The sequence below is a fragment of the Pseudomonas sp. BN417 genome, assembly GCF_029871205.1.
In the GTDB taxonomy this organism is placed as follows: Bacteria; Pseudomonadota; Gammaproteobacteria; order Pseudomonadales; family Pseudomonadaceae; genus Metapseudomonas.
Genome location: NZ_SSOJ01000044.1, coordinates 1 through 53,602, shown reverse-complemented (window position 1 = coordinate 53,602; position 53,602 = coordinate 1). Strand labels below are relative to the sequence as shown.

Below are 53,602 nucleotides of genomic sequence, written 5' to 3'. Positions count from 1 at the left end.
AAACCTACTACGAGATGCTCCAGGGCCGCCTGCCGGACCACGGCGAGCCGGAAGAGGAGCTGAAGGCCCGTGGCATCCTGCTGGACGGCACCTCGGAAGGCGGCAACAGACGCCTGCTGCTGCAGATCTTCTCGGAAACCCTGATGGGCCCGGTGTTCTTCGAGTTCATCCAGCGCAAGGGCGATGACGGCTTCGGCGAGGGCAACTTCAAGGCCCTGTTCGAATCCATCGAACGCGACCAGATCCGTCGTGGTGTGTTGAGCACCGACGAATAAGGCGCGATCGTCCAGGAAAGACCCGGCTTCTGCCGGGTTTTTCTTTTCTGCCGAGCACCAGGACGACATCGGGTAGGGTGCGCTGCGCGCACCGAAACTGCCGTGCGAGATGGCGGTGCGCACGGCGCACCCTGCGGAAATGCCCCACTCCGAGGCTCCGGACTCCTGACTATGCTTTCCATGGGGGGTGGAGGCGCTTCACATGCAACTCGTCAGCGTGACCATCGACAAGCCGGACGACATCAACTTCATCTTCGGCCAGACCCACTTCATCAAGTCCGTGGAAGACATCCACGAAGCCCTGGTTGGCGCAGTGCCCGGTATCCGCTTCGGGCTGGCCTTCTGCGAGGCCTCGGGCAAGTGCCTGGTGCGCTGCTCCGGCACCGACGACGCCCTGCTCGAACTCGCCCGCCGCAACGCCCTGGCGATTGCCGCCGGTCACAGTTTCATCGTCTTCCTCGGCGAAGGTTTCTACCCGGTCAATGTGCTCAACAGCCTCAAGCTGGTGCCGGAGGTCTGCCGGATCTTCTGCGCCACGGCCAATCCCACGGAGGTGATACTCGCCGAAACCGGCCAGGGCCGTGGTGTGCTCGGGGTGGTGGACGGCTTCCCGCCGAAAGGGGCGGAAGGCGAGGACGACATCGCCTGGCGCAAGGGCCTGCTGCGGCAGATCGGCTACAAGCTCTGAGGCGCGGGCGGCAGTTCGGATCCTTGATATTGGAACTGCCTTTGCCCCTGTATCCGACAAGTTTTCGTTAGTAGAGACGAGGACTTTCAGCAGCCCGCCATCGTTGCGACTCAACCCATGCGCCTATCGGAATCCCAGCGTTTTTTTCCATTGCCGGAGTATTCGAAATTCCGACTTCCACTGCGACTTCCACAAACTACCGGGGAAAAGGGTACCGATCGAACAGGCAGGATTCGGTGACGACCTGACGAGGAACTCCGAAGTACGTGTCGGGATTTCGCCGCTCCCCTCTGGTCAGATAACGAGATTTATGCTCAGAAAACGAGCATACTCGCCGAGTTCAGGAAGCAAATATCAAGATCAGGGCAACCGAAGTATTGAAGTGCGCCCCGCAAAGGAAAGAGCCATGTCCAACCCGTTGATCGATAAATCCAGGTCAGTTCTCGAATTACAGGTGGAGTCGTTCCTCACCAATGGTGGCGAAATCCAGCAGATTCCCACCGGGACCACCGGCATGAAACCCAAGGAGTCCTGGAAGAAAAGCGCTGCGAAGAGCCAGCCCCAGTCCCCCCTTCCCGCAGTAGCCACGGCCGAAGCCGACGAGTGATCCCCTCCATGTTGGCGTCCTCGCCGGACAGAGGCGACGACGCCAACACGGACAATGAGCGCTTCAGGAGCGCCCAGGCAAAAAAAAGCTGCCATCGCCGGCAGCTTCAATTTGCACCCTGGCACGTCCTGTGCCCTTTCTGTTCCTGAATCTAGAATGCCCCCTCCGGATGACAACGCCGTGGCGCTGGCGTGACCGCAAGGCGACAGTCGCGCTGTCCGTCTTCAGGGTCCCTTAAGACTTCCCCCGGATACTGCTCTCCATACGCTTCCCGCCTGGAGGGCACCGATGAACAGCACCGAGTGGAACGCCCTGTTCCCATTCCGTTTCGGCCACAAATCGCAGCAACACTACCTGTCCCTGCTGCTGGCGAGCGATCCAGGGCGCAGCCAGGCCGAGGCCTTCGTCCACCGGCGCTTCCTCAGCGTCCACGGTGCCGACGTCCGCCAGTTCATGCCCGAGCTGCTCTCCATGCGTAATCACCATGGCGCGCTCAGCGCCGTGGCCGGACTGCGCCTGGCCAGCCAGGGTCAGCTGTTCCTCGAGCAGTACCTCGAGGCTCCGGCCGAAACCATGATCGCCCAACAGGCCGCACGCCCGGTGGCGCGGGACCAGATAGTCGAAGTGGGCAACCTGGCCTCGATCAACTCCGGCAATGCGCGGCTGATCATCGTCGCCGTCACCTGGCTGCTGTACCTGCGGGGCCTGGACTGGGTGGTGTTCACCGGAGCGTCAACACTGATCAACAGCTTTCGACGCCTGGGCCTGGAACCCTTGCTGCTCGGCGATGCCGTCCCTGGCCGGCTGGGGGATGCCCAACAGCAATGGGGCACCTACTACGAGCAGAAGCCGCAGGTATTCTGCGGCAGCATCCGCTTCGGCTTCGAACAGCTGCAACACAACGGAGTCATAGACCGGCTGGGTTTTCCCGAGGCCGACAGGGTGGCCCACGATGCAGCCTGAGGGCCTGCGCGCCATCCTCCGCCAGCACGCCGGCCGCCTGCCGCAACCCCTGGCCCTGCGTGGCGACACCCGCCGCTACACCTACACCCAATTCCTGGACGAAGTGGAGCGGCGCGAAGCCTTGCTGCGCGCCGAACCTGAAGCTGTGCTCGCCCTGGCCCTGGAGAACGGCCCCGACGCCCTGCTCTGGGACCTGGCCGCCCTTCTCGCCGGACGCCCCTGCCTCCCGCTGCCGCCGTTCTTCAGCCCGCAACAGCGCGCTCATTGCCTGGCGCAATGCCGCGTCAACCTGGCAGTGGCCGACAGCGGGTTCTCAGCCGAACTGGAGGCCGCGGGCTTCCAGCCCGATGGCCATTTCTGGCGCAGGACCGTCAATGGCGGCGCCATCCTGCCGGCAGGTACCGCCAAGGTCACCTACACCTCCGGCACGACCGCACAACCCAAGGGCGTCTGCCTGAGTGCCGAGTCCCTGTTGCAGGTGGCTGGCGAACTGGAAGCCGCCAGCCGCTCCAGCGCACCCGCGCATTACCTGGCCGTGCTGCCGCTGGCGGTGCTGCTGGAGAACCTCGGGACCTATGCCGCCTTGCTGGCTGGGGCCTGCGTCACCCTGCTGCCCCAGCGCCAGCTGGGTATTCAGGGCGCCAGCGGGGTGGACTGGCCGAAGCTGCTGGCCAGCGTCGTCCTCAGTGGCGCCCAGAGCCTGATCCTGGTGCCGCAGCTGCTGCTCGGCCTGGTCACCGCCATCGAGCGCGGGCACCTGGGCCCCGGGCAGTTCCGCTTCGTCGCCGTGGGCGGCGCGCGCGTGTCGCCGGACCTGCTGGCTCGTGCGGCAAGGGTCGGGCTGCCGGTGTTCGAGGGCTACGGCCTCTCCGAATGCGCGTCCGTGGTCTGCCTCAACCGGCCGGGAGCCAATCGCCCCGGCAGTGTCGGCCAGCCCCTGCCCCATGTGCGGGTGCGCCTGGCCGAGGATGGCGAGGTGCTGGTCAGCGGCCCGGTCCTGCTCGGCTACCTGGGCGAGCCGCCCTTCACCGGGCCATGGTGGCCGACCGGCGACCTCGGCGAGTTCGATGCCGATGGCTACCTCCACCTCCGGGGCCGCAAGAAGCACCAGTTCATCACCAGCTTCGGGCGCAATGTGAACCCGGACTGGGTCGAGGCCGAACTGACCCAGCGCGGCACGATCGCCCAGGCCTTCGTCCATGGCGAAGGGCTGCCGGGCAATCTCGCCCTGCTCTGGCCACTGGACCCGGCCTGCACGGACCAGGTCCTGGCCGATGCCGTCGCCAGCGCCAATGCCGCCCTCCCGGATTACGCCCGGGTCCGGGCCTGGCGCCGCCTGGAAGTCCCCTTCAGCACGGCCGATGGCCTGCTCACCGCCAACGGCCGCCCGCGCCGCGAGGCCATCCTCGCGCGTTATCGCAGCACCCTGCTCGAGCTCGAACACGAGGTAGAACCATGAGTTTCTTCGACCAGTTGCAAGCCGCCACCGCCAGCGAACGGGAGGCGCTGTTCAGCGTCCCGGTGATACGCGAGGCCCTGGCTGGCCAGGTCAGCCTGGAGGGCTACCGCGCCTTCCTCGGCCAGGCTTACCACCATGTTCGGCATACCGTGCCGCTGATGATGGCCTGCGGCGCGCGCCTGCCGCCGCGCCTCGAATGGCTGCGAGGCGCGGTCTGCGAATACATCGAGGAAGAGTACGGCCACGAGCGCTGGATACTCGACGACATTGCCGCCTGTGGCGGCGACCCCGAAGCCGTCAGCCGCAGCCGCCCCTCGCTGCCCATCGAGCTGATGGTGGCCTACCTCTACGACCTGATCGCCCGCGGCAACCCGGTGGGACTGTTCGGCATGGTCAAGGTGCTGGAGGGCACCAGCATCGCCCTGGCCACCCAGGCCGCCGGGACAATCCGCGAGACTCTGCAGCTGCCGGCCGAAGCCTTCAGCTACCTGTCCTCCCACGGCGCCCTGGACCAGGGCCACATGGCCACTTACCGCCAGTTGATGAACCAGCTGGACGACGAGGACGACCGCCAGGCCGTCCTCCACGCCGCCAAGGTGGTCTACCAGCTCTATGCCGAAATGTTCCGCGGGCTGCCCCGTGCCGGTGAGGTGCAACATGCGCCTCTCTGACTGTCGTGCCCTGCTTACCGGCGCCAGCGGCGGCATTGGCCTGGCCCTGGCCGAACAGCTCTGCGCCCGCGGTGCCCAGGTGCTGGTGGTGAGCCGCACGCGGGAGACCCTGGCCGCGCTGCTGCGACGTTATCCACAGCAGCTCGCCTGGATCGGTGCCGATCTGCGCCAGGCCCAGGACCGCCAGCGAGTGCTGGACGCCGCACGCGGCATGGGCGGCGTCAACCTGCTGGTGAATGCCGCCGGGGTGAACCGCTTCGCCATGCTCGAACAGGTGGACGACGGCCAGATAGAGGACATGCTCGCCCTCAACGTCACCGCCACCCTGCAACTGACCCGCGCGCTGCTGCCGCTGCTGCGCCAGCAGAGCCATGGGCTGGTGGTCAATGTCGGCTCCACCTACGGTTCCATCGGCTACCCCGGATACACCGTCTACTGCGCCAGCAAGTTCGCCCTGCGCGGTTTCTCCGAGGCCCTGCGTCGGGAGCTGGCGGACACCCCGGTGAATGTCCTCTACGTCGCCCCGCGCGCCACCCGCACCGGTATGAACAGCCAGGCGGCCATGGCCCTCAACGCCGAGCTCAAGGTGGGTGTGGACGAGCCCGAGCAGGTGGCCGGAGCCGTGATCGCGGCCATCGAGAAAGACCTTCGCGAGCTCTACCTCGGCTGGCCGGAAAAGCTCTTCGTCCGCCTCAACGGCATGCTGCCGCGTCTGGTGGACCGCGCCCTGCACAAGCAGCTGCCGATCATCCGTCGCTTCAGTGCCGCCCCCCACCGCAAGGACCACCCATGATGAACAAGCTCATCTGCGCCTTCGGCCTGCTGCTGATCCTCAGCATTCCGGCCTGGGCGCTGGACGCCGGCGACAGCCAGCGCCTCGCCGCCATCCAGCAGCGCTGGGCGGAAATCCAGTATCAGGTCCCGGAGAAACAACGCGCCGCCGAGTTCGAGAAACTCGCCGCCCAGAGTGCCGCCTTCACCCACGACGCGCCGCAAGCCGCCGAGGCCTGGATCTGGCATGGCATCGTCACCAGCAGCTGGGCCGGTGCCGAAGGCGGACTGGGCGCCCTGGGCAAGGTCAAGGACGCCCGCGCCTCACTGGAGCACGCCATCCAGCTCGACCCCAGCGCCCTGCAGGGCTCGGCCTACACCAGCCTGGGTGCGCTCTACGACCGGGTGCCCGGCTGGCCCATCAGCTTCGGTGACGAGGCGGAAGCGGAGAAACTGCTGCGCAAGGCCCTGCAGATCAATCCCAGGGGCATCGACAGCCTGTACTTCTGGGGTGACCACCTGCACCGCGCGGGCCGCAAGATGGAAGCCCGCGCGGTGCTGCTCAAGGCGCGGGAGGCCGCCCCACGCCCGGGACGCGAGCTGGCCGACCAGGGCCGGCGCCGGGAAATCGATGCTTTACTGCAGGAAATCCAGAAACCCTAAGGCCGCCCATGCGACTCCTACTCGTCGAAGACGACAACGCCCTCGGCGCGGGGGTGCGCAGCGGCCTGCGCCAGGAGGGGTACACCATCGACTGGCTGACCGATGGCGCCAGCGCCCTGCACGCCCTGCAGAACGAGGATTTCGACCTGGCGATCCTCGACCTCGGCCTGCCGCGCCTGGACGGTATCCAGGTGCTCCAGCAGCTGCGCGCCAGGGGCTCGACCTTGCCGGTGCTGGTGCTCACCGCCCGCGACGCCACCGAGGATCGCATCCGCGGCCTGGATGCCGGCGCAGACGACTACCTGGTCAAGCCCTTCGACCTCAACGAGCTGAAAGCGCGCCTGCGTGCCCTCCTGCGGCGCAGCGCCGGCCGGCCGCAGACGCTGATCGAGCACGCCGGGGTGGTCCTCGATCCGGTCAACCAGCAGGTCAGCTACCTGGGCAATCCGGTGGCCCTCACGCCCAAGGAGTACCAGCTGCTCCATGAACTGCTCTCGCAAGCGGGCAAGGTGCTGACCCGCGAGCGCCTGCTGCAGACCCTCTACGGCTGGGACGAGGAAGCTGAAAGCAACACCCTGGAGGTTCACATCCATCACCTGCGCAAGAAGCTTTCCAGCGAACTCATCCGCACCGTGCGCGGCATCGGCTACCTGGTGGACGGCCGGCCATGACCTCATTGCGCCGCCGCACCCTGTGGCTGGTGATGGTCCTGCTGCTGCTCGGCACCCTGCTCATCGTCTACCTCAACTACCGCGACAGCAGTCATGAAATCGAGGAGATCTACGACGCCCAGCTGGCGCAGAACGCGCGCCTGCTGCTGGGGGTGATGCGCATGCCGCTGGCCAGCAATGAGCGCGACGCGCTCTATCGGGCCTTCAACGACGCGCTGAGCAAAGCCGAGCCGCGCAAGGTCGGGCATCCCTACGAGAGCAAGCTGGCCTTCCATGTCTGGAACAGCGACGGCGGGAGTCTGGTGCAATCAGCCAGCGCACCATTCTTCAAGGACGCGCCGCAACAGCCCGGCTTCCACGACTTCAAGCTGGACGACCACCACTGGCGCGGCTTCGTGCTGCCGGACCCGGAACAGGGATTGCTGATCTGGGTGGGCGAGCGTGACGACGTGCGCCAGGACCTGGTGCAACGCATAGTCCGCCACACCCTCGTGCCGAACCTGGTGGGGATACTCATCCTCGCCACCCTGGTCTGGCTGGCCATCGGTTGGGGCCTGCTGCCGCTGCAGAACATGGCCCGGTTGATCCGCAGCCGCCATGCCGACTCCCTGGCGCCCCTGCAGATAGAGCCACTGCCCAAGGAGCTGGAACCCATGCAAGCCGCGATCAACCGCCTGCTGGCGCAGATCGAACAGATGCTCCAGCGCGAGCGCCGCTTCATCGGCGACGCTGCCCACGAAATGCGCACCCCGCTGGCGGTGCTGCGGCTCCACGCGCAGAACGCGCTGGAGGCCACCAGCGACGAATCCCGCGCCGAAGCCCTGGGCTTTCTCACCCTGGGCGTCGACCGGCTGACCCGGGTGGTGCACCAATTGCTGACCATGGCCCGGGTGGAACCGGAACTGGCACGACAGAAATGGCAGCGGCTGGACCTGGAATCCCTGGTCCGCGAACACCTCGCCGAACTCACCCCGCTGCTGCTGGACAAGGGCCTGGAACTGGCCCTGGAGGTGGCCGAGGGGGATTTCCACGTCACCAGTGACGCCGCCGCCATCGGTATCGCCCTGCAGAACCTGGTGACCAACGCGGCGAACTTTTCGCCACCCGAAGGCGAAGTCAAGGTCAGTCTGGACAACCATGACCGGAAGTACCTGGTGCTGCGCGTCGAAGACCGCGGCCCGGGGATAGACGAAGCCAGGCTGGAACGCCTCTTCGAGCGTTTCTACAGCCAGGACAATCCCCAGGGCGCCGGCCTCGGCCTGGCCATAGTGCAGATGATCGCCAACCGCCTGGGCGGCATGATCACGCTGCAGAACCGTGAAGGCGGCGGCCTCTGTGCCGAGCTGAAGTTGCCGCGAGCGGCGCCGGCACTCGATCCATAAGGTGCGCTGCGCGCAGCAGGACCTCTGCGCAGGGCTTCCGGTGCGCATGGCGCACCCTACGTGGATGTCCGTGCCACCCCGGGCCTCAGGCGATCACCCTTTCCCGCAACCGCGCCAGCATCCCCAGCAGGCTGCCGACCCGCTGGCTCTCGCCAGCCTCTTTCGGCACCTCGGCGATCCGCGGCAGGCTTTCCAACGGCTGGGCACGCCAGAGGAATGCCTGCTCGGCCGCGGCCTTCAGCCCCTTCTCGAACAGGCCGCGGCGGATCGGCTTGGGCAGGTAACGGAAGATCTGCGCCTCGTTGATCAGCTTGAGCAGGGCCTGGGTGTCGCGGAAGGGCGTCACCACCAGGCTGAGCAGGCGCGGATGGGCCTGGGCCAGGGATTTGAGCAGCGGTGCCGTGTCTTCGCTGCCGATCCGCAAGTCGCTGACCAGCAGGTCCACCGGTTCCAGGTTCAGGGTCACCAGCGCCTCGCTCAGGCTGTGGGCGCGCAGCAGGCGGTGGCCGCCGGCCTGGCAGAAGGCCTGGACGCACTGCAGGGTTTCCAGGTCGTCGTCCAGCAACAGCAGCGAGAGCGGTGCGGCCAGTTCGCTGGTGGCCGCGGTGACCGGCGCAGTGGTCTGGCGCGCGGCGATTTCCGCCGCCTGGCGCAGGGTGAAGGCCATCTCCTGCGGGTCCCAGGGTTTGGTCAGGTAGCGGAAGATGCCGCCGTTGTTCAAGGCCTCCACCGCGGCGTCCAGGTCGGAATAGCCGGTGAGCAGGATGCGCAGGCATTCCGGGGCGATCTCCCGCGAGCGCGCCAGCAGTTCGGCGCCACTCATGCCCGGCATGCGCTGGTCGCTGACGATGATCTGCACCGACTCCTCCTTCAGGCGCTCCAGCGCCCGCAGCGGGTCGCTCTCGGTGATCACCTCGTACTGGCGGCGAAACTGCAGCGCGAGGCTGCGCAGGATGCGCTCCTCGTCATCGACGAAGAGGATGCGGACGGGAGTAGTCATGGGCTCAGGCGCTCCGTTTAAGTTCGACGGCCTGGCTGCGCGGCAGGCTGATGAGGAAGCACGTGCCGCGCCCCGGTTCCGAGGCCACGCGGATGCTGCCGCCATGGTCGCGAATGATCTTGTAGCTGATGGACAGCCCAAGCCCCGTGCCCTCGCCCACCGGCTTGGTGGTGAAGAACGGGTCGAAGATGCGCTGCATGACCTCGGGCGGCATCCCGCGGCCACTGTCCTGCACCGAGATGAACAGGCTGTCGGCGTCGGCCCAGCTCTTCACCTGGATGCGGCCCGGGCCGTCCATGGCCTGGGCGGCGTTGGTAAAGAGGTTCAGCAGCACCTGATTGATCTGCGAGGGCGCGCAGGCGATGCGCGGCAACTCGCCGAGCATCTGGAGCACCTCGGCCTTGTCCTTGATATGGTTGCGGGCGATCAGCAGGGCGCTGCGGATGCAGTCGTTGAGGTCGACTTCCTCGCTCATGGCGCGGTCCAGGCGGGCGAAGTCCTTGAGCCCGGAAACCAGCTCGGCGATCTGGCCGAGGCCGTAGAGGGTGTCGTCGAACAGCTGGCGCAGGTCCCCGGCCAGCAGCTCGGGGGTGGCCTGCGCACGCGCGGCGGCGGCGCGCTCCAGGGCATCGGCCAGGCGCTGCTCGTCACAGGCCGGGTCGTCCAGGCAATCGGCCAGGCCGGCCTGGCTCTCGGCGAGGGCGAAGAGCGGCGCGGTCAGCTCGTCCAGCAGCTGGACGTTGTTCTTCACGTAGCCCAGCGGCGTGTTCAGCTCGTGGGCGACGCCCGCGACCATCTGGCCGAGGGACGCCATCTTTTCCGATTGCACCAGCTGGGCCTGGGACTCCTTCAGGTCCACCAGTGCCTTGCGCAGCACCTGGTTGCGCTGGGCGATGCGCAGCTCCATGGCTTTCAGCAGGTCGAGCACTGTCCCCAGCCCCAGGTAGCGTCCCTGGTCGTCCACCAGGATGAAATCTTCGGTAATGGGGTACTGCAGTTGCCCGGTCACCTGTTTGGCCGCCAGTTCCAGGCCGGATGCCAGGGCGACCGTGAGCGGCGCCGGGTTCATCACGTCGGCCACCGGGCGGCGGCCCCAGAGGTCGCGTCCGAAACGCTGCATGAAGATGTCCTGCAACGCATAGCGACTGACCAGCCCCAACGGCAGGCCCTGCTCGTCCACCACTGGCAGGGAGAGGAAAACCTTGTGTTCAGGGGTCAGCAGGCGATCGGCGACATCACTGATGCTCATGTCCGGGGCCAGCGGCTCCACGGTCTTGAGCAGGCGAGCCAGACTGCTTTCGGCTGCCATGATCGGTACTCCGGCGACTGATGGGTGCCGGGCATTCAAGCAGTGCCAGGTTGCCATCATGTGACAGGGGTCTCATCCCCGAGGCGGATCGCGGCGGCGTCGATCACCCGGTGGCGAAGCGGCAGGGAAGGTACAACACTGAAGGGCGACACCATCCGGAACCCGCCACCATGCCCGCAAAAACCACCGCCCCGAGACCCCGCAAGGGCCTGCTGCTCCGCCTGCTGCGCGGGCTGGCCTGGGTGCTGATCGTCGTGACGCTGGTCGGCGTGGCGCTCTACCTCGGCTTTGGCCCGGCGCACCTGATCGATCGGCTCAAGCCCGCTCCGCCCGCGTTTCCGGAACAGGTCACCGCAGAACCTGAGCCTCCCGCGGCTGCAGCGGTGGCGCCGGCCCCGGTGAACGCGCCGGGCGACTCGCGGGAGTTGGTGAAGGCGCTGCTGGAAAGCAACGAGGACATCTGGGGCGAGTTCCTCGCCCGAGGCGACTACGCCTACAAGAAACCCAAGGTGGTGCTCTACGAGGGCCGGGTCGAGTCCCCCTGCAAACCGACCGGCGCCGCCAGCGGCGCCTTCTACTGTGCGAAGGGCATGACGCTCTACCTCGACCTGGCCTATCTCGACGAGCTGCAGAAACGTGCCCCCGAAGTGGGTGACTTCGCCCGCAGCTATGTGGTGGCCCATGCGGTCGCCCACCATGTGCAGAACCTGGTGGGCGCCGTGGGCTGGATCAAGGAATACCGCGCGAAGGACAGCCAGGCTGAAGGCGCCGAGAGCCTGGAGGAGACCGAGGAGTTGCTCGCCGATTGCCTGGTGGGGAGCTGGGCCAGCTATGCCCAGCGCAAATACCCCTGGATCAGGCCCCAGGACATGGACAAGGCGCTACAGACGGTGGTCGCCCTCGGCCGGGAGCGCGCCAAGGCCCAGGACCAACCGGCCATGCCCCACCCGCTGACCGAAGGTGACATCGCCAAGCGTGCGGAATGGTTCCACATGGGTGTGGAATCCGGCGACCCGCGGGAATGCAACCAGTTGTTCGGCGGGGTGGAGCCGTAGCAGGGGCTTGGCCGACCCCGCAGAGCGGCTCACTCGGGCTGCTGCCCGCCCATTCGCAGGCTGATGGCGCGGGCCGCCTGATGCAGGCGTTCGGCGGCCGAGCCCTGGGTGTCGGCGTGGAACACGCTGGCGGCGCCGACCACGGTAATCACGCCCGCGAGCTTGTTGCCGATGGCGAAGAGCGGCGCCGACAGGGCGTTCACCCCCGGCATCAGCAGGCCATGTACCGGGTGCAGGCCGGTGGCGCGGATCTGCGCCATCTGCTCCTGGAGTTCGGCGGCGCTGGGTGCCTCGGGTAGTGCCAGCTCTTCGTCGCGCAGGAAGGCGGTCTCGGCCTCGGGCAGGTAGGTGTTGAACACCAGGCCGGTGGACGAGCCCAGCAGCGGCAGCACCGAACCCACCTGGGTCACCAGGGTGACGGCACGCAGGGCCTGCTCCACGTGGACCACAGTAGGCCCCTTGTTGCCCCAGACGGCGAGGAAACAGGTTTCGTTCAGCGCGTCGCGCAGCTCCACCAGGTGCGGCATGGAGACCTTCACCACATCCAGCCGGCCGATGGCGGCCAGGCCCACCAGCAGCGCCTCGCGGCCCAGGCCATAGTGGTTGGTGGTGGCGTCCTGCTCGGCGAAGCCGCTGGCGATCAGCGCCTGCAGGTAGCGGTGCACCTTGCTCGCCGGCATGCCGACGTGCTCGGCCAGCTTCGACAGCGAAGTGGCCGGCGCCAGCTCCGCCAATCCCTTGAGGATGTCGGTGCCCACTTCCGCGGCCTGGACCTTCTGTCGCCGCGGTGCGCTCGCGCTGTCGTTTTCGCTCGTCATGTCCTGGCCTTGGTTGGAGAGGGAGGGCGCTGTTATAGCTTGACCCTTTGAGGCTTTCAAATTACGTTATGCGTAATCAAATTACAAAAACAGCGAGGTCGCCATGGTCTCCCCTACACCGCTCAACTACCAGTCCGGTTTCGATAACGAGTTCAGCAGCGAGTCGCTGCCGGGCGCCCTGCCCGTCGGGCGGAACTCCCCGCAGCAAGTGCCCTACGGGCTCTACACCGAACTGCTCTCCGGCACCGCCTTCACCGTGCCGCGCAGCGAAGCCCGGCGCACCTGGATGTACCGCATCAAGCCCTCGGCCAATCATCCGACGTACCAGCGCCTGGAGCGCCAGATCGCCGGCAACCGCCTGGGTCCGGTCACGCCCAACCGCCTGCGCTGGAACCCGCACGACATCCCCGCCGAGCGCACCGACTTCATCGACGGCCTGGTGACCATCGCCGCCACCACCGACGCCGAGCAGGCCTCGGGCGTCAGCGTGCATCTGTTCCGCGCCAACGCCTCGATGCAACGGGTGTTCTTCAATGCCGACGGCGAACTGCTGATCGTTCCCGAGCAAGGCCGCCTGCGCATCGCCACCGAACTGGGCCTGCTGGATGTGGAGCCGCTGGAGATCGCGGTGATCCCCCGTGGCATGAAGTTCCGCGTCGAACTGCTGGACGCCAGCGCCCGCGGCTACATCTGCGAGAACCACGGCGCTGCCCTGCGCCTGCCCGACCTCGGCCCCATCGGCAGCAACGGCCTGGCCAACCCGCGGGACTTCCTCGCCCCGGTGGCCCATTACGAGGATGTGGATGCGCCGGTCGAGCTGGTGCAGAAGTTCCTCGGCGAACTCTGGGCCACCGAACTGGACCACTCGCCCCTGGACGTGGTCGCCTGGCACGGCAACAACGTGCCCTACAAGTACGACCTGCGCCGCTTCAACACCATCGGCACCGTGAGCTACGACCACCCGGACCCGTCGATCTTCACCGTGCTCACCTCGCCCAGCGAAACCTTTGGTCAGGCCAACGTCGACTTCGTGATCTTCCCGCCGCGCTGGATGGTGGCCGAGAACACCTTCCGTCCGCCGTGGTTCCACCGCAACCTGATGAACGAGTTCATGGGCCTGATCCAGGGTGCCTACGACGCCAAGGCCGAAGGCTTCGCCCCCGGCGGCGCCTCGCTGCACAACTGCATGAGCGCCCACGGGCCGGACAACGCCACCACCACCGCCGCCATCGCCGCCGACCTCAAGCCGCACAAGATCGACAACACCATGGCCTTCATGTTCGAGACCAGCCGGGTGCTGCGCCCCAGCCAGTACGCGCTGGAGTGCCCGCAGCTGCAGAACGACTACGATGCTTGCTGGGCCGGCATGGCCAAGACATTCGACAAGGGCAGGATCTGACATGACCCAGATAGACAACCGCCGTAGCTGGATCGACTCCGCCAACGGCCACCCCGACTTCCCCCTGCAGAACCTGCCGCTGGGCATCTTCAGCCCGAGCGGCGCCTCGCCGCGCGGCGGCGTGGCCATAGGCGACGTCATCTTCGACCTGAAGGCGGCCTGCGACGCCGGCCTGTTCAGCGGTGAAGCCGCCGAAGCCGCCCAGTCCGCCTGCGGCGACAACCTGAACGCCTTCTTCGCCCTCGGCACCTCCGCCCGCCGCGCCCTGCGCGCCCAGCTGCAGGAACTCCTGGCCGAAGGCAGCGCCGCCCAGGAGCGCCTGGAAGCCATGGGCCAGGCCCTGCTGCCGGCCGCGACCACCTGCCAGCTGCACCTACCTGCGCATGTTGGCGACTACACCGACTTCTATGTGGGCATCCACCACGCCAACAACGTCGGCCGCCTGTTCCGCCCGGACAACCCGCTGCTGCCCAACTACAAGCACGTGCCCATCGGCTACCACGGCCGCGCCTCCACCGTCTGCGTCTCCGGTACCCCGGTACGCCGGCCCAATGGCCAGACCTTGCCGCCGGGCCAGGAGGCCCCGAGCTTCGGCCCCAGCAAGCGCCTGGACTACGAGCTGGAACTAGGCATCTGGATCGGCCAGGGCAACGAGATGGGCGACTCCATCGCCATCGCCGACGCCCAGCAGCACATCGCCGGCTACTGCCTGCTCAACGACTGGTCCGCGCGTGACGTGCAGGCCTGGGAATACCAGCCGCTGGGCCCCTTCCTGGCGAAGAACTTCGGCACCACGGTGTCCCCCTGGGTGATCACCGCCGAGGCCCTGGAGCCCTTCCGCAGCGCCCAGCCGGCGCGCCCGGAAGGCGACCCGCAGCCCCTGCCCTACCTGCTGGACGAAGCCGACCAGGCCAAGGGTGCCTTCGAGATCGAACTGGAAGTGCTGCTGCTCACGGCCGCCATGCGCGAACAGGGCCTGCCGCCCCACCGCCTGGCGCTGAGCAACACCCTGAACATGTACTGGACCGTGGCACAGATGGTCGCCCACCACAGCGTCGGCGGCTGCAAGCTGCAACCTGGCGACCTGTTCGGCTCCGGCACCCTCTCCGGGCCGCAACCGGAAGCCTTCGGCAGCCTGCTGGAGAGCACCGTCGGCGGCAAACAGCCGATCAGCCTGCCCAGCGGCGAGCAGCGCACTTTCCTGGAAGACGGGGATGAAGTGATCCTGCGTGCCCGTTGCCAGCGGGAGGGCTACCCCAGCATCGGCTTCGGCGAATGCCGTGGGATATTGCTGGCGGCACGCTGAGTGAAGAGTGGGGGCAACCAGCTGGTTGCCCCCAGTCGTTTCTAGCGGTCGTTCTTGCTGTCGTTCTTACTCGAGGAAGATTCGGCCTGGGAGCGCCCATGGGCGTTGTGATCACCGGGCGTCGTCTCGGACACGGCGCGGGCATTGGCCAGGCCACGGCTGTCCTTGTCGCGGGCGACAGCGGAGGTGGCGGTCCCATGACCCTTGTCGTCGTTGCGCAGGCTACCGTAGCGGTTGCCCTTGTCCTCGCCATTGCGGGTGGCCTTGCCGGCGTGGTCGGCGTCTTGGCCGTACTTGTTGCCCCTGCCGGTGTGGTCGGCGTCTTGACCGTACTTGTTGCCCCTGCCGGTGTGGTCGGCGTCTTGACCGTACTTGTTGCCCCTGCCGGTGTGGTCGGCGTCTTGGCCGTAGCTATTGCCCCTGCCGGCATGGTCGCCGTCACGGCCGTAGCCATTGCCCTTGCCGTCGTGGCTGCCAGCATGGCCACCGCCGACACCACCGCCAAAGCCGCCACCGTGGCCGCCACCATGACCACCGCCATGGCCGCCACCGCCGCCGGCACCACCGCCACCGCCACCGCCACCGCCACCGCCGTTGCCGCGGGCATAGGCGGAGTCGACCAGGGATGCACCGCCCGGAAGGACGGTTCCCGCCGCGAAGACCATCGCACAGGTGGCCACGGCCAACAGGGTTTTCTTATTGATCAATTTGGAGCCTCCAGAGGCTTGTTTCACGGTTAGCCGTGAGACTCTCGCCGCAGGCGCCGGTTCACATCCGGGAGACGAGTGGCCTATCCCGACGACGCCTGGTTCGGCAGATTTTGAACGCGGTCATGTTTCGATCCCCTCCGATTTGTTTTTTTTCTGCGATAGTTGCCGCACTCCCCCGCTTTTCGCAGTCCATCAGCCGGGGAAAACCGTCCCTCACGGAGGCCAAGGACATGACCACAACCCGTACCCTCATCGCGGCATTCACCAGCCTCGCCCTCGTCGCCGGCTCCCCGGCGCTGCTGGCCGACCCCGGCAAGAACAAGGGCCACGACAAGGGCCACGCCAGTGCCCAGAACAGCACTTGGTCCGGCGGGCCGCAGGTGGATATCGGCGGCATCCGCATCATCCTCGACGACAACCGCGAATACTGGGGCAATGCCGATGCCCTGCCGCCGGGCATCCAGAAAAACCTGGCACGCGGCAAGCCGCTGCCGCCGGGGATCGCCAAGAAACTCGACGGCCGCCTGGTCAACCGCCTGCCCCACTACGACGGCTATGACTGGGTCCGCGCCGGGACCGACCTGATCCTGGTGGCGGTCGCCACCGGGATCATCTACGAAGTGCTGCAGGACGTGATGGATTGAATCCCTCCGCACAAAGACCCGTAGGTTGTGGCTGAGCCAAGCGAAGCCCAACGTTTCCCGGCTCGGCTCCGCTGTTGGGCTTCGCTGCGCTCGCGGAACGCCGCCCGGCCCAACCTACAGGTTGCTCACTTCACACCCGCTTGTTCAACACCCGCGCCAACCTGTCCCCGCCGAACTGGATCAGGCTCACCAGCACCACCAGCAGGATGATCACGGTCAGCATGATCTGGGTATCGAAGCGCTGGTAGCCGTAGCGGTAGGCCAGGTCGCCCAGGCCGCCGGCACCGATGGCGCCGGCCATGGCCGAGGAGTTGATCATGGTCACCAGAGTGATGGTGAAGCCGCCGACTATTCCCGGCCGCGCCTCCGGCAGCAGCACGTTGCAGATGATGTGTCGGCGCTGGCAGCCCATGGCCTGGGCCGCCTCCACCAAGCCGAAATCCACCTCCCTCAGGCTCACCTCGGCGATGCGCGCGAAGAACGGCGTGGCGGCTATGGTCAGCGGCACCACCGCCGCCCAGACGCCGTAGCTGGTGCCCACGATCAGGCGGGTGAAGGGGATCAGCGCCACCATCAGGATCAGGAAGGGAATCGAGCGCAGCACGTTCACCACGCTGCCGAGGCTGCGGTTCAGCAGACGCGCCTCGAAGATACCGCCGGGACCGGTGGTGACCAGCACCAGGGCCAGGGGAATGCCCACGAGGAGCACGATCAGCGACGAGGCGCCGATCATCAGCAGCGTGTCGAGGATGCCCTGCAGCAGGCGATCAAGCATGGGCGACATAGCCGAGCACCTCCGCCTTGTCCGCCAGGGGCCGTGCCCGCTCCAGCAGCTCCAGGCCACCCCGCCCAGCCAACGCGGCGCTGAGCAGCAGATGGCCCTGGGCGCGGCCCTGGATGCGATCGATGCCGCCGTGCACCAGGCTCACCCGCGTGTCCAGGGCCCGGGCGATGGCCAGCAGGTCCGGCTCGCGGCCGCTGGCGCCGGTGAAATGCAGGTCCAGCAGCAACTGGTCGGCGCCTTCCCGGGGTTGGCTGACCAGCCGTGCCAGCAGATCGTCCGGCAAGTCGTGGCGCAGGGTACCGAGCAAGGTACGGGTGACCTCGTGCTGCGGGTCACCGAATACCTGCCAGACCGCGCCCTGCTCCACCACCCGGCCGCGCTCCAGCACCACGACCCGGTCGCAGATCTCGCGGATCACCGCCATCTCGTGGGTGATCAGGACGATGGTCAAGCCGAGGCGCCGGTTGATGTCGCGTAGCAACGCAAGGATCTGTTGGGTGCTTTCCGGGTCCAGCGCCGAGGTGGCCTCGTCGCACAGCAGTATCTGCGGCTGGTGCACCAGCGCCCGGGCGATGCCGACGCGCTGCTTCTGCCCACCGGACAACTGCGCCGGATAGGCGTCGCGCTTGTCCGCCAGGCCCACCAGCTGCAGCAGTTCGCTGACCTTGCGATCGATGTCCGCCTTGGCCACGCCGGCCACCTTCAGCGGCAGGGCGACGTTCTGCCAGACGGTCTTGGCCGACATCAGGTTGAAGTGCTGGAAGATCATGCCCACTCGGCGGCGCAACAACACCAGTTGCTGTTCGTCGAAGCGGCCGATGTCTTCTTCGTCTATCACCACCTGCCCGGCACTGGGCCGCTCCAGGCGGTTCAAGGTGCGGATCAGCGACGACTTGCCGGCACCGCTGCGGCCGATGATGCCGAACACCTCGCCACGGCGAATTTCCAGGTCGATGCCCTGCAAAGCCTGCACCGGCCCCTTGCTGCCCTGGTAGGCCTTGCCCAGCCCCTGCAGGCGGATGTGCGGGAGGTCCAGGCGGATGTTGCGATTGAAACTGACCATATGGGGCCTCTCTGTTCCGTGTATCAGAGGAGCCGCCTTTGCTTTTCTGTGGGGGCGAATTCATTCGCAAAGGGCCGCGCAGCGGCCCCCTGGATGTCCGAAGGGCGAACCTTCGGTCCGCTTAGCGATTGAAATCGCCCCCACAAAGACAGGCGAACTCTTCCTGCGTGGTTATTCCCAACCCGGCTGGTAGAGCTTGCCGTGGGCCTTGTCGAGTGCAGCGCGGACCTGCGGGGAGTGCTGGTAGATATCGATGAACTGGCCCAGGCGGCCGTCGTCCTTGAAGTCCGCACGGGTGACGAACTGGATGATGTATTCCTTGTTCTCGATGCCGTCGAACAGCAGCGCGCTGTTGGGATCGAGGGTGTCGGCCAGGCGGATGTAGTGCGGATAGCCCTGGGCCAGGTCGACGTCATCCAGGGCGCGCACCAGCTGCACGGCTTCCAGCTCGATGATGTCGATCCTCTTCGGGTTCTCCACTATGTCGTCCAGTGTGGCCTTGTAGCCGACGCCGTCCTTGAGCTTGAGCAGCCCGGCCTTCTGCAGCAGTTGCAGGCCACGGCCGCCGTTGATGGGGTCGTTGGCGATGGCCACCTTGGCGCCTTCCGGCAGCTCGGCTAGGCCCGCGTACTTCTTCGAGTAGAGGCCGACGTTGTTGATCACGCCGGGGGCGAAGGGCTTGAGCTGGAAGTTGCCCTCCTTGCTGGCGTTCTCCAGAAAGGGCCTGTGCTGGAAGTAGTTCACGTCGATATCGCCGGCGGCCAGGGTGATGTTCGGCGAGTTCCAGTCGGTGAATTCCACCAGCTCGACCTCGAGGCCCGCCTTGGCGGCTTCCTCCACCGCCACTTCCAGCGGCGGGGCGAAGGCGGCGGTGGTGCCGACCTTGAGTACCTTGGAGTCGGCGCCATGGGCGAGGCCGCTGGCCAGGAGCAGGCCGAGGGTGAGGGATTTCAGAGTGTGCTTGGGCATGGGTGTGGTCCTTGAGCAAAGGGGAATGGGTTGGCATTTACCTTGTGGGGGCGAATTCATTCGCTAAGCGGGCCGAAGGCCTGCCTATGGAGCTTTCAGGGAGCACTGCGCGCTCCTCAGCGAATGAATTCGCCCCCACAGAAAAGCGCGCCCCGGGATGCGTCCGAGGCAACCGGTCCCCGGCGCCAAACAGCTTGTGGCGCAGGCTGCCCTCCGCATACGCGGTCTTGTAAGCACCGCGCGCCTGCAGTTCCGGCACCACCAGGTCGATGAAGTCGGCGTAGCTTTCCGGGGCGACGATGCGGGTGAGGTTGAAGCCGTCCAGGCCGGTTTCGTCGACCCAGCTCAGCAACTCGTCGGCCACCTGGGTAGGCGAGCCCACCAGCAGGATGTAGCGCCCGCCCAGGGCGTGCTGCTCCAGCAACTGGCGCCGGGTCAGGCTGTTGTCCTTGAGCTTGCTGGCGGCTGATTCGATGGCGTTGGTCTTCACGTAGGGAATCGGCTCGTCCAGGGCGAAACGGGCGAAATCGATGCCGGTTGAGCTGGCGAAGTGGGCCACGCCGGCCTCGGCGCTGGCGTAGGCCAGGTACTCGGCATGCCTGGCGCGGGCCTCGGCCTCGGTGGGCGCGACTATCACGCTGATACCCATGAACACTTTCACCCCATGGGGATCACGACCGGCGGCCAACGCTGCGGCGCGGACCTTGTCCACCTGAGCGCGGGTGGCGGCCTTGTTGTTGCCGCTGATGAACACGCACTCGGCATGCTCGCCGGCAAAACGCAGGCCCCGCGTCGATGAGCCGGCCTGGAACAGCACCGGGGTGCGCTGGGGCGAAGGCTCGCAGAGGTGGTAGCCCTCGACGTTGAAGAACTCGCCACGGTGGCTCACCTTGTGCACCTTGTCCGGCCGGGCGTAGATGCGCCGCTGGCGGTCAGTGATCACCGCGTCCTCCTCCCAGCTGCCCTCCCAGAGCTTGTAGAGCACCTCCAGGTACTCGTCGGCCTGGTCGTAGCGGCGGTCGTGCTCCACCTGCTGCTGCAGGCCCATGGCGCGGGCGGCGCTTTCCAGGTAGCCGGTGACGATGTTCCAGCCCACCCGGCCTTCGCTGAGGTGATCCAGGGTCGACATGCGCCGGGCGAACAGATAGGGCGCGTCGTAGCTCAGGTTGGCCGTTACGCCGAAGCCCAGATGGCGGGTCACCCCGGCCATGGCGGAAACCAGTAGCAGCGGATCGTTGACCGGCAGCTGGATGCTCTCCTTCAGGGTCAGGTCGGCACCGCCCTGGTAGACGTCGTAGACGCCCACTATGTCCGCCAGGAACAGCCCGTCGAACAGGCCGCGCTCCAGCAGTTGGGCCAGTTCGGTCCAGTAGGAAAGCTTGCGGTAGTCGGTCGAGCAATCCCGCGGGTGGGTCCAGAGACCGTGGTTGATATGCCCCACGCAGTTCATGTTGAAGGCATTGAGGAGTATCGGCTTGCGCGCCATCAGATGGTCCCCCGGCGTGGCGGCAATTGGCCGTTGAGGTAGTAATTGCCCACCGCGTGGTACTTCCAGCGCACCGGGTCGTGCAGGGTGTGCACGCGGGCGTTGCGCCAGTGGCGGTCGAGGTTGTGCTCGGCCAGGCTGGCGCGGGTGCCGGAGAGTTCGAACAGCTTGCTGCCGGCGGCCAGGGACACCTCGGTGGTCAGGGCGCGGGCCTCGGCCACGCCTATGGAGGCTGCAGCCACGGTCTCGGCGTTCGGTTCGGCGGTGGCGGCATCCAGCAGGCGCCCGGCGCGGTCGAGGATGGCTTCGGCGGCATGCAGGCGGATGGCCAGGCGGCCGAACTCCTGGATGGCCAGCGGATCGTCGCTGGCCTTCTCCACCCCCGCGTCGATCCAGGGCCGCGAGCGGGTGCGGACGAACTCCAGGGCATCCTCATAGGCGGCGCGGGCGATGCCGGCGTCGATGGCGGCATGCAGGATCTGGGCGAAGGGGCCGACCGTGGTGGGCCGTTCGAAGGCGGCCTGGAAGGACACCAGGTCCTCGGTCCTGACCGGCACATTGTCGAAGACCACCGAACCGCTGCCGGTGGTGCGCTGGCCGAAGCCGGACCAGTCGTCGATCACCGTCAGCCCCGGGGCGCTGCGGGCCACGAAGGCCAGGTACTGGTGGCCGTCCTCGGCCACCACCAGGGTGGGCACGCGGTGGGCGTAGAGGGCGCCGGTGCAATAGAACTTGCGGCCATGGATGCGGTAGCCGGCGCCTTCCTTGATCAGCCGGGTGTTGCGGTCATTGGCGGTACGGGTACCGATCTCGGCCAGGGCGTTACCGAAGCGTTCACCCGCCAGGGCGGCGGCGAACAGGCGCCGCTGCTGGGTCTTGCCGCCATTCACCCGCAGGACTTCCAGGGCATAGAAATGGTTCTGCGGGATCTGCCCGAGGGAGGCATCCGCGGCGCTGATGATGGCGATGACCCGCGCCAGGGTGACGCGGGACACCCCGGCGCCACCGTATTCGCGTGGCACGCTGATACCCCACAGGCCGGAGCGGCTGAAGGCTTCCAGCTCTTCATGGGGCAGACGCCGGTCACGGTCGCGCTCGGCGGCGCCGGGCTTGAATTCGGCGGCGATACGGCGTGCCACCTCGAGGGCTTCGGCATCGTCACGAATGATCGCGACGCTGGCCTTGGGGGCTGCTTGCAGTGAAGTCATGGCGGGCTCCTCAGATCCAGGAATGACGGGCCGGCCTGGCCCCGTTGAGGTGGTAGGCACCGACTGCCTGGACCTTCCAGCGCACCGGGTCGTGCAGGGTGTGGACGCGGGCGTTGCGCCAGTGGCGGTCGAGGTTGAACTCGGCCAGGGTGGCGCGGCTGCCGGCCAGCTCGAACAGCTTCTCGCTGGCGGCGAGGGCGATCTCGGTGGTCAGCACCTTGGCCTCGGCCACGGCGATGGAGGCGCGGGCGGCGGACTCGTCGTCGATGGGCGCGGCGGCCACTTCGTCGAGCACCTGCCCGGCCCGCTCCAGCAAGGCATTGGCGGCATTCAGCTCGACCTTGAGGCGGCCGATCTCGGCGATGCTGTAGAGCTCCTCGCTGGCCCGTTCGACGCCGGCGTCCACCCAGGGACGCGAGCGCTCGCGGATGAAGGCGATGGCGTCGTCGATGGCAGCCTCGGCAATACCGGCATCGATGGCGGCCTGGATCAGCTGCGACAGGGCGCCCTGGATACTCGGCTCCTTGGCCAGTCGGCTGTTGAGGAAGACCAGGTCGTCGGCCACCGGTGCGTTGTCCAGCAGCACGCTGCCACTGGCGGTAGTGCGCTGACCGAAACCGGACCAGTCATCGACTATGCGCAAGCCCGGCACGCCGCGCTCAACCAGGCCGAGCACGCCGACGCCGTCGTCATCGACGGCCTTGACCGCCACCCAGTGTGCGAAGAGCGCGCCGGTGGAATAGAACTTCTCGCCGCTGACCGCCAGGCCCTGCTCGCCACGGCGGATGCGCGCATTGATCTCCAGCGTGTGCTTCGTATTGCGCTCGGGACCGGCATTGGCCAGCCGACGCCCGTCGATGATGCCGGCGTAGACCTTGCGCTTCTGCGCCTCGCTGCCGACGCTGTCGATCACACTGAGCAGGCCGAACTGGTTCTGCGGGATCTGCCCCAGGGCCGGGTCTGCGGCGCAGATGATGCGGAACACCTCGGCCAGGGTGACGTGGGACACCTCCGCCCCGCCGTATTGCCGGGGAATGCGGATGGCGCCCAGACCCAGGTGGGTGAAGAGCTCCAGTTCGCGCCAGGGCAGAAGGCGCTCACGGTCGCGTTTCGCGGCGTCGATCCTCGCCTGCTTCGCCACCTCGTGCGCGGCGCGCAGGGCCTGTGCGTCGTTCTCGATCAGCGCCGCTGGGAGCAAGGGCGGGGCTTCGTCACGCAATACCTTGGGTGCGGTTTCGATTGTCATGGGGTAAGGCTCTCTTCCCTGGATGTCTCGCCGCGGACAGTCGCGGCCTTGCATGCAGAGGGATAAAGCACAACCCATGCCTGAATTATTTATCCTTTAAATTCAATTAGTTATAAAAAACACTCAACAACGCCGAGCGAATTAAGCAGGCAACTTGCTGGCCAGGTGTTGCTGGCGCAACACCTGGCCGCATGACGTTTAATGCAAAATTTCCGCACTCAAACTCCAATAACATTCATTGGCCCGCTACCCAGCCCGCCCCTTAGCATGCTCGACATCCCGACGCCCGGCCCGGCCGGGGCTTGCACAAGCAAGCCTCCCGAGGAACCGCGCGCGAGAAAAAGACGTTTCCATATCCAAGGATGGAGCCCCCACCCCGGTGGGATTGAGGGGCCTCAGGGGCCTCTCCCTTTATCAACTGCCCAGTACCGTCACATGCCCAAGAACCCTCTGCGCCTCTGGCTGCAGCGCCTGCTGCCGGATGCGAACAACGCCCCTCCGCGGGAGTGGCTGCGTGCCGCCCTGGGCGGCTGCATCGCCGTCGCCCTGGCCGCCTTCGTCTGCTCCCGGCTATACGGTGCGGACCTGGCTTTACGCCTGGCCGCCCCCTTCGCCGCTTCATCCTTGCTGCTCTTCGCCGTGACCTCGAGCCCCGTGGCCCAACCCTGGCCCGTGGTTGCGGGCAATGTGCTGGCCGCAGCCATCGGCCTGCTCGTAGGCCACTGGGGCCTGCCGCCGTTGCCGACCGCCGCGCTGGCCTTCGGCCTGACCCTGGTGGGTATGCAGGCCCTGCGCTGCCTGCATCCGCCGAGCTGCGCGGTAGCCCTGGGCACAGCCCTGGGTGGCCCGCTCTTCGCCGAGCAGGGGTGGCATCTGCTTCTGCCCGTGCTGCTGGGTTCGCTGCTGCTGGTGGGCACCGCGCTGGTGTTCAATAACCTCAGCGGCACGCCTTACCCGCGCAAGCCGGCGCAACTGGCCAGTGGCCCGCACCTGACCGCCGACCCGCTACCGGGTGAGCGCAATGGCTTCGCCGAAGTCGACCTGGACCGTGCCCTGGCCGAGTTCGGCGGCTTCGTCGATGTCACCCGCGACGACCTCCAGCGCTTGCTCCAGCTCACCGAGAAACATGCCCTGCGGCGCGCCATGGGCGACCTGCGGGCGGCGCGGATCATGTCCCGCGACCTGCGCACCATCACGCCGGAGGCACCGATCAGCGACGCCTGGCGGCTGCTCGATCGCCATCACCTGAAGGCCTTGCCGGTGCTCGACGACAAGCAGCGGCTGGTGGGCATCCTGACCCTGTCCGACCTGCTCGGGCATGCCGCCGGCACGGCGCCCCGCACCCTGGCCGAGCGCTTCCTAGCCCGTCGCGAAGCGCCGGTATCCAGGTTGATGACCCGCCCGGTGCGTTGCGTAACCGTGGATACACCGGTGGTGGAACTGGTCTCGCTGCTGTCCGACCAGGGCCTGCACTGCCTGCCGGTGCTGGATGACGGCGGCCGCGTGGTGGGTATCGTCAGCCAGAGCGACCTGATCGCCGCGCTCTACCGTAACTGGCTCAAGGACCTGCACCAGCAGCCGGCCGCGCTGAAACTGGCGAGCTAGCGAGTAGGGTGCGCTGTGCGCACCAGAGGCTCGGCACGGGATTTGCGGTGCGCGTGGCGCACCCTACCCCCAGCATGTCGGGTGGATAGCGCTCTTCTATCCACCCTACGGCTCGGCACCGGGCTACGGATGATGGGTTTCGTTCCTCAACCCATCCTGCAGTCCTGGCGAGTTAAACAGTAGGGTGCGCTGTGCGCACCAGCGACTCGGCACGGATATTCCGGTGCGCGCGGCGCACCCTACCCGCAGGGACCGTCGCTAGATCGGGTCCCAGCGCCGCGACCAGTCGATGTCCTCGGCCACCACCTCGCGCAACACCTCGATGGCCTGGCGCAGGGCTGGGGAATCCTTCTCGCGGGAATAGACCAGGTAGGTGGGATAGGTGAATTCCGGCGCCTTCTCCACCCGCTCCAGTTCGCCGCTGTCCAGGTGCCCCTGTACCACGCGAGTACGGAAATAGCCGGAGCCGCCGCATTGCAGGATGTAGTGCAGCGCCAGCGGGCCGAGGTTGGTGGCCAGGACGGCGCTGGCCTTCTCGGGTAGCGCGGCGTCGTGGCGCTGGCGGAACTCGGGGCCCCAGTCGTTGTAGATGTAGGGCTCGGGGTTGGTCGCCGAACGGACCTGGATAAGCTTCTCCTCCATCAGGAGTTCCACTTGCAGGCCCGGCCAGTAGTCGGGCCGGTAGACCAGCGCCGCATCCAGCACGCCGCTCTGCAGTTGCTGCTGCAGGTGACCTGCCTCGCCGACCTCGGCGCGCACCGCATGGGCCGGCATGCGTTCGCGCAGGCGGATCACCCAGTTGAGCACCAGCGGGCTGCACAGGCTCATCTCACCGCCCAGGTTGAGCACGTCGCGATAACCCTCGGGCAAGGGCAGGTCACGCCGCGCGGCCTCCCAGGTCTGCAACAGCTGGTTGGCGTAGGCGACGAACACCTCACCATCGGCGGTCAGCCGCGCACCAGCGCGGTTGCGCACGAAGAGCCGGCAATCCAGCTGCTGCTCCAGGTTCTGCACCCGCGCGGTGATGGTGGTCTGGGTGACGTGCAGGCGCTCGGCAGCGGCGACGAAGCTGCCGGAACGAACGATTTCCAGGAAGGTGCGTGCCAGGTCGATATCCATGGACTAGCTCGGGGCAGGGCGGGAAGGCGGGAGTTTAGCCGGTGGGCCCGGCCTTGGATTCCTGTGGGGGCGAATTCATTCGCGAAAGAGGGCCGCAGGCCTGCCCATGGGAGCGAGCTTGCTCGCGAACGGCCATTCGCGAGCAAGCTCACTCCTGCGATTTTTCCATGCCGATCAGGGCTGCAGGTCGAACAGGGCCTTGCCGCTTTCCATATCGAAAGGCGCGGAGAAGTGCTCGTGGACGATCTTCCACTGCCCATCGCGCCTGACATAGCACTGGGTGCCGCGCATCCAGCTGGTCTTTACCTCGCCGTCCTGCTCGCCGCCGCAGCGCACGAGACAGTGGAGGAAGGCCAGGTTGGCATCAGCGTGGATGCTCGGCTCGGCCGGCTCGAAGATGCCGTCGCCGCCGCACATCTCCATGCAGTAGCGCCAGTGCGGGCCGTACTCCTGGAGCCCCTTGAACTGCAGCTTGAGGACGGCGTCGTAGGCGATCACCTCGTCGGCGTAGCAGGCGAGGATGCCGTCCACGTCCTTGACGCGGGCGGCCTTCAGCCACTGGTTGAAGACTTCGTGCACTTCCAGTTCGGCGGTGGCCTTGAGGGTTTCGCTGCTCATGGTGCATCTCCTGAGGTTCCGGGAAGGGGTTCCGCCGGCGCGGGCCGGAGGGGTTCATCCCTGGTCGTGGACGGGGGCCCGGCTTCGACACCGCTCGGGCCGCGAGCGACGAACGGCGCGTTCAGTCTTCCAGTTCGCGCAGGCGCTTCTCGATGAAACGCCGCTCGGGTTCCTGGCGAATCAGAGCCAGGGCATTGCGATAGGCAACACGCGCCTCCGCCTTGCGCCCCAGCCGCCGACAGAAGTCGGCACGGGCCGCATGGGCCAGGTGGTAGTCACGCAGGTCGCCGGCCTCCAGCAGCGCATCCACTTCCGCCAGGCCCGCTTCCGGGCCGTCACGCATGGCGATGGCCACGGCGCGGTTGAGGGCGACCACTGGCGATTGCACCAGGCGTTGCAGCACGTCGTACAGGCCGACTATCTGGCCCCAGTCGGTACGCGTCGAATCCGGTGCCTGAGCATGCACCGCGGCGATGGCGGCCTGCAGTACATAGGCGCCGATGCGCCGGCTGGCCAGGGCCTGGCCTACCAGCGCGAGGCCTTCGGCGATCTGCGCGCGGTCCCACAGGGAGCGGTCCTGGTGGTCAAGCAGCACCAGCTCGCCGTCCGCGGTGGCGCGCGCGGCACGGCGCGAATCGTGCAGCAGCATCAGCGCCAGCAGGCCCATGACTTCCGGGTCGGGCAGCAGTTCGAGAAGCAGCCGGGCCAGGCGGATGGCCTCGGCCGAGAGATCGGTGCGCGTCAGCGAGTCGCCGGACGATGCCGAGTAACCCTCGTTGAACACCAGGTAGATGACCCGCAGCACGTTATCCAGGCGCTCCGGCAACTCGGCCAGGGCCGGCACCTGGTAGGGGATGCCCGCGTCACGGATCTTCGACTTGGCGCGGACGATGCGCTGGGCGATGGTCGAAGGGCTGCTGAGGAACGCCCGGGCGATTTCCTCGGTCTTCAGGTCGCAGACCTCGCGCAGGGTCAGGGGCACCTGGGCGTCCGCCGGCAACGCCGGGTGGCAGCAGGTGAAGATCAGCCGCAGGCGATCGTCCTCCACGTCTTCACCCTCGTCGAAGGCGCTGGCGGTCTCTTCCAGCTCCGCCACCAGGTGGCGCTTGGAAGCGTCGAAACGGGCACGCCGACGCAGGCTGTCAATGGCCTTGAAACGCCCCGCCGACACCAGCCAGGCTCGCGGGTTGGCGGGTATGCCGTCCCGCGGCCATTGCTGCACGGCGGCGATGAACGCGTCGTGCAGGGCTTCCTCGGCCAGATCGAAGTCCCCCAGCAGACGGATCAGGGTGGCAAGCACGCGCCGCGAGTCGCTGCGGTAGATCGACTCGACCCGTTCGCGCAGTTCGACCTCTTCCATCAGCCGTCCCCGGGTCCTGTCACGAGGCGGTCACCAGGGGCTGGATGTTCGGCCGCACCTCGGGCTCGCGAATCGGTCGCACCTCGATGCAGCCGAGGCGTCCCGGCGGGATCTTCGAGGCGATCTGGATGGCTTCGTTGAGGTCGCGGGCCTCGATCATGTAGAAGCCGCCGAGTTGCTCCTTGGTTTCCGCGAAGGGACCGTCGGTCATGGAGATGCGCCCGCCCTGCATGCGCAGCGTAGTGGCGCTCTGCACCGACTCCAGGGCGTTGGACGCCAGGTAGTGACCACTGGCGGTGAGCTGCTCGGTGTAGTCCAGGCATTCGCCGGCGATGGCCTGGTAGTCGGCATCGGTCAGGCCGGCCAGCTTGGCTTCGTCGATATAGATCAGGCAGAGGTATTTCATGATGGGTTCCTCGGGTGGCGTTCGGGGTACTGACACCCATTGGTCGTTCGGCCGCGCCAGGAATCGACAGGGCCGCTGGAATTTCCTTTCCCGCAGCGGGTTGACCTCCACCTGTGGGAGGGATTGCGCTGGAGGATCAAGGATAGACCCTCGCTTCCACCCGGCCCAACCAGCGGCCGAGCGGTCAGGTCGGCTTACTTCTCTGCGGCGGTCTTGAGGCTGTTCAGGCCCTGTTCGAACTTGCCGCCGACCATGTCGTCCATGTCGAAGACCAGCTGCATCAACCGGTGGGTATAGGGCGAAGGACCGTACATGGCCCAGGTGACCTGGGTGCTGCCGCCGTTCTGCGGATGGAGGGTGAATTCTGCGGTGTTGTGGGCCTCGAAGGGCATCTGGAAGTCCAGCTTGATCTCCACGCGCGCGTTCGGATCGCTTTCGGTGATCTGCATGCGTCCGACGCCCACCTCGTTGTTGCCCTGCCAGGAGTAGGCAGCCCCCACGCCCTCCTTCGGTCCGCTATAGCTGCGCTTCAGCGCCGGGTCGATCTTTTCCCAGGGCGACCAGGCGGTCCATTGGCGCAGGTCGTTGATCAGCGGGAAGATCTTTTCCGGCGGCGCGGCGATGGTGGCGGTGCGCTCCACGCGGAAGTGGTCCGGGCTGATCGCGGCGTATCCCAGAGCACCGAGGATGGCGATGACGATGATGGCGATGATGGCTTTCAACATGGCGCCCTCCAGGGGCTTGCAGGCGGGTTGGCTGGCACTTCGGCAGTACGGCCTGGATAAGGTTAGCCGCTCTGCGAAGCGCCGCCCGGCAAGCGGATATACGTGCCGAGCTCCTCGAACAGGGTGGTGACCGAACGCAGCGCGCGGCAGTCCGGGCGGGTCAGCAGCCAGAGGGCGCTGGCGCAACCGGGCAGGTCGGCTTCCAGCACCTCGATTCCCTCCTCCGCCTTCACCAGGAAGGCCGGCAATACCGCCACACCGAGTCCGGCACGGACCAGTTGCGCCACCGACAGCGTGCTGTTGCAGCGGTAGACCGGTTGCACCTCGGGGTAGAGCTGGCGTCGCCAGGCCACGCTGGGATGGTTGGGCAGGAAGTCGTCCGGGGCGATCCAGGCCATCTGCGCCGGGTCGCGCCCCGGATGGCGGGCCAGGTAGCCCTGCGCCGCGCAAAGCACATAGGGCACCGGGCCAAGGCAGCGCCCCACCAGATGGCCCGGCGGTGCAGTGGTCAGGCGCAGGGCGACGTCGGCGTCGCGACGGCTGAGGTTGGCGAAATCGTTGGAGGTGGTGAGTTCCAGCTCCAGTGCCGGATAGGCCGGCATGAAGCGCGCCAGTGCAGGCAACAACAGGCCGTGGAGTACCGCGTCGGTACAGGTCAGGCGCAGGGTGCCGCTGACCGCTTCGCGGCCCTGCTCCAGCCCGAGCCGCGCGGCTTCCAGGGCCTTCTCCGCCAGTTCCGCCTGCTGTGCCAGCAACTGCGCCGCCATGTTCGGCAGATAGCCGGAGCGGCTCTTTTCGAACAGCAGGCAGCCCAGGGCCTGCTCGAGACGACGCAGGGAACGGAAAACGGTGGAGACGTCCACCCTGAGCCGTTCGGCGGCTCGCGCCAGGGTACCGCCACGAACCAGGGCGAGCACCAGGGCGAGGTCGGCGTGGTCGATCTTGTATTGCGTCATTGCAATCCAACCTTGCTGAATCGCCAATATTGATTGCCAGGACGCAACTATATAGTCCTCCTGAACGGGTGCAATCCGCGCCCACTTGGGAGGACAGCTGATGAAGGAACCCCGGCACAACGGCCAGCCGCTGCGAATCGGTCTGGTAGGCGATCAGGACGATCGGATCACCGCGCACCGCGCCATTCCCCGCGCCCTGGAACTGGCCGCCGAAGCCACGGGCCAGGCGCTGGAACCGGTCTGGCTGGCGACCGAGCGCATGGACCAGCAACGGCTGGAGGGCTTCGACGGGCTCTGGTGCATACCCGGCAGCCCCTACCGCGACACCGAAGGCGCGCTCCGGGCCATCGCCTACGCGCGGGTCAACGCCCTGCCCTTTCTCGGCACCTGCGGCGGCTTCCAGCATGCCCTGCTGGAACATGCGCACAATGTGCTCGGCTGGAGCGACGCGGAACACGCCGAAACCGCCCCGGACGCACCACGCGCCGTGATCAGCCCCCTGCCCTGCGCCCTGCGGGAAACCCTGGAGCGGGTGCAGCTGAACGCCGATTCGCGCCTGGTCAGGGCCTACGGCACAACAGAAGCCTTCGAGGGTTACCTCTGCGGCTACGGCCTCAACCCCGCCTTTCGCGAACAACTCACCCAGGGGCCGCTGCGCGTGGCCGCCCTTGATGCCAGCGGCGCAGTGCGGGCGGTGGAGCGGGACGACCATCCCTTCTTCATCGCCACTCTGTTCCAGCCGGAACGCGCCGCCCTGATCGGCCGCTTGCCGCCGCTGGTGGCGGCCTTCGTCAGGGCCTGCCGAGGAGAAGCGCGATGATCGCCCGCACCCCCGAGCCGCCTTATTACGCGGTGATCTTCACCTCCCTGCGCAGCGAAACCGAGCAGGACTACGCCGCCACCGCCGAACGCATGCTGGAACTGGCGCAGAACCAGCCTGGCTTCCTCGGTGTAGAGTCGGCGCGCGGAGCCGATGGGCAGGGGATCACCGTCTCCTACTGGGCCAGCGAGGAGGCCATCCGCGCCTGGCGTGTCCAGGCCGAGCACAGGGTGGCGCAGCAGCGCGGGCGTGAGGAGTGGTATCGGGCTTTTCGTACCCGGGTGGCTTTTGTGGGGCGGGAGTATGGACAGGCCTGAGAGGTAGTGCGGTGAGCATCCGGCACGGCGTATGCCGGTGCGCATGAATCGTGTGGGGGCAAATTTGCCAAATGCCCCATAGGGTGCGCCGTGCGCACTGGCAATCCCGCGCGGCAGTCCCGGTGCGCGAAGCGCCCCCTACGCGGATGTTCTCACCGGGTTGGCTCTTGCGAAGCAGTAAAAGCGTTGGGACGTCAGCACAGCCAAAGGCCTTCGCAAAAACCACAATTCTCACCCGTGGAACCCAGATCTCAGGGCTTGCTCGCCAACGCCTGCTCTACCGCCTTGAGCAAATCCGGGTCGTCCGGCTTGGTCCGGCTCGAGAACTGGGCGATCACCTTGCCCTGGCGATCCACCACGTACTTGTAGAAATTCCAACGCGGGGCCTGGCCGGACTGGACCATCAGCTCCTTGTAGAGCGGAATCGCATCGTCTCCGGTGACGTGCTGGGGCTGGGTCATGGCGAAGGTGACGCCGTAGTTGACGTAGCAGACCTTGGCGGTCTCCTCGGTGCTGGCGGCTTCCTGCTTGAAGTCGTCCGAGGGCACGCCCAACACTTCGAACCCTTGATCCTTATAGCGTTTGTAGAGCGCCTCCAGCCCCTTGAACTGCGGGGTGAAGCCGCAGTGGCTGGCGGTATTGACGATCAGCAGGGGTTTGCCGGCGAAGCGCTGGCAGAGGTCGATGGTTTCCTTGGAGCGCAGTTGCGGCAGCTGATACTGCAGGAGCGAGGGACATTCGGCAGCCATGGCCTGGCTGCCGAACAGGGCGAGCGACAGGAGCAGGACGGGCAAGGCTTTCATGGTGGACTCCGGCGCGATCTGGCGATCCGCCTACGCTAACCCCCTCGCCCTGCGCCGGCAATCAACAAAGGCTCATGCCCAGCTGCATCAGCGCCAGGCCGCCCTGCTGCCAGCCCCACCAGCCCAAGGCCAGAAGCAGGCCGATCAACAGGGCACCCAGGGCCCAGCCGAGGCGCAGGCTCATGCGGCCCCGGCGGGTTGCAGTCGCGCCACCGGCTCTTCGCGCACCGGCCAGTTGAGGACGGCGGCCGCCAGACTGAGGAAGATGGAAATCTGCCATACCAGTTCGTAACTACCCGTGCGGTCATAGAGGTAGCCCCCCAGCCAGCCACCCAGGAAGGCGCCCAGCTGGTGGAACAGGAAGACGATACCACCGAGCATGGACAGGTTGCGTACACCGAACAGGGTGGCGACCGTGCCGTTGGTCAGGGGAACGGTGGACAGCCAGAGCAGCCCCATGGCCATGCCGAAGGCGTAGGCGCTCCAGATGCTCAGCGGCGAATAGACGAAGGCCACTATCACCACTGCACGCAGCAGATAGAGGGCGGTCAGCAGCCTGGGCTTGGAGTGACGGCCGCCCAGCCAGCCGGCGATGTAGGTGCCGAACACATTGAACAGCCCCACCAGCGCCAGCACGGTGGTCCCGACCATGGCCGGCAGGTGCTGGTCCACCAGGTAGGCCGGCAGGTGCACGCCAATGAACACCACCTGGAAACCGCAGACGAAGAAGCCCAGCGCCAGCAGCCAGAAGCCGGAATGCCCCACGGCCTCGCGCAGCGCATCGCCCAGGCTCTGCTCATGGGCCTGGGGCGGCGGCGGGTTGTCCTTGAGCAGGCCCACCAGGGGTACGATCAGCGCCACCAGCAGGCCCAACGTCAGCAGGGCCGAAGACCAGCCCAGCCAGCCGATCAGACCGAGGGTTCCGGGCAGCATGGCGAACTGGCCGAAGGAGCCGGCAGCCGCGGCGATACCCATGGCCATGCTGCGCTTCTCCACCGGCACCGCGCGGCCCACCACACCGAGGATCACCGAGAAGGACGTGCCCGACAGGCCGATGCCAATCAGCAGGCCGGCGCTGAACGACAGCGACAGGGCCGAATCGGAATATCCCATCAGCACCAGGCCCAGGGCATAGAGCACGCCACCGACGACCACAGTCTTCGCCGCGCCGAAGCGGTCGGCCAGTGCGCCGGTGAAGGGCTGCGCCAGCCCCCAGATCAGGTTCTGCAGGGCGATGGCGAAGGCGAACACCTCCCGGCCCCAGCCGAACTCGGCGCTCATGGGCGCCAGGAACAGACCGAATCCATGTCGGATGCCCAGCGATAGCGCCAGGATCAACGACGCCCCAAGAAGAATCCAGCCGCTTGTACGCCATACCGAAGTCATAGAGAAATCCTTTACGGGTAGATACCCGCTTTTCTGCGAAAAATTCAGCCGAGATGTTCCAGGTCATCCAGCAGCGCCATCAGCGCCGCTCGCTTTTCCAGCCCCATGCGTTGCCCCATCTGTATCTGTACATCCTCCCAGGCCAGCTTCGCCTCATCGAGACTGGCGCGACCTGCCGGTGTCAGGGCCACCAGGCGGTTGCGCTGGTCCTCGCCGTCCTCGAACTGCACCAGCCCCTTGGCCTCCAGCACCTTGAGGTTGCGTCCCAGGGTGCTGCGGTCCAGCCCCATGGCCTCGGCCACGCTGGTGATACTCGGCTGGTCCAGCCACGACAGATTCTTCAGCAGCGAATACTGGGCGACGTTCAACCCGACACCGGCGAGGGCATCGTCGTAGAGCCGGGTCACGTTACGGGTGGCACGGCGCAATTTGGTACAGAGGCAATGAGTCGGCAACATGGATGCGTGTATATACCCGCATTATCCCGAGCGTCAATTGATTTCCCCGCCACAACGGATGGCCGGTACCGCTGCAATTGTCCCAACTGCCAGAAGCCGCCGTTACCGCTGCCAAGGCCGGGACCTGCTGAAACTCTCGGCGCAGTGGAACTGGCTGACCCTGCGCATCGCCCTGCGCGCCCGCAAGGATCGCGACCTGGTCAGCACCGCCAGCCACGACTTCCTGATGTATTCCGGCTATGTCGCCCTGGCCTACGCCTGGGCCTGGGCCTGGGCCTGGCGGGAGAGCATTTCGTGTTTGAGTGAGATCGGCGATTTCGACGGGCTTTCCGGACCAATCCGAATGACCATTGCCAGGAGAATCATGGCTTTCCAAGGAAAGGACGAAGGCCATGAGAAAAACTGGATTCGCCAAACAGCTCAGGACAGAGCAAACGGACGCCGAGCAGCACCTTTGGCAATATCTACGCGCCAAGCGACTGCAGGGATTGAAGTTCCGGCGGCAGAAGCCGCTGGGGCCGTACATTGTCGACTTCATCTGCCAAGGACGGATGCTGGTGGTTGAACTGGATGGCGGGCAGCACCTGGAGAGCGAGGCTGACCGGGTGCGTGATGCCTGGCTGGCCAGACGGGGTTTCAAGGTGCTGAGGTTCTGGAACCATGAGGTACTTCAGCAGACGGAGGCGGTACTGGAAACGATCCGATTGGCGGCAGAGGAGGTGTTTCCCGGCAACGCCCTCTCCCCCGGCCCCTCTCCCTGAAGAGGAGAGGGGTGACTCGCGCTTGATGCGTTTGCGGTGGCCGGAAACTCGGAGCAGCGCTGTACGCGGTAATTAACCTGCGCTCGGACTGGCTCCCCTCTCCCTTCAGGGAGAGGGGTTGGGGGAGAGGGCAACGGCAACCGCCACCAGCACCACCACCTCCACCACCTCCACCAACGCCCCCGCCGTATCCCCCGTAGTCCCACCCAGCCGCCGCACGTACTGCCAGCGCATCCAGGCAAAGACCACCAATGCCACCGCCAGCGACAACCAGGCGACCCAACCGAAGACCAGCATCACCGCCGCCTGTATCGCCAGCCACCAAGGCATTTCCCGGCGCGGCAGGTGGTCTGCCAGGGCTTGCCCCAGCCCGCCGGCGCGCACATAGGGCGTCGTAAGGAAGAGCAAGGGCAGCAGCCCCCGTGCAAGCCAGGGCGTCAGCAGCAGTGGCAGGAGCTGGCCGGCCTCGAGCAGCGCCACCAGGGCTGCGAATTTCAGCAGCAGGACCAGGACCAGTACCACCACGGCAATGGGTCCGCTGCGCGGGTCTTTCATGATCACCAGGGTGCGCTCGCGGTCCCCGTAGCCACCGACCCAGGCATCCGCCGTGTCGGCCAGGCCGTCCAGGTGCAGGCCGCCGGAGAGGCCCACCCAGAGGGCCAGCAACAGCGCCGCCTGCAGCAGCGCCGGGCGACCTTCCAGAAGGAAGGCCGCGCCCATCAGCAACAGGCCGAGCAGCAGCCCGACCATGGGATACCAGAGCAGCGACTGGCCGACCTGCCGCGGCTCGGGCATGCCGGGTAGGCGCACGGGCAGGCGGGTGAGGAACTGCAGGGCGATCAGTAACGGCGTCATGGCCGCTCCCGCAGGCCGAGCGCGTCGAACTCCAGGCGGAACATCTGGCCATGGGCCGCTTCCACCTGCATCAGCTGGGCGCGTGGCAGCTGGCGGGCGCGGGCAACGAGGAGGCGAATCACCCCACCGTGGGTGACCAGCAGCACCCGCTGGCCGGCGTAGCGCTGGTGCAGTCGCTCGGCGGCGGCGAGCACCCGCGCCTCGAAGTCCAGCAGGGTTTCGCCTTCCGGCGGGGTGAAGGCGTAGGGATCGTTCCAGAACAGGCCCAGGCCTTCGGCGTGGGTCTCCATCAACTCGGCGGCACTACGCCCTTCCCACTGGCCGAAATGCAGTTCGCGCAGGTCGGCGTCGAACTGCAAAGGCAACGCTGAGCGCTCGGAGAGCTCGCGGGCGAAGGCCGCGCAACGTTGCAGCGGCGAGCTCACCAGCTGGTCCCAAGGTCCAGCACCTTCGATCCCGGCGTGCATCTGCGCCCAGCCGGTGTCGGTCAGCGCATCGTCCAGGCTGCCGCGAAAGCCACCGCCCCGTTCCGTTTCGCCATGGCGCAGCAGGTCGAGCTTCATGCCGGGCGATCCGAAACCGCAGCCTCGGCGAAGGTGGCCATGCCATCGTGCAGCTCGCAGGCCAGGCGCAGCAGCGGCAACGCAATAGCCGCGCCGCTGCCCTCGCCCAGGCGCAGGCCCAGGTCCAGCAACGGCTCGGCTTCCAGCGCGGCGAGCACGGCGAGGTGACCGGGTTCGGCGGAACGATGGGAGAACAGCAGCCATTCGCGGCACGCAGGATTGAGGCGCACGGCGCAGAGCGCCGCCACGCCGCAGATGAAACCGTCCACCAGGGCCGGTATCCCGAGCTGGGCGCAGGCCAGGTAGGCGCCGGTCAGCGCCGCCACCTCGAAGCCGCCGAGACGGCGCAGGGTTTCCTGCGGGCTGTCGCAGCCCTCGCGATGCAGGGCCAGAGCCTGTTCGATCACCCGGACCTTGTGCGCCACGCCATTGCCGTCCAGCCCGGTGCCGGGACCGGCCAGCGCGCTGGCCGGCAGCTCCAGCAGGGCACAGGCCAGGGCGCTGGCGGTGGTGGTGTTGCCGATGCCCATTTCGCCACCGACGTAGAGATCGGCCCGGGCCGCCAGGGCGCGCTCGACGCTGGCGCGCCCCGCTTGCAGGGCGATCAGGCACTGGGCGGCGGTCATCGCCGGTTCGCGGGCGAAGTTCGCCGTACCCGCCCCGACCTGCAGGTGCAACACACCTGGGAGCGGCTCCAGCGGCACGGCGGTGCCCAGGTCCACCAGTTCCAGGGTGGCGCCCAGGCTGCGCGCCAATACGCTGATGGCGGCGCCACCGCGGACGAAGTTACGCAGCATCTCGCCGGTCACTGCCTGTGGATAAGCCGAAACGCCCTCCTCCACCACGCCATGGTCGCCGGCGAACACGGCGAACCAGGGGCGATCGACGCGCGGCCGTTCGCGGCCCTGCTGAGCGGCGAGGCTAATGGCGAGGCCTTCCAGTTGGCCGAGCGCGCCGCGCGGCTTGGTCAGTTGGTCCTGGCGGGCCTGGGCCTTGGCGCGTGCCACCGGATCGAGCGGTTGGCAGGGTGCCTGCCACCATTGCAGGGTCATAGGGTTTCTCCCTTGAGGATCATGGGCAGGCCGGCAACGGTGAAGGTCACCCGCTCGCAGCGTTCGGCCAGGGCCTGGTGCAGCCAGCCGGCTTCGTCGACATAGCGGCGGGTCAGCTCCCCCAGGGGCACGACGCCGAGCCCGGTTTCATTGCTCACCAGCAGCACCCGCCCCGGCAGCTCGGTGATGCAGCCGAGCAGGGCCTCGCGCTCTTCGTCCAGCCGCGCCGGGTCGTCGAGCATCAGCAGGTTGGTCAGCCAGAGGGTCAGGCAATCCACCAGCAGGCAGGTATCGGCAGCGGCGTTCTCGCGCAGGGCTCGGGCGAGCTGCAGCGGCTCTTCCACCAGGCCCCAGTGGTCCGGACGACGGGCGCGATGATGGGCGACCCGCTCGCTCATCTCGCCATCCAGCGGCTGGCTGGTGGCGATGTAGATGACCTTGAAGCCGCTTTCGCTGGCCAGCTTCTCCGCCAGCCGGCTCTTGCCGGAGCGGGCGCCGCCGAGGATGAGTTCAGGCATGGGCTTTCACCGTGTCGCCGAGGCCGCAGAGTTCCGCCAGCAGGCGGGTATCCAGATGCTGTTCCACCTGATCCGCCAGGCGCTCGATATCGCGCTCGCGCAGGGCCTGGTAGTCCACTGCCTGCACCGCTTCGAGGCCGGCCCAGCGCAGGATGGCGGAGCTGGCAGCGGACGACTCGAACAGGCCGTGCAGGTAGGTGCCCATGACCTGGCCGTCCGAGCTGCAGGCGCCGTCGGCGCGGCCATCGTCCAGAGTCACGACAGGGTGTTCGAGCCCGGCACCGCTGCTGATGCCGGCATGGATTTCATAGCCGCCGACCGGCGCGTCCTCCAGCAGCAGGCGGCCGCTGACGTTGCGCAGCTGCTTTTCCGGCTCCAGCAGGGTGTCGATCTCCAGCAGGCCGAGGCCGGCGCTCTCCCCCGCCGGGCCTTCCAGGCCGTGGGGGTCTTTGACGCTGCGGCCGAGCATCTGATACCCGCCGCATATGCCGAGCACCTTGCCGCCGTAGCGCAGGTGGCGCTGCAGGGCCTGGTCCCAACCGTGCTCACGCAGGCGCGCAAGGTCGGCGCGCACACTCTTGGAGCCAGGGAGGATGACCAGGTCCGCCGGCGGCATGGCTTGGCCGGGCCCGACGAAGGTCAGCTGCACCTGGGGATGCAGGCGCAGGGGATCGAAGTCGGTGTGATTGCTGATGCGCGGCAGCACAGGCACCGCCACCCGCAGCAGCTTGCCGGTCTTGTCCGCCTGGCGCAGGTCGATGGCGTCCTCGGCTTCCAGGTGGAAGTCGCTGAGGTATGGCAGCACGCCCAGAACCGGCTTGCCGGTACGCTGCTCCAGCCAGTCGAGGCCGGGCTCGAGCAGGGCGATATCGCCACGAAAACGGTTGATCACGAAGCCCTTGACCCGTGCCTGCTCGCTTGCCGAGAGCAGCTCCAGAGTGCCCACCAGATGGGCGAAGACGCCGCCGCGGTCGATATCGGCGGCCAGTATCACCGGGCAATCCACCGCCTCGGCGAAGCCCATGTTGGCGATGTCGTTGGCGCGCAGATTGATCTCCGCCGGCGAGCCGGCCCCCTCCACCAGCACCACGGGGTAGCGGGCGCAGAGACGCTGGTGGGACTCCAGCACCGCGGCCATGGCGACCTTCTTGTAGTCGTGGTAGGCGGCGGCATTCATGCTGGTGACGGCGCGACCGTGGATGATCACCTGGGCGCCTATGTCGGTATTGGGCTTGAGCAGTACCGGATTCATATCGGTGTGGGGCGGCAGGCCGCAGGCCTGGGCCTGCACCGCCTGGGCGCGGCCGATCTCGCCGCCGTCAGCGGTCACCGCACTGTTCAGCGCCATGTTCTGCGGCTTGAAGGGCGCCACTGCCACGCCCTGGCGCCTGAGCCAGCGGCACAGGGCGGTCACCAGGGTGCTCTTGCCGGCGTCGGAAGTGGTGCCCTGCACCATCAGGGTGGTCATGGGTATTCCTTGGCATAGTGGTTCAGGGCGTCCCGCAACCGCGTCCAGCCGGCTTCGTCCGGCGGCAGGCCGAAGCGCAGAGCGGGCGGCGCAGTGAACAGCCGGGAGAGGATGCCGCGTGCGGCGAGGAATTCGTGCAGAAGCGGGGCATCATCGCGAACGAGCCGCTGGAACAGCGCGGCGCCACCGCTGGGAGCGAGGCCACAGTCCCGCAGCAGGTTCTCCAGGCGCAGACCGTCGCGAAGCAAGGACTGCCGTTGCCGGGCCTGCCCGGCCTCGTCCTCCAGCAGGGCCCTGGCCAGGACCCGCGCCGGTCCGCTCACGGCCCAGGGGCCAAGCAGTTCTTCCAGGCGCTCCAGCAGCGCCGCTTCCGCCAGCACGAAGCCGAGCCGGAGGCCCGCCAGGCCGAAGAACTTGCCGAAGGAGCGCAGCACCAGCAACCCCGGCAGCGGGCAATGGCGCGCCAGGCTCAGCTCCGGCGTGCAGTCCATGAAGGCTTCGTCCACCAGCAGCCAGCCGCCCCGCTGCACCAGGCGTTCGCGCCAGCGAAGCAGCGTTTCCGGCGCCAGGTGCTGCCCTGTGGGGTTATTGGGGTTGACCACCAGCAGCACATCGAACCGCTCCAGCTCCCGTTCGACGGAGTCGCTGTCCAGCTCTTCCAGTTCGTGGCCTTCCCGGCGCCAGGCGTGGGCGTGCTCGGCGTAACAGGGGGAGAGGACGCCGACCCGGCTCCGTCCGCGCAGCCGCGGCAGGGCCTGGATCGCCGCCTGGGAGCCGGCCACCGGCAGCAGCGAACTGCAGCCGTAGTAGCGCTGGGCGGCCGTTTCCAGGCCGTCATCCCGCTCCGGCAGGCGCGCCCAGGCGGATGCCGGAATGGCCGGCAGTTCCCAGCCATAGGGGGCGATGCCGGTGGAGAGGTCGAGCCAGTCGGCCTCGGCTATACCGTAGCGCTGCGCCGCCGCGCGCAGCCGTCCGCCATGTTCAAGCAAGGAGCCAGCCTCCGATGATCAGCAGCGCCAGCCAGAGCAGCACGCCCTGGCGCACCAGGTCCATGGCCCGGCCTATGTCCTCGGCGCGCGCTGCAGGGCCTTCGCCCAGTACCGGGCGTTCATGCAGCTCGCCGTGGTAGACGGCCGGGCCGCCCAGGGCCACGCCCAGCGCGCCGGCGCCGGCCGCCATCACCGGGCCGGCGTTGGGGCTGTCCCATTGCGGCGCCTGCCGGCGCCAGCAACGCAAGGCCACGCCGGTCTTGCCGAGCAGCGCATAGGTCAGGGCCACCAGCCGGGCCGGGATGTAGTTGAGGACGTCATCGATGCGCGCGGCGGCCCAGCCGAAGCGCTCGAAGCGCGCGTTGCGGTAGCCCCACATGGCGTCCAGGGTGTTGGAAAGACGATAGAGCACCACGCCCGGCGCACCGGCGACCGCAAACCAGAACAGCGCGGCGAACACCGCGTCGCTGCCGTTCTCCAGCACCGACTCGGTGGCGGCGCGAGCCACGGCCGGCTCATCCAGTTCGCGGGTTTCGCGGCTGACCATGTAGCCGACACGCTTGCGCGCCTCGGCAAGGTCGCCCGCCTGCAGGGCGTTGGCCACGGGCTCGGCATGTTCGTTGAGGCTACGCAGGCCGATGGCTGCGTAGAGGGCGATCACCCCCACCAGAGCGCCGACATAGGGCAGTTCCGACAGCAGCCAGGCACCGAAGGTAAGCGGCAGCACCGCCAGGACCCAGGCAGTCACGCCATGGCTGCGCCAGCCACGACCACCCGGGTTGAAGCGCTGTTCCAGGCGGTTGGCCAGCTTGCCGAAGGCCACCAGCGGGTGCCAGCCCCTGGGCTCGCCGAACAGGGCGTCCAGCGCCACGGCGCCGAAGGTGAGGAAGCCAAGGCTCATGCTTGCTGCCCCCAGTGATTCTCGAACACCAGCTCGGCCAACGGCCGCGGCTGCGCCCAGCCTTCCAGGGCCAGCATGGGCGCCGAGTAGAACTCGGTCACCGGCCCCAGGCAGAGCACCGCCAGGGGTTTGCTGCCCTCCGGCATGCCGAGCAGTTCGGCCAGGGCCCCGGGCTCGAAGAGCGACACCCAGCCCATCCCCAGGCCTTCGGCACGGGCCGCCAGCCAGAGGTTCTGGATGGCGCAGGACAATGAGGCCAGATCCATCTCCGGCAGGGTGCGGCGGCCGAACACATGAGCCTCGCGGCCGTCCATCAGGGCGGCCACCAGCAGCTCGGCGCAGTCACGGATGCCTTCCACCTTGAGCTTCATGAACTCGTCCGAGCGTTCGCCCAGCGCCTCGGCGGTGCGCACCCGCTCAGCCTCCACCAGGGCGTGGATGTCCTGACGCAGTTCGGCAGAACTGATGCGGATAAAGCGCCAGGGCTGCATCAGCCCGACGCTGGGCGCCTGGTGGGCGGCCTCAAGCAGCCGTGCCAACAGCTCGGGCGGCACCTCGCCGCCGCTGAAGTGGCGCATGTCGCGTCGTTCGGCGATGGCGCGATAGACCGCCGCGCGCTCATCAGGGCTGAAGGCGTGTTCACTCATGGTCGGAACAGCTCCGCAGCCGCCCGCGGGTTGGACGGCAGATAGAAGTGGATATAGGAGGCGGTCAGGCGGCCGATGCGGAAAACCGCCTCGGCCACCGGTTTGTCGTTCGGGCACAGGCCACGGGCGATGGGCGCCAGGGGCGAATCCAGCAACGAATGGTGGAAGGTGTGCCCGCGCAGATTGCCCTCCGGCAGCGGCGCTTCCTGCAGGGCCAGGGCCGCCAGGCGCTTCTGCATGGTGGCGCGGCCGGGCAGCAGGCCGAGCAGCTCGGCGGACTCGCCGGCCACCTCGGTCAGGCCTTCCAGCAGATAGAGCATGCCGCCGCACTCGGCGAGGATCGGCTTGCCCGCGGCATGGTGGGCGCGGATGGCCTGGGCCATGGCACGGTTACCGTGCAACTGGCGCAGGTGCAACTCGGGGTAGCCGCCGGGCAGGTAGAGGCTGTCCACGGCCGGCAGCTGCGTATCGGTCAGCGGCGAGAAGAATGCCAGCTCGGCCCCCAGGCGCTGCAGCAGGTCGAGGTTGGCCTGATAGAGGAAGGCAAAGGAGGTATCGCGAGCGACGCCGATGCGCACTCCCGCCAGCCAGTCGCCAACCACCTGGTCTTCCGGCGCGGCGAACTCGACCGCCGGGGGCAAGGCCACTTCAGCGCTGGCGGCCAACGCATCGGCAGCGGCGTCCAGGCGCGCATCCAGGTCCGCCAGTTCTTCGGCCTGGACCAGCCCCAGGTGGCGGCTCGGCAGCTCCACCTCGGCGCTGCGCGGCAGGGCGCCGTACCAGCGGATCCAGTCCGGCAGGCTGTCGCGGATCAGGTCGCTGTGGCGCTGGCTGCCGACGCGGTTGCCGAGCACGCCAGCGAAAGGCAGGTCCGGCTGATAGGTGGCCAGGCCCACGGCCAGGGCGCCGAAGGTCTGGGCCATGGCGGCGCCGTTGATCACGCCGAGCACCGGCACACCGAAACGCCGCGCCAGGTCGGCGGCCGAGGGCGAACCGTCGAACAGGCCCATCACGCCTTCGATGAGGATCAGGTCGGCCTCCGCCGCCGCCTCCCAGAGCAGGCGGCGGCTTTCCGCCTCGCCCACCATCCACAGATCCAATTGATAGACCGGCGCGCCGGAGGCGCGGGCGAGGATCATCGGGTCGAGGAAGTCCGGCCCGCACTTGAATACCCGCACCCGCTTGCCCTGGCGGGCGTGCAGGCGAGCGAGCGCGGCGGTGACGGTGGTCTTGCCCTGGCCGGAGGCCGGGGCGGCGATGAGCAGGGCGGGACAATGTCTCCCCTCTCCCTCTGGAAGAGGGGTGGGGGTGAGGGGTATTCGCTCAGACATGGGATGCCCTCTCCCCGGCCCTCTCCCTGAAGGGAGAGGGAGTTGGAAGCGCCCTCTCCCTGAACGGAGAGGGGGTAAAAGCAGCGGCGGTGCCAGGCATCAGAACTCCACGCCCTTCTGGGCCTTCACGCCGGCCTTGAAGGCATGCTTGACCAGGGTCATCTCGGTAACGGTGTCCGCGGCGTCGATCAGCCCTTGCGGCGCGCCGCGGCCGGTGGCGACCACGTGCTGCTGCTCGGGACGGGACTCGATGTCCTTGAGCACGGTATCCAGCTCCAGGTAGCCGTGCTTGAGGGCGATATTCAACTCGTCCAGCACCACCAGGCCCACCTGCGGGTCGTCCAGCAAGGTGCGCGCCACGGCCCAGGCCTGCTGGGCCTTCTCGATATCGCGCTGGCGGTCCTGGGTGTCCCAGGTGTAGCCCTCGCCCATCACGTGGTAGCTGACCTCCTCCGGGAAGCGGCGGAAGAAGTTCTCCTCACCGGTGGACATGCCGCCCTTGATGAACTGCACCACCCCCACCTTGAGGCCGTGGCCCAGGGCTCTGGCCACCATGCCGAAGGCCGAGCTGCTCTTGCCCTTGCCGTTGCCGGTATGCACCAACAGCAGGCCGTACTCGTCCCGGGCCTGGGCGATCTTCTCGTCAACGACGGCCTTCTTGCGTTGCATGCGCGCCTTGTGGCGGGCGTCGCGGTCGGCGGATTCGGTCATGGGGTCACCTCGGGTCAGAGCGCCTGGTAGCGGACGGTGAAAAACACTGCCTGCCCCGGCTGGTTGAAGTCCAGTGCGGTTTCGTAATCGGCGTCCAACAAGTTGGTCACCTTGGCCTGCAGGCGCCACTCCTCGCTCAGCCAGTACTCGCCGCGTAAATCCACTGTGGCATAGCCGGCCAGGCGCTTGTCATTGGCCACATCGTCGAAGCGCCGGCCCTCGGCGTGCAGGGTGGCGCCCAGGCCGAAGCTGCCGATGCGCCGGTCGACGTCGAGGTTGAAAGTCTGGCGGGCACGACGCGGGAGCTCGTTGCCGGCATTGGCGCCCGACTCGCGGTTCTCGGTGTCGAGGAAGCTGGCGTTGGCGTTCCAGTCCCAGCCCAGCCACTGGCTGCCGATGACCAGTTCCAGGCCATCGATACGCGCCTTGCCGATGTTGTTCGGGCTGCCGAACGGACCAACGCCCGAATTGGCGTCGTGAACGATCAGGTCATCCACGCGGGTGCGGAAGGCGTTCACCGACCAGCGTCCCCAGTCATGCTGCCCGGCAAGCCCCGCCTCGAGGGTTTCGGACGTTTCCGCATCCAGGTTCGGGTTGCCGTAGTCGGGGAAGTACAACTCGTTGAAGGTCGGCGCCTTGAAGGCGGTGCCGTAACTCAGGCTGAAGCGCACGGCATCCGTAAGGGCATACCCCCAGGCAGCACTGCCGGTGTCGTGAGTGCCGAACTGCTCGTTGTCATCGCGGCGCAGGCTGAGCTGCCAGTCCTGGCGCCCGTGCTCTCCCAGGTACTGGGCGAACCAGCCCTTGTTCAGGCGCGAATCCTTGTCGAAGGCCGTGGAGCCACTGACTTCGTCCTGTTGCCAGTCGTAGCCCAGGGTCAGCACATGGCCTTCGGCCAGCGTCACGTCGTTCAGCCAGGAAGCCGAACTCCGCTGGGAATCGAAGCGCGAGGAGAAGAGCCCACCCGTCTCTTCGCGGGAAAGGTCTTCACTCCGGCCGGCTTGCAAGGTCACATCCCAGGGCTCCAGCGGGCTGAACCGGGCACGACCGCCGATGAGCCATTGCTCGTTGTCGGCGTTCGCGTTCAGCCCTCCTCCGGGATTGAACGAGCTGACGAGGTCATAGTCGTTGTGGCCGCGGGCACGCATCAGGGTGCCATCGAGTTCCAGGCCATTGTCGAAGCGATAGCCGCCCCGCAGGTTGCCGGACAGGTTTCGGTAGCCGTCGGCGTCGGGCTCGTGATAGCTGCTGCGCGCATCGAGCGTGTCGATACCGTCCGTGTCCTGGCTGCTGACGCCGAGGCTGTACCAGGCCTTGCCATCGCCACCGGAAATGCCGGCGCCGCCTTCATAGCTGTCGTGGGTACCGTAGCCCGCCGAGAACCAGGGCTTGGCGCCTTCCCCACCACCCTTGCGGGTGAAGATCTGGATCACGCCGCCAATGGCTTCCGAGCCATAGAGGCTCGACCTGGGGCCGCGAACGACCTCGATACGCTCGATCAGCTCCACCGGCAGGTCCTGGAAGGCGGTGAGGCCGTTACTGACCGACCCCACCTTGATGCCGTCGATCAACACCAGCACATGATCGGACTCGGTACCACGCATGAACACGGCGGTCTGCTTGCCCGGCCCGCCGTTGTTGCTGAGGGTCACGCCCGGCACCTTGCGCAGCAGCTCGGGCACCGAACGCGCCTGGCTGCGCTCGATCTCCTCGCGGTCGATCACGGTGGTCGCGGCCAGGCTGGCGCGCACCGGTCGCTCGCTGCGGGTAGCGGTGACCACCTGCTCGTCCAGCGTCATGGGCGCTGCGGCCAGCAGGGGGGAAATAGAGCTACTGCCGAGCAGCGCGAACGCCGCCGGCCTGATGAAAGGCTTGCGAATCAAGGTCTGGATCTCCGTCGTGCCACCCGCGCGACATCTACAAGGGGTACTGCATGCGGAACAGCTCCGCGATGCCCTGCTTGCACCAGGCCGGTCTCCGGGCTTGCGAGTGGAGCTCGAGCTCCCGTGCCGCGCCTTCCCATGCTTCTGCACAGTGGCCGATTGCGGCTTTCTACTCGCCTACCGTTGCGGGGGCAGCGCCGGATTCTTCGAAGGAATGGACCGGCTTCCCTGTTTCACCCCTTAGGCCAAAGCCAAGGGGCACCTGAGGCAGCGGCGAAGGTTAGAGGGTTGGGGGATGAGCGTCAAACCTGGCGGACTAGTCAGCCAATTCGGGCGTGATCAGGTCGAGTGTCGGGAAATAGGTGCAATACCGCCGGCTGTCCCGCGTCAGAAGTGCCAGCCCCTCCACTGCGGCGTGGGCACCGATGAAGAAGTCAGCCAGCACATTCTGCTTGCTGCCACCGGCCTTGCGGTAGCGGGCAAACGCCTTGCCGGCCAGGAACAGCGCCGGGCGCGGAAGCTCCAGAAACTCCAACTGCATCTCCCCGACCACGTCGTCCAGGGCCTCGAAGCTGGAAAAGGTCAGGGCCAGCTCCGCATAAATGATCGGATTGATCGCCAGCACATGCACCAGCGACTGGGCCCGGAGTTGCCGGATTGACCAGTCCGCCCATTCCGGATCGTCCGCAAGCACGTCGATCAGGATATTGGTATCCACCAGCAGCATCAGTCTTCGCCGCGCAGCAGGTTCATCAATTCGTCGGTGCGCCACTGGCGGCCGGCCCTGCCGCGAACCGCGTCGAAGCGATCGCTTGAGACCGGCTGCGGCTCGACTCGCTGCAGCACGACTTCACCCTGGGCATTGACCCTGAACTCGACAGACATGCCGGGAAGCAAGTGCAAGGCATCGCGAATGGGCTTGGGAATGGTGACCTGGCCTTTGCTGGTCAAGGTGGTAGGCATTTTCTTCCCCTCGGGTATTACCTGAACAGAGACGGTAATACCTAGCAATGTGAAGCTCAAGCCCAGCTCCCAACAAGACCATCAATGCCTGGGAGTGAACCCCGCCGGCTTGCCGGCCAGCCAGTCGACGAAGCTGCGCAGGCGCTCATCACCCAGCAGGGCTTCGCGGCTGTTGAAGGTCAGCGCCAGTTCCTTTTCGCTGAATAGTCGATGGATCTGGTTATGGCAGGGACGGCAGACCCAGAGGGTGGCGGTGATGCGCTCGCTCTTCACGAAGCGTTTCTGCACATAGGGCTTGTCGTGCAGGGCCTTGGGGATCAGGTGATGGCGGGTCAGCGCAGCGGCGCGGCCGCAGAGTTCGCAGGCATCGGGTTGGGGTGGTAGTCGTATGGGTTCAGGCATGGTCGCGGGGCGCTGCCGCCCTCTCCCACTGGTCAGCGTTTGCGGCAGAGAGTCAGGCCATCGCCCAGTGGCAGCAGCGAAAGATCGACCCGCACATCGATCTTCAGCGCCCGGTTCAGCGCCTGGATGGCGCGGGTGTCGTCGCTGTCCGGCTCGGCTTCGAGCACGCGGCCGCTCCAGAGCACATTGTCGAAGAGGATCAGCCCGCCTTGGCGCACCAGACGCAAGGCCTCCTCCAGATAGGCCGGGTAATTGGCCTTGTCGGCGTCGATGAAGGCCAGGTCGAAGCTGCCCGCTTCCATCCCGGCCAGGGTGTCCAGCGCGGGGGCCAGGCGCAGCTCGATGCGCTCGGCCAGCCCCGCCTCCTGCCAATAGCGGCGGGCGACGGCGTTGTAGTCGCCGGGCAGGTCGCAGCAGACCAGTTGGCCGTCGTCAGGTAGTTCGGCCGCCATGCACAGGGCGCTGTAGCCGGTGAAAGTACCCACCTCGAGGATGCGTCGGGCGCCAATGAGCCTGACCAGCAGCGCCATGAACTGCCCCTGCTCCGGGGCGATCTGCCAGCGCGCCATGGGCATGGCCGCGGTTTCCGCACGCAGCCGCTGCAGCAGCGGCGTCTCCCGCAGCGAGACATCGAGGAGGTAGCCGTAGAGGGCGTCGTCGAGGTTCAGCGTGCGGTTGGTCATGGGGACCTCAGGGCGTGCGGGCCAGGCGTGGATCGAAGATTACCCGCTTGGCGCTCAGGTAGCTTCTCTGCCAGTAGCTGTTCGACAGGCTGTCCAGGCGCACCGTTCCGCCGGTGCGCGGCGCGTGGACGAAGCGCCCTTCGCCCACGTAGATGCCGGCATGGCTGACCTGGCCGCCGCCATTGGTGGCGAAGAACACCAGGTCGCCGCTCTGCAGCGCGCTGATGCCGACGCTGGGCGCGCGCATGGCGATCAGCTCGCGGGTGGAGCGTGGAAGGCTGATGCCGGCGGCGTCGCGGTAGACGTAACCGATCAGGCCGCTGCAGTCGAAACCGCTGTCCGGGGTATTGCCGCCCCAGCGGTAGGGCGTGCCGACCAGGCCCAACGCGCGGAACAACACGTCGTCGGCAACAGGCGAGAACTGCGGAGCCGGCGAGGTGATGACGGGAGGGGGCGGAGGCGCCTTGCTCGCGCAAGCGGTGAGCAGCGCAGCCAGGGCAAGAATGGCGAGGCGGTCCGGTGCGAGCATGGCAAGTCAGTCCTGACTTGAGGAATGCACGCTAATTTGCTGATCTCACAATGATATTGCAAGAGGAAGCTGCGTGGTTGAGCAGAAAAAGTTCCTCCCCGGACAGAAAAAAGCCGAGGCGGCCACTCGGGCCGCCTCGGCTTGTCGTCTCGCAATCCGCTGGATCAGCGCTGCAGCGAGTGCCGGGTCGGGCTGTTCATCGCCAGGACGCGCTTGGCTTCCATGTAGCTGGTCTTCCAGTAGCGGTCATCGAGGCTATCGACACGCACGCCACCACTGCGGCTGCTGCTGGAATGGATGAACTGGTCGTCACCTATATAGATGCCGGCATGGCTGACGCGGCCACGGCCACGGTTGTTGAAGAACACGATATCGCCGGGCTGCAGTTCGCTGCGGGCGATCACCGGGGCATCCAGGTTGATCAGCTCGCGAGTGGAGCGCGGCAGCTGGATACCAGCCTCTTCCTTGAACAGGTAGCCGACGAAGCCGCTGCAGTCGAAGCCAGTCTTCAGCGAACGGCCGCCGAAGCGGTAAGGGGTGCCCACCAGTTCGTAACCGCGCTCGAGCAGGCCATCGGCCAGGGACGGCATCCGGTAGGGCTCGTCGTCGGTGAGGTCAGCCAAGTCCTTCACGCCGGGCTCGTTCAGCAGCGAGTCGGGCGCACCATCGGCCACCGGGGCCTGGGATTGGAACTGGGGTTGCTGCTGCACATTACCTGTGCAAGCGGCGAGAAACAGGGCGAAAGTCAGGGGCACGAGGGGTGCGAAGCGCTTCAGCATGGGCACGACCGTGTCGGGTGTCTTTTGATGAAGGCGCGACTATGCCTTCTATCGCCCTGATATGCAAATTTAATCGCCTGAAATGTGACTTATCAGTCCTTGCAGAACTTCTAAGGCCTTTCCTTGCAGGTGAACATCGACCACCGGGCTGAGATCGGTGCGAGCCGGGTTGATTTCCACGGTGAAACCGCCTGCCTGGCGGGTGCGGACAACGGGCTCGATGATGTAGGGAAAGCTCGCCGTGGTTCCCACCGAGATCACCGCATCGAATCCCTTGCGTAGCTCGGCGTAGAGGCTGTCGATGGCCTGCTCTGGGAGCATTTCCTCGAACAGCACCACGGGCGGACGGAGAATACCACCACATTCAGGGCATTTGGGAGGCATTTCTCCTGCCAGATGTCGGGCAAGGTCGGGACTTTCCGCCCCGCAGGACTGGCAGTAGAGCGGCGACAGTTCGCCGTGGATCTCGATCAGCCGTTCCGGCGGCGAACCCGCCTGGCGGTGATAGCCGTCGATGTTCTGCGTCAGGACCCAGCAGTCGGGCTTGCGCCGCTGCAGTTCGGCGATGGCTTCATGCCCGGCATTCGGCCCGGCGCCCAGGCAAGCGCGGCCGAGTTGGGCGAGATACTTCCAGCAGAGCGCCGGATTGCGCTGCAGCATGGGGCCCGAGAGCGCTGCCTCGATGGGCAACCCCTCCTCCGTCATGCCGTTGTAGAGGCCGCCCAGGCCACGGTAGGTGGGCAGGCCCGAATCGGCCGAAAGCCCCGCCCCGGTGATCACCAGGATTCTCTTCGCCGCCTTCAAGGCCGCCGCGACGCGCTGGATATCCGACATGTCTCGCCCCTGTTTCCGACCGGCGCCCAGTGTCCATCCGGGACGCCGCACAGCGCAAGGCGAACTCAGTGATTGACGGTGTGCGCCAGCATCACCGAAAGCTGGCACAGCGGCCGGCCGCTCTCGGCATGCCACTGGTTGAAGGCGGCCTGGACTTGCGCCAGGTCCTTCTGGCTGGTGGGCGCCTTGTCGATGATGTCCTGGGCCTTGAGGGCGGCGACCATGTCATCGGTGGGAATGAAGGTGTCCTTGCCGACCATGCGCAAGAAGCGCGGCGCCGACAGCCCGCCCAACTGGTGGCCGTGTTTGGCCAGGTACTTCCACAGGCCGACGATCTCGGTCACCGGCCAGTCGGCGATCAGCGCGCCGAAGCTGCCCTTCTCCTTCGCCACGTCCAGCACCAACTGGGCGTTGCGCGGCACGCTCTTGAGCTTGCCCAGGTGACGGATCAGGCGCGTGTCGTGCATCAACCGCTCGAGGTGCTCGGCGCCCATCAGCACCACCTTCTCCGGGTCGAAGCCGAAGAACGCCTCTTCGAACGCCGGCCATTTGGCGTCCACCAGGCTGTGCTTGAGCCCGGCGCGGAACACCCGCAGGGCGATCAGCGACAGGTAACGGTCATCAGGGAGTGCCCGCAGCTCGGCATCGCTGCGTGGCTGCGGCAGGCGCGCTTCCAGGGCTTCGGCCGAGCCGAAGCGGTTCAGGCAGTATTCGTGAAGCCAGCGGTAATCGCGCATGCAGTGTCCTTTCGATGCGGAAACGATTCCCTGTAGGAGCCAGCTTGCTGGCGAACCTTCGCGAGCCAGCTCGCCCCTACACGGGCATGGATCAGATATTGACCACGTCCAGCGTGCGCGGCGCCGCGGTTTCGTCTATGCGCAGGCTGGCGAAGTCGAAGAGGTTGCGGTCGGCCAGCTGCGAGGGCACCACGTTCTGCAGGGCGCGGAACATGATCTCGGTACGGCCTGGCGACTTGCGCTCCCAGTCCTGGAGCATCTCCTTGACCACCTGGCGCTGCAGGTTCTCCTGGGAGCCGCAGAGGTTGCACGGGATGATCGGGAACTCCTTGAGGATGGAATACGCCTCGATGTCGGCCTCGTTGCAGTAGGCCAGCGGGCGGATGACCACGTTGCGGCCGTCGTCGGCGCGCAGCTTCGGCGGCATGGCCTTGAGGGTGCCGCCGTAGAACATGTTGAGGAAGAAGGTTTCCAGGATGTCGTCGCGGTGGTGCCCCAGGGCCATCTTGGTCGCGCCGATCTCGTCGGCGAAGGTGTAGAGCGTGCCACGGCGCAGGCGCGAGCAGAGCGAGCAGGTGGTCTTGCCTTCCGGGATCTTCTCCTTCACCACCGAGTAGGTGTCCTTCTCGATGATGTGGTACGCCACGCCGATGGACTCCAGGTAGGCCGGCAGCACGTGTTCGGGGAAGCCCGGCTGCTTCTGGTCCATGTTCACGGCGACGATCTCGAACTTGATCGGCGCGACTTTCTGCAGGTACAGCAGCACGTCCAGCATGGTGTAGCTGTCCTTGCCGCCGGACAGGCAGACCATGACCTTGTCGCCATCCTCGATCATGTTGAAGTCGGCGATGGCCTCGCCGGCCAGGCGGCGGATGCGTTTCTGCAGTTTGTTCTGGTTGACCGAAAGGGTGCCCATGGTGCTCTGGAATCCGGGGGGAGATGCGAAAAGCTGGCTATTTTACGCACAAAGCGCGCGCGGCCCCAGCCCCATCGACAGCCTGTGCTAGGCTCCCGCCGATGAACAGCGACCTCGACCCCGCCCTGGACCTCAGCGACCAGCTCCACGAACTCTTGCGCGGGGCGCCCGAAGGCTTGAGCGAATACCAACTGATCCAGGCGCTCAAGGCCCGTCACTCCACCCACATCCCCCACCTCGAACTCACCGACAGACTGGTGCTGTTCCGCACCCACTTCCTGGTGTTCAACGCCCTCTACCTCCTTCGCGACCGGCTGAACGGCGAGGGCCTCGCCCAGCTCGCCATCAGCCCCCTGTGCGTCCAGTTGCTGCCTTACGAAGCCGGGGCGACGGCCGCCCTCAGCGAACTGGACCCGCTGCGGGACTACTATCTGGACCTGAAGAACCTGCGGGAAACCACCGAGGAGGATGTGGAACGGCTGCTGGCCAGCTTCTGGACGCGCATGCAGGGCAGCGAAGAAAAGCTCGCGGCCCTGGAACTCTTTGGCCTGCATGACGGCAGCCAGCCGCTCAGCCTGGCCCTGATCAAGCAGCGCTACCGCCAGTTGGTGAGCCTGCACCACCCCGATCGCGGCGGCAGCACTTCGCGGCTGCAATCGATCAACAAAGCCATGGAAATACTTCAACGCTATTACAGCTGAAGCTGAATCTTCGATTCGCTCTAAGGCGGCGGCAACTTGCCTGCCTATACTGCGACATAAGGTCGCATAGGTCGGCCGGGCACCGGGTGGCGCTGGCTACGCGCCCCCGGCGCTTCGCTGGGGGGCGACCTCATAATAATGAGGAGGTGTTCAGCATGATCCACCACGTTTGGGGGCTCTTCACCCATCCCGATCAAGAGTGGCAGGAGATTCGTGGCGAAGAGGAAAGCGTTAGCCACATGTATCTCACCCACGTCCTGATCCTTGCTGCAATTCCCGTGATCTCCGCTTATATCGGCACTACCCAGGTGGGCTGGGTCCTGGGCAAGGGCGATCCCGTCATGCTCACCCAGGCCAGTGCAATGCAGATGTCCATCATGTCGTACCTGGCGATGCTGGCCGGCGTGGCGGTGATGGGTGGCTTCATCCACTGGATGGCGCGCACCTACGACGCCAACCCGAGCGTCACCGAGTGCATCGTCTTCGCCGCCTACTGCGCAACCCCGCTGTTCATCGGCGGCCTGGCGGCGCTCTACCCACACCTGTGGTTCGGCGCGACGGTGGGCACCCTGGCCATCTGTTACACGGTGTACCTGCTCTACGTGGGCATTCCCACCTTCATGAACATTCCCAAGGACGAAGGCTTCCTGTTCTCCAGCTCGGTGCTGGCGGTGGGTCTGGTGGTGCTGGTGGCGATGATCGCGTCGGCCGTGATCCTCTGGGGCTTCGGCCTGGGGCCGGTGTACACCAGTTGATGATCTCCTTCTGAGAACGAGGCCGCCTGCGGGCGGCCTTTTCCGTTTGGTCGAGGATGACCGCTCGGCGTCATCGCCTCCGGAAGGGTCCGGGTTTGCGGCATAATTCCGCGCCAACGGAGTGCCCTATGCCCGAGCAGTTACTTGCCCGCGTCGAAACCTGCTACCAGCAGGCCGAAGACTTTTTCAAATGCCGATTCCCCCGCCCCGAAGTGAGCTTCAAGCTGCGCGGGCAGAAAGCTGGCGTCGCCCATCTGGACGAGAACAAGCTGCGCTTCAACCCGCAGCTCTACCGCGAGAACCAGGAAGACTTCCTCCGCCAGACCGTGGCCCACGAAGTGGCGCACCTGGTGGCCCACCAGCTGTTCGGATCGCGCATCCAGCCCCATGGCGAGGAATGGCAGCTGATCATGCGCGGCGTTTACGAGCTACCGCCCAACCGCTGCCACAACTATGAAGTGAAGCGGCGCAAGGTCACCCGCTACCTCTACCGCTGCGCCTGCCCCGACGGCCATCCCTTCTCCTCCCAGCGCCATGCCCTGGTGGCCCGCGGCCGCCGCTACTACTGCCGGCGCTGCCGGGTGACGCTGGTGTTCAGTGGGGAACAGAGCCAGGTGTGAGATCTGCGCCGAAGCTGCCGCTTTTCTGTGGGGGCGAATTCATTCGCTGAGGACCGCGTAGCGGTCCCAGTGGCTCGGAGCAACGGGCAGACCTTCGGCCTGCTTGGCGAATGAATTCGCCCCCACAAGGTTTGCCACGATCAAGCCCCAGCCCTACCCCACCACCTTCGCCGCCTTCAGTCCGGATCGATGGGTATCGCAGGCTCGCGGAACGCCGCCCGACCCATCCTTGTATCTCTCCAGGGCAATGAGGTTAGCTACCTCACTGCCCAGGGCCGGGAAAG

General features: G+C 66.8%; 61 protein-coding genes, 1 pseudogene and 1 riboswitch (1 of these 63 cut by a window edge). Of the genes and pseudogenes, 22 read left to right on the top strand and 40 right to left on the bottom strand.

Annotation, left to right across the window (positions count from 1 at the left end; all coding sequences use genetic code 11):
* The 10 genes from hppD to E8F11_RS04290 all read left to right on the top strand — a co-directional run.
* Positions 1–275 carry the end of a 4-hydroxyphenylpyruvate dioxygenase gene (hppD, locus tag E8F11_RS04335; RefSeq protein ID WP_280287582.1) on the top strand. It extends 805 nt beyond the left edge of the window, so 275 of the gene's 1,080 nt are visible here — the last part of the coding sequence; its start codon lies off the left edge, out of view; it ends in the stop codon at positions 273–275.
* A gap of 202 nt (positions 276–477) precedes the next feature.
* Positions 478–963 (top strand): adenosine-specific kinase, encoded by a 486-nt coding sequence (locus tag E8F11_RS04330; RefSeq protein WP_280287581.1) that lies wholly within the window; start codon positions 478–480, stop codon positions 961–963.
* Positions 964–1,369: 406 nt separating this feature from the next.
* Positions 1,370–1,570: a hypothetical protein gene (locus E8F11_RS04325; protein WP_280287580.1), complete on the top strand. Its 201-nt coding sequence runs from the start codon at positions 1,370–1,372 to the stop codon at positions 1,568–1,570.
* Between the two features lie 288 nt (positions 1,571–1,858).
* Positions 1,859–2,533: a thermostable hemolysin gene (locus E8F11_RS04320; protein ID WP_280287579.1), complete on the top strand. Its 675-nt coding sequence runs from the start codon at positions 1,859–1,861 to the stop codon at positions 2,531–2,533.
* Positions 2,523–3,992 (top strand): AMP-binding protein, encoded by a 1,470-nt coding sequence (locus E8F11_RS04315; RefSeq protein ID WP_280287578.1) that lies wholly within the window; start codon positions 2,523–2,525, stop codon positions 3,990–3,992. Before E8F11_RS04320 ends, E8F11_RS04315 begins: the two co-directional genes overlap by 11 nt.
* Positions 3,989–4,663, top strand: coding sequence for an iron-containing redox enzyme family protein (locus E8F11_RS04310; RefSeq protein ID WP_280287577.1), 675 nt, complete (start codon positions 3,989–3,991; stop codon positions 4,661–4,663). Before E8F11_RS04315 ends, E8F11_RS04310 begins: the two co-directional genes overlap by 4 nt.
* Positions 4,650–5,456 (top strand): SDR family oxidoreductase, encoded by an 807-nt coding sequence (locus tag E8F11_RS04305; RefSeq protein ID WP_280287576.1) that lies wholly within the window; start codon positions 4,650–4,652, stop codon positions 5,454–5,456. The genes E8F11_RS04310 and E8F11_RS04305 overlap by 14 nt, the downstream gene beginning before the upstream one ends.
* Positions 5,456–6,097, top strand: a complete 642-nt coding sequence (locus tag E8F11_RS04300) for a hypothetical protein (RefSeq protein WP_280287586.1) — start codon at positions 5,456–5,458, stop codon at positions 6,095–6,097. The genes E8F11_RS04305 and E8F11_RS04300 overlap by 1 nt, the downstream gene beginning before the upstream one ends.
* 8 nt (positions 6,098–6,105) lie before the next feature.
* Positions 6,106–6,768, top strand: a complete 663-nt coding sequence (locus tag E8F11_RS04295; RefSeq protein WP_280287575.1) for a response regulator transcription factor — start codon at positions 6,106–6,108, stop codon at positions 6,766–6,768.
* Positions 6,765–8,150 carry an ATP-binding protein gene (locus tag E8F11_RS04290; RefSeq protein ID WP_280287574.1) on the top strand — a complete coding sequence of 462 codons (1,386 nt, stop codon included), beginning with the start codon at positions 6,765–6,767 and terminating at the stop codon, positions 8,148–8,150. Before E8F11_RS04295 ends, E8F11_RS04290 begins: the two co-directional genes overlap by 4 nt.
* 85 nt (positions 8,151–8,235) lie before the next feature.
* On the opposite strand, the gene E8F11_RS04285 is transcribed toward E8F11_RS04290, so the two are convergent.
* Together E8F11_RS04285 and E8F11_RS04280 are read right to left on the bottom strand one after the other, a co-directional pair.
* Positions 8,236–9,150, bottom strand: coding sequence for a response regulator (locus tag E8F11_RS04285; RefSeq protein WP_280287573.1), 915 nt, complete (start codon positions 9,148–9,150; stop codon positions 8,236–8,238).
* A 4-nt stretch (positions 9,151–9,154) separates the two neighbouring features.
* Complete coding sequence (locus tag E8F11_RS04280; RefSeq protein ID WP_280287572.1) at positions 9,155–10,459, bottom strand: ATP-binding protein; 1,305 nt, start codon at positions 10,457–10,459, stop codon at positions 9,155–9,157.
* A gap of 170 nt (positions 10,460–10,629) precedes the next feature.
* On the opposite strand from E8F11_RS04280, the gene E8F11_RS04275 reads away from it, so the two are divergent.
* A complete protein-coding gene (locus tag E8F11_RS04275; protein ID WP_280287570.1) occupies positions 10,630–11,514 on the top strand; it encodes a neutral zinc metallopeptidase in 885 nt (294 codons plus the stop codon).
* 29 nt (positions 11,515–11,543) lie between these two features.
* Here E8F11_RS04275 and E8F11_RS04270 read toward each other — a convergent pair whose 3' ends face one another.
* Positions 11,544–12,332, bottom strand: coding sequence for an IclR family transcriptional regulator (locus E8F11_RS04270; RefSeq protein ID WP_280287569.1), 789 nt, complete (start codon positions 12,330–12,332; stop codon positions 11,544–11,546).
* A gap of 103 nt (positions 12,333–12,435) precedes the next feature.
* On the opposite strand from E8F11_RS04270, the gene hmgA reads away from it, so the two are divergent.
* The gene (hmgA, locus tag E8F11_RS04265) at positions 12,436–13,731 is read left to right on the top strand and encodes a homogentisate 1,2-dioxygenase (protein ID WP_280287568.1); all 1,296 of its coding nucleotides are present in this window, start codon (positions 12,436–12,438) and stop codon (positions 13,729–13,731) included.
* Between the two features lies 1 nt (position 13,732).
* Positions 13,733–15,037 carry a fumarylacetoacetase gene (fahA, locus tag E8F11_RS04260; protein WP_280287567.1) on the top strand — a complete coding sequence of 435 codons (1,305 nt, stop codon included), beginning with the start codon at positions 13,733–13,735 and terminating at the stop codon, positions 15,035–15,037.
* A 41-nt stretch (positions 15,038–15,078) separates the two neighbouring features.
* On the opposite strand, the gene E8F11_RS04255 is transcribed toward fahA, so the two are convergent.
* The gene (locus E8F11_RS04255; protein ID WP_280287566.1) at positions 15,079–15,744 is read right to left on the bottom strand and encodes a hypothetical protein; all 666 of its coding nucleotides are present in this window, start codon (positions 15,742–15,744) and stop codon (positions 15,079–15,081) included.
* A 233-nt stretch (positions 15,745–15,977) separates the two neighbouring features.
* Here E8F11_RS04255 and E8F11_RS04250 point away from each other — a divergent pair, with 233 nt between their 5' ends.
* Complete coding sequence (locus E8F11_RS04250) at positions 15,978–16,391, top strand: anti-virulence regulator CigR family protein (protein WP_280287565.1); 414 nt, start codon at positions 15,978–15,980, stop codon at positions 16,389–16,391.
* Between the two features lie 130 nt (positions 16,392–16,521).
* Here the strand turns inward: E8F11_RS04250 and E8F11_RS04245 are convergent, their stop codons facing one another.
* From E8F11_RS04245 to E8F11_RS04220, 6 genes are all read right to left on the bottom strand, one after another.
* Positions 16,522–17,175, bottom strand: a complete 654-nt coding sequence (locus tag E8F11_RS04245) for a methionine ABC transporter permease (RefSeq protein WP_280287564.1) — start codon at positions 17,173–17,175, stop codon at positions 16,522–16,524.
* Positions 17,159–18,238 carry an ATP-binding cassette domain-containing protein gene (locus tag E8F11_RS04240; protein ID WP_280287563.1) on the bottom strand — a complete coding sequence of 360 codons (1,080 nt, stop codon included), beginning with the start codon at positions 18,236–18,238 and terminating at the stop codon, positions 17,159–17,161. Before E8F11_RS04240 ends, E8F11_RS04245 begins: the two co-directional genes overlap by 17 nt.
* A 171-nt stretch (positions 18,239–18,409) precedes the next feature.
* Entirely contained in the window at positions 18,410–19,207 is a 798-nt protein-coding gene (locus tag E8F11_RS04235; protein ID WP_280287562.1) for a MetQ/NlpA family ABC transporter substrate-binding protein, read from the bottom strand.
* Positions 19,208–19,244: 37 nt separating this feature from the next.
* Positions 19,245–20,693 (bottom strand): LLM class flavin-dependent oxidoreductase, encoded by a 1,449-nt coding sequence (locus tag E8F11_RS04230; RefSeq protein ID WP_280287561.1) that lies wholly within the window; start codon positions 20,691–20,693, stop codon positions 19,245–19,247.
* Positions 20,693–21,901, bottom strand: a complete 1,209-nt coding sequence (locus E8F11_RS04225) for an SfnB family sulfur acquisition oxidoreductase (protein ID WP_280287560.1) — start codon at positions 21,899–21,901, stop codon at positions 20,693–20,695. Before E8F11_RS04225 ends, E8F11_RS04230 begins: the two co-directional genes overlap by 1 nt.
* A 10-nt stretch (positions 21,902–21,911) precedes the next feature.
* Positions 21,912–23,147 (bottom strand): SfnB family sulfur acquisition oxidoreductase, encoded by a 1,236-nt coding sequence (locus E8F11_RS04220; protein ID WP_280287558.1) that lies wholly within the window; start codon positions 23,145–23,147, stop codon positions 21,912–21,914.
* A 435-nt stretch (positions 23,148–23,582) separates the two neighbouring features.
* Between E8F11_RS04220 and E8F11_RS04215 the strand changes: the two genes are divergently transcribed.
* Positions 23,583–24,752, top strand: coding sequence for a CBS domain-containing protein (locus tag E8F11_RS04215; RefSeq protein WP_280287556.1), 1,170 nt, complete (start codon positions 23,583–23,585; stop codon positions 24,750–24,752).
* 258 nt (positions 24,753–25,010) lie between these two features.
* Here E8F11_RS04215 and E8F11_RS04210 read toward each other — a convergent pair whose 3' ends face one another.
* From E8F11_RS04210 to E8F11_RS04185, 6 genes are all read right to left on the bottom strand, one after another.
* A complete protein-coding gene (locus E8F11_RS04210) occupies positions 25,011–25,871 on the bottom strand; it encodes a LysR family transcriptional regulator (protein WP_280287555.1) in 861 nt (286 codons plus the stop codon).
* Between the two features lie 174 nt (positions 25,872–26,045).
* A complete protein-coding gene (locus E8F11_RS04205) occupies positions 26,046–26,489 on the bottom strand; it encodes a nuclear transport factor 2 family protein (protein WP_280287554.1) in 444 nt (147 codons plus the stop codon).
* 121 nt (positions 26,490–26,610) lie between these two features.
* On the bottom strand, positions 26,611–27,834 hold the full coding sequence (locus E8F11_RS04200) for an RNA polymerase sigma factor (RefSeq protein ID WP_280287585.1): 1,224 nt from the start codon (positions 27,832–27,834) through the stop codon (positions 26,611–26,613).
* 34 nt (positions 27,835–27,868) lie between these two features.
* The gene (locus tag E8F11_RS04195) at positions 27,869–28,255 is read right to left on the bottom strand and encodes a YciI family protein (RefSeq protein WP_280287553.1); all 387 of its coding nucleotides are present in this window, start codon (positions 28,253–28,255) and stop codon (positions 27,869–27,871) included.
* Positions 28,256–28,449: 194 nt separating this feature from the next.
* A complete protein-coding gene (locus E8F11_RS04190) occupies positions 28,450–28,980 on the bottom strand; it encodes an SRPBCC family protein (RefSeq protein ID WP_280287552.1) in 531 nt (176 codons plus the stop codon).
* Between the two features lie 62 nt (positions 28,981–29,042).
* Positions 29,043–29,936, bottom strand: a complete 894-nt coding sequence (locus tag E8F11_RS04185; RefSeq protein WP_280287551.1) for a LysR family transcriptional regulator — start codon at positions 29,934–29,936, stop codon at positions 29,043–29,045.
* A gap of 100 nt (positions 29,937–30,036) precedes the next feature.
* On the opposite strand from E8F11_RS04185, the gene E8F11_RS04180 reads away from it, so the two are divergent.
* Together E8F11_RS04180 and E8F11_RS04175 are read left to right on the top strand one after the other, a co-directional pair.
* Positions 30,037–30,756, top strand: coding sequence for a CTP synthase (locus tag E8F11_RS04180; RefSeq protein WP_280287549.1), 720 nt, complete (start codon positions 30,037–30,039; stop codon positions 30,754–30,756).
* Complete coding sequence (locus E8F11_RS04175; protein WP_280287548.1) at positions 30,753–31,073, top strand: antibiotic biosynthesis monooxygenase; 321 nt, start codon at positions 30,753–30,755, stop codon at positions 31,071–31,073. The genes E8F11_RS04180 and E8F11_RS04175 overlap by 4 nt, the downstream gene beginning before the upstream one ends.
* A 251-nt stretch (positions 31,074–31,324) precedes the next feature.
* Here the strand turns inward: E8F11_RS04175 and E8F11_RS04170 are convergent, their stop codons facing one another.
* From E8F11_RS04170 to E8F11_RS04155, 4 genes are all read right to left on the bottom strand, one after another.
* On the bottom strand, positions 31,325–31,876 hold the full coding sequence (locus E8F11_RS04170) for a redoxin domain-containing protein (protein ID WP_280287547.1): 552 nt from the start codon (positions 31,874–31,876) through the stop codon (positions 31,325–31,327).
* Positions 31,877–31,937: 61 nt separating this feature from the next.
* Positions 31,938–32,060: a hypothetical protein gene (locus E8F11_RS04165; RefSeq protein WP_280287546.1), complete on the bottom strand. Its 123-nt coding sequence runs from the start codon at positions 32,058–32,060 to the stop codon at positions 31,938–31,940.
* A complete protein-coding gene (locus E8F11_RS04160; RefSeq protein ID WP_280287545.1) occupies positions 32,057–33,262 on the bottom strand; it encodes an MFS transporter in 1,206 nt (401 codons plus the stop codon). Before E8F11_RS04160 ends, E8F11_RS04165 begins: the two co-directional genes overlap by 4 nt.
* Before the next feature lie 44 nt (positions 33,263–33,306).
* Positions 33,307–33,720, bottom strand: coding sequence for a MarR family winged helix-turn-helix transcriptional regulator (locus E8F11_RS04155; RefSeq protein ID WP_280287544.1), 414 nt, complete (start codon positions 33,718–33,720; stop codon positions 33,307–33,309).
* A gap of 106 nt (positions 33,721–33,826) precedes the next feature.
* On the opposite strand from E8F11_RS04155, the pseudogene E8F11_RS04150 reads away from it, so the two are divergent.
* A pseudogene (locus tag E8F11_RS04150) lies at positions 33,827–33,985 on the top strand (acyl-CoA dehydrogenase C-terminal domain-containing protein); the annotation flags it as partial.
* A 127-nt stretch (positions 33,986–34,112) separates the two neighbouring features.
* Entirely contained in the window at positions 34,113–34,481 is a 369-nt protein-coding gene (locus E8F11_RS04145) for an endonuclease domain-containing protein (RefSeq protein ID WP_280287543.1), read from the top strand.
* 105 nt (positions 34,482–34,586) lie between these two features.
* Here E8F11_RS04145 and E8F11_RS04140 read toward each other — a convergent pair whose 3' ends face one another.
* The 20 genes from E8F11_RS04140 to ttcA form a co-directional block, all read right to left on the bottom strand.
* A complete protein-coding gene (locus E8F11_RS04140) occupies positions 34,587–35,336 on the bottom strand; it encodes an adenosylcobinamide-GDP ribazoletransferase (protein ID WP_280287542.1) in 750 nt (249 codons plus the stop codon).
* Positions 35,333–35,899 carry an alpha-ribazole phosphatase family protein gene (cobC, locus tag E8F11_RS04135; RefSeq protein WP_280287541.1) on the bottom strand — a complete coding sequence of 189 codons (567 nt, stop codon included), beginning with the start codon at positions 35,897–35,899 and terminating at the stop codon, positions 35,333–35,335. The genes E8F11_RS04140 and cobC overlap by 4 nt, the downstream gene beginning before the upstream one ends.
* Positions 35,896–36,951: a nicotinate-nucleotide--dimethylbenzimidazole phosphoribosyltransferase gene (gene cobT / locus E8F11_RS04130; protein WP_280287540.1), complete on the bottom strand. Its 1,056-nt coding sequence runs from the start codon at positions 36,949–36,951 to the stop codon at positions 35,896–35,898. Before cobT ends, cobC begins: the two co-directional genes overlap by 4 nt.
* Complete coding sequence (cobU, locus tag E8F11_RS04125; protein WP_280287539.1) at positions 36,948–37,469, bottom strand: bifunctional adenosylcobinamide kinase/adenosylcobinamide-phosphate guanylyltransferase; 522 nt, start codon at positions 37,467–37,469, stop codon at positions 36,948–36,950. The genes cobT and cobU overlap by 4 nt, the downstream gene beginning before the upstream one ends.
* Entirely contained in the window at positions 37,462–38,937 is a 1,476-nt protein-coding gene (locus E8F11_RS04120; protein WP_280287538.1) for a cobyric acid synthase, read from the bottom strand. Before E8F11_RS04120 ends, cobU begins: the two co-directional genes overlap by 8 nt.
* The gene (gene cobD, locus E8F11_RS04115; protein ID WP_280287537.1) at positions 38,934–39,926 is read right to left on the bottom strand and encodes a threonine-phosphate decarboxylase CobD; all 993 of its coding nucleotides are present in this window, start codon (positions 39,924–39,926) and stop codon (positions 38,934–38,936) included. Before cobD ends, E8F11_RS04120 begins: the two co-directional genes overlap by 4 nt.
* Entirely contained in the window at positions 39,919–40,827 is a 909-nt protein-coding gene (cbiB, locus tag E8F11_RS04110; protein WP_280287536.1) for an adenosylcobinamide-phosphate synthase CbiB, read from the bottom strand. Before cbiB ends, cobD begins: the two co-directional genes overlap by 8 nt.
* Positions 40,824–41,474, bottom strand: a complete 651-nt coding sequence (gene bluB, locus E8F11_RS04105; RefSeq protein ID WP_280287535.1) for a 5,6-dimethylbenzimidazole synthase — start codon at positions 41,472–41,474, stop codon at positions 40,824–40,826. Before bluB ends, cbiB begins: the two co-directional genes overlap by 4 nt.
* On the bottom strand, positions 41,471–42,805 hold the full coding sequence (locus E8F11_RS04100) for a cobyrinate a,c-diamide synthase (protein ID WP_280287534.1): 1,335 nt from the start codon (positions 42,803–42,805) through the stop codon (positions 41,471–41,473). The genes bluB and E8F11_RS04100 overlap by 4 nt, the downstream gene beginning before the upstream one ends.
* 99 nt (positions 42,806–42,904) lie before the next feature.
* Positions 42,905–43,516 (bottom strand): cob(I)yrinic acid a,c-diamide adenosyltransferase, encoded by a 612-nt coding sequence (gene cobO / locus E8F11_RS04095; RefSeq protein WP_280287533.1) that lies wholly within the window; start codon positions 43,514–43,516, stop codon positions 42,905–42,907.
* A 14-nt stretch (positions 43,517–43,530) separates the two neighbouring features.
* Positions 43,531–45,396, bottom strand: a complete 1,866-nt coding sequence (gene btuB / locus E8F11_RS04090; protein WP_280287584.1) for a TonB-dependent vitamin B12 receptor — start codon at positions 45,394–45,396, stop codon at positions 43,531–43,533.
* 70 nt (positions 45,397–45,466) lie between these two features.
* Positions 45,467–45,680: riboswitch (cobalamin riboswitch) on the bottom strand.
* Between the two features lie 35 nt (positions 45,681–45,715).
* Positions 45,716–46,126 carry a type II toxin-antitoxin system VapC family toxin gene (locus E8F11_RS04085; protein WP_280287532.1) on the bottom strand — a complete coding sequence of 137 codons (411 nt, stop codon included), beginning with the start codon at positions 46,124–46,126 and terminating at the stop codon, positions 45,716–45,718.
* Positions 46,126–46,362: a type II toxin-antitoxin system PrlF family antitoxin gene (locus E8F11_RS04080; RefSeq protein ID WP_280287531.1), complete on the bottom strand. Its 237-nt coding sequence runs from the start codon at positions 46,360–46,362 to the stop codon at positions 46,126–46,128. The genes E8F11_RS04085 and E8F11_RS04080 overlap by 1 nt, the downstream gene beginning before the upstream one ends.
* Positions 46,363–46,443: 81 nt before the next feature.
* Complete coding sequence (locus tag E8F11_RS04075; RefSeq protein WP_280287530.1) at positions 46,444–46,764, bottom strand: hypothetical protein; 321 nt, start codon at positions 46,762–46,764, stop codon at positions 46,444–46,446.
* 32 nt (positions 46,765–46,796) lie between these two features.
* On the bottom strand, positions 46,797–47,447 hold the full coding sequence (locus E8F11_RS04070; RefSeq protein ID WP_280287529.1) for an O-methyltransferase: 651 nt from the start codon (positions 47,445–47,447) through the stop codon (positions 46,797–46,799).
* Positions 47,448–47,454: 7 nt separating this feature from the next.
* Positions 47,455–47,976, bottom strand: coding sequence for a C40 family peptidase (locus tag E8F11_RS04065; RefSeq protein WP_280287528.1), 522 nt, complete (start codon positions 47,974–47,976; stop codon positions 47,455–47,457).
* A 164-nt stretch (positions 47,977–48,140) separates the two neighbouring features.
* Positions 48,141–48,755: a C40 family peptidase gene (locus tag E8F11_RS04060; protein WP_280287527.1), complete on the bottom strand. Its 615-nt coding sequence runs from the start codon at positions 48,753–48,755 to the stop codon at positions 48,141–48,143.
* Between the two features lie 69 nt (positions 48,756–48,824).
* Positions 48,825–49,589: an NAD-dependent deacylase gene (locus E8F11_RS04055; RefSeq protein ID WP_280287526.1), complete on the bottom strand. Its 765-nt coding sequence runs from the start codon at positions 49,587–49,589 to the stop codon at positions 48,825–48,827.
* A 65-nt stretch (positions 49,590–49,654) separates the two neighbouring features.
* Positions 49,655–50,326, bottom strand: coding sequence for a DNA-3-methyladenine glycosylase I (locus tag E8F11_RS04050; RefSeq protein WP_280287525.1), 672 nt, complete (start codon positions 50,324–50,326; stop codon positions 49,655–49,657).
* Positions 50,327–50,417: 91 nt separating this feature from the next.
* Complete coding sequence (gene ttcA / locus E8F11_RS04045; protein WP_280287524.1) at positions 50,418–51,242, bottom strand: tRNA 2-thiocytidine(32) synthetase TtcA; 825 nt, start codon at positions 51,240–51,242, stop codon at positions 50,418–50,420.
* Between the two features lie 101 nt (positions 51,243–51,343).
* Here ttcA and E8F11_RS04040 point away from each other — a divergent pair, with 101 nt between their 5' ends.
* From E8F11_RS04040 to E8F11_RS04030, 3 genes are all read left to right on the top strand, one after another.
* Positions 51,344–51,943, top strand: coding sequence for a DNA-J related domain-containing protein (locus tag E8F11_RS04040; RefSeq protein ID WP_280287523.1), 600 nt, complete (start codon positions 51,344–51,346; stop codon positions 51,941–51,943).
* A gap of 155 nt (positions 51,944–52,098) precedes the next feature.
* Positions 52,099–52,698 carry a Yip1 family protein gene (locus E8F11_RS04035; protein ID WP_280287522.1) on the top strand — a complete coding sequence of 200 codons (600 nt, stop codon included), beginning with the start codon at positions 52,099–52,101 and terminating at the stop codon, positions 52,696–52,698.
* Between the two features lie 128 nt (positions 52,699–52,826).
* Entirely contained in the window at positions 52,827–53,318 is a 492-nt protein-coding gene (locus E8F11_RS04030; RefSeq protein WP_280287521.1) for a SprT family zinc-dependent metalloprotease, read from the top strand.
* Positions 53,319–53,602: the final 284 nt, after the last annotated feature.

Coding starts and splice junctions, on each gene's coding strand:
- E8F11_RS04330 (WP_280287581.1), top strand. CDS start 478: ATGCAACTCGTCAGCGTGACCATCGACAAGCCGGACGACATCAACTTC.
- E8F11_RS04325 (WP_280287580.1), top strand. CDS start 1,370: ATGTCCAACCCGTTGATCGATAAATCCAGGTCAGTTCTCGAATTACAG.
- E8F11_RS04320 (WP_280287579.1), top strand. CDS start 1,859: ATGAACAGCACCGAGTGGAACGCCCTGTTCCCATTCCGTTTCGGCCAC.
- E8F11_RS04315 (WP_280287578.1), top strand. CDS start 2,523: ATGCAGCCTGAGGGCCTGCGCGCCATCCTCCGCCAGCACGCCGGCCGC.
- E8F11_RS04310 (WP_280287577.1), top strand. CDS start 3,989: ATGAGTTTCTTCGACCAGTTGCAAGCCGCCACCGCCAGCGAACGGGAG.
- E8F11_RS04305 (WP_280287576.1), top strand. CDS start 4,650: ATGCGCCTCTCTGACTGTCGTGCCCTGCTTACCGGCGCCAGCGGCGGC.
- E8F11_RS04300 (WP_280287586.1), top strand. CDS start 5,456: ATGAACAAGCTCATCTGCGCCTTCGGCCTGCTGCTGATCCTCAGCATT.
- E8F11_RS04295 (WP_280287575.1), top strand. CDS start 6,106: ATGCGACTCCTACTCGTCGAAGACGACAACGCCCTCGGCGCGGGGGTG.
- E8F11_RS04290 (WP_280287574.1), top strand. CDS start 6,765: ATGACCTCATTGCGCCGCCGCACCCTGTGGCTGGTGATGGTCCTGCTG.
- E8F11_RS04285 (WP_280287573.1), bottom strand. CDS start 9,150: ATGACTACTCCCGTCCGCATCCTCTTCGTCGATGACGAGGAGCGCATC.
- E8F11_RS04280 (WP_280287572.1), bottom strand. CDS start 10,459: ATGGCAGCCGAAAGCAGTCTGGCTCGCCTGCTCAAGACCGTGGAGCCG.
- E8F11_RS04275 (WP_280287570.1), top strand. CDS start 10,630: ATGCCCGCAAAAACCACCGCCCCGAGACCCCGCAAGGGCCTGCTGCTC.
- E8F11_RS04270 (WP_280287569.1), bottom strand. CDS start 12,332: ATGACGAGCGAAAACGACAGCGCGAGCGCACCGCGGCGACAGAAGGTC.
- hmgA (WP_280287568.1), top strand. CDS start 12,436: ATGGTCTCCCCTACACCGCTCAACTACCAGTCCGGTTTCGATAACGAG.
- fahA (WP_280287567.1), top strand. CDS start 13,733: ATGACCCAGATAGACAACCGCCGTAGCTGGATCGACTCCGCCAACGGC.
- E8F11_RS04250 (WP_280287565.1), top strand. CDS start 15,978: ATGACCACAACCCGTACCCTCATCGCGGCATTCACCAGCCTCGCCCTC.
- E8F11_RS04245 (WP_280287564.1), bottom strand. CDS start 17,175: ATGTCGCCCATGCTTGATCGCCTGCTGCAGGGCATCCTCGACACGCTG.
- E8F11_RS04240 (WP_280287563.1), bottom strand. CDS start 18,238: ATGGTCAGTTTCAATCGCAACATCCGCCTGGACCTCCCGCACATCCGC.
- E8F11_RS04235 (WP_280287562.1), bottom strand. CDS start 19,207: ATGCCCAAGCACACTCTGAAATCCCTCACCCTCGGCCTGCTCCTGGCC.
- E8F11_RS04230 (WP_280287561.1), bottom strand. CDS start 20,693: ATGGCGCGCAAGCCGATACTCCTCAATGCCTTCAACATGAACTGCGTG.
- E8F11_RS04225 (WP_280287560.1), bottom strand. CDS start 21,901: ATGACTTCACTGCAAGCAGCCCCCAAGGCCAGCGTCGCGATCATTCGT.
- E8F11_RS04220 (WP_280287558.1), bottom strand. CDS start 23,147: ATGACAATCGAAACCGCACCCAAGGTATTGCGTGACGAAGCCCCGCCC.
- E8F11_RS04215 (WP_280287556.1), top strand. CDS start 23,583: ATGCCCAAGAACCCTCTGCGCCTCTGGCTGCAGCGCCTGCTGCCGGAT.
- E8F11_RS04210 (WP_280287555.1), bottom strand. CDS start 25,871: ATGGATATCGACCTGGCACGCACCTTCCTGGAAATCGTTCGTTCCGGC.
- E8F11_RS04205 (WP_280287554.1), bottom strand. CDS start 26,489: ATGAGCAGCGAAACCCTCAAGGCCACCGCCGAACTGGAAGTGCACGAA.
- E8F11_RS04195 (WP_280287553.1), bottom strand. CDS start 28,255: ATGAAATACCTCTGCCTGATCTATATCGACGAAGCCAAGCTGGCCGGC.
- E8F11_RS04190 (WP_280287552.1), bottom strand. CDS start 28,980: ATGTTGAAAGCCATCATCGCCATCATCGTCATCGCCATCCTCGGTGCT.
- E8F11_RS04185 (WP_280287551.1), bottom strand. CDS start 29,936: ATGACGCAATACAAGATCGACCACGCCGACCTCGCCCTGGTGCTCGCC.
- E8F11_RS04180 (WP_280287549.1), top strand. CDS start 30,037: ATGAAGGAACCCCGGCACAACGGCCAGCCGCTGCGAATCGGTCTGGTA.
- E8F11_RS04175 (WP_280287548.1), top strand. CDS start 30,753: ATGATCGCCCGCACCCCCGAGCCGCCTTATTACGCGGTGATCTTCACC.
- E8F11_RS04170 (WP_280287547.1), bottom strand. CDS start 31,876: ATGAAAGCCTTGCCCGTCCTGCTCCTGTCGCTCGCCCTGTTCGGCAGC.
- E8F11_RS04165 (WP_280287546.1), bottom strand. CDS start 32,060: ATGAGCCTGCGCCTCGGCTGGGCCCTGGGTGCCCTGTTGATCGGCCTG.
- E8F11_RS04160 (WP_280287545.1), bottom strand. CDS start 33,262: ATGACTTCGGTATGGCGTACAAGCGGCTGGATTCTTCTTGGGGCGTCG.
- E8F11_RS04155 (WP_280287544.1), bottom strand. CDS start 33,720: ATGTTGCCGACTCATTGCCTCTGTACCAAATTGCGCCGTGCCACCCGT.
- E8F11_RS04145 (WP_280287543.1), top strand. CDS start 34,113: ATGAGAAAAACTGGATTCGCCAAACAGCTCAGGACAGAGCAAACGGAC.
- E8F11_RS04140 (WP_280287542.1), bottom strand. CDS start 35,336: ATGACGCCGTTACTGATCGCCCTGCAGTTCCTCACCCGCCTGCCCGTG.
- cobC (WP_280287541.1), bottom strand. CDS start 35,899: ATGAAGCTCGACCTGCTGCGCCATGGCGAAACGGAACGGGGCGGTGGC.
- cobT (WP_280287540.1), bottom strand. CDS start 36,951: ATGACCCTGCAATGGTGGCAGGCACCCTGCCAACCGCTCGATCCGGTG.
- cobU (WP_280287539.1), bottom strand. CDS start 37,469: ATGCCTGAACTCATCCTCGGCGGCGCCCGCTCCGGCAAGAGCCGGCTG.
- E8F11_RS04120 (WP_280287538.1), bottom strand. CDS start 38,937: ATGACCACCCTGATGGTGCAGGGCACCACTTCCGACGCCGGCAAGAGC.
- cbiB (WP_280287536.1), bottom strand. CDS start 40,827: ATGAGCCTTGGCTTCCTCACCTTCGGCGCCGTGGCGCTGGACGCCCTG.
- bluB (WP_280287535.1), bottom strand. CDS start 41,474: ATGAGTGAACACGCCTTCAGCCCTGATGAGCGCGCGGCGGTCTATCGC.
- E8F11_RS04100 (WP_280287534.1), bottom strand. CDS start 42,805: ATGTCTGAGCGAATACCCCTCACCCCCACCCCTCTTCCAGAGGGAGAG.
- cobO (WP_280287533.1), bottom strand. CDS start 43,516: ATGACCGAATCCGCCGACCGCGACGCCCGCCACAAGGCGCGCATGCAA.
- E8F11_RS04085 (WP_280287532.1), bottom strand. CDS start 46,126: ATGCTGCTGGTGGATACCAATATCCTGATCGACGTGCTTGCGGACGAT.
- E8F11_RS04080 (WP_280287531.1), bottom strand. CDS start 46,362: ATGCCTACCACCTTGACCAGCAAAGGCCAGGTCACCATTCCCAAGCCC.
- E8F11_RS04075 (WP_280287530.1), bottom strand. CDS start 46,764: ATGCCTGAACCCATACGACTACCACCCCAACCCGATGCCTGCGAACTC.
- E8F11_RS04070 (WP_280287529.1), bottom strand. CDS start 47,447: ATGACCAACCGCACGCTGAACCTCGACGACGCCCTCTACGGCTACCTC.
- E8F11_RS04065 (WP_280287528.1), bottom strand. CDS start 47,976: ATGCTCGCACCGGACCGCCTCGCCATTCTTGCCCTGGCTGCGCTGCTC.
- E8F11_RS04060 (WP_280287527.1), bottom strand. CDS start 48,755: ATGCTGAAGCGCTTCGCACCCCTCGTGCCCCTGACTTTCGCCCTGTTT.
- E8F11_RS04055 (WP_280287526.1), bottom strand. CDS start 49,589: ATGTCGGATATCCAGCGCGTCGCGGCGGCCTTGAAGGCGGCGAAGAGA.
- E8F11_RS04050 (WP_280287525.1), bottom strand. CDS start 50,326: ATGCGCGATTACCGCTGGCTTCACGAATACTGCCTGAACCGCTTCGGC.
- ttcA (WP_280287524.1), bottom strand. CDS start 51,242: ATGGGCACCCTTTCGGTCAACCAGAACAAACTGCAGAAACGCATCCGC.
- E8F11_RS04040 (WP_280287523.1), top strand. CDS start 51,344: ATGAACAGCGACCTCGACCCCGCCCTGGACCTCAGCGACCAGCTCCAC.
- E8F11_RS04035 (WP_280287522.1), top strand. CDS start 52,099: ATGATCCACCACGTTTGGGGGCTCTTCACCCATCCCGATCAAGAGTGG.
- E8F11_RS04030 (WP_280287521.1), top strand. CDS start 52,827: ATGCCCGAGCAGTTACTTGCCCGCGTCGAAACCTGCTACCAGCAGGCC.